Raw genomic sequence first — 57,668 nt, forward strand, 5'->3', positions numbered from 1 at the left:
ACCAAGATCTTCGAACAGTTTTTCTGCCAATTCTGCTTTGGTCAGGGCGGTCATGTTAACCCCTTAACGTTGCTCCTGTACTTTCAGAGAGTTGAGCGAGTACCGCATTCACGGAATCGTTCACTTCTTCATCAGTCAGAGTGCGTGAAGGATGTTGCCACGTCAAGCCCAAAGCGAGACTTTTTCTATCCGGATCAATGCCTTTGCCCACATATACGTCAAAAAGGTTGAGCTTTTTGAGGTACTCGCCCGCCGCAGAGCGGATGGCATCGAACACCTGATCTACCTGGACCGACTGATCAACAACCAGTGCCAGATCACGACGCATTTCCGGGAATTTCGACAGTTCGCCGAACGTCGGAACCGCGATATCACGAACGGCGTCCAGATCCATCTCAGCGACCAGAAGCGTTTGCTTGATGCCCAGGGCTTTCTGAGTGCTCGGATGAAGGGCACCAATCCAACCGATTGGCTGACCATTTTTCAGAATACGGGCACTCTGACCAGGATGCAGAGCAGGATGCTGAGCCACTTCAAAGCGGTATGCCGACGCCTGACCACCACGGGCAAACAGTGCTTCTACATCCCCTTTCAGGTCAAAGAAGTCGGCTGCGGATTCGTTTTCAGTCCATGACTGCGGCAGACGGTTACCACAGATCAGCATTGCCAGAGTCGGAATCTGCTGCAGACCATCGTCGGATGGAATGAAACGTAATCCCGTCTCGAACAGACGTACGCGCGGTTGCTGACGCTTGAGGTTGTAGTCGGCTGCCGTTACCAGCCCTGCCCACAGGGTCGTGCGCATGACCGACATATCCGCTGAAATCGGGTTCAGCAGCGCCAGAGCCTCACGCTCAGGGTCCAGTGCTTTCTGTACTGAAGGCTCAACAAAGCTATAAGTGATAGCTTCCTGATACCCTCGGGCAATCAGCTGGCGACGCAGATCGCGCAAAGGCAGGCGTGATTCCGGAGCCTTAGCGAGCGGCGTTGCGGCTGCTGGTGTACGCACAGGCAGACGGTTATAACCGTAAATCCGTGCGAGTTCTTCGATCAGATCAGCTTCAATCGCCATGTCGAACCGGTAACCAGGAGCAATGGCTTTCCAGCCTCCCTCTACCGTTTCAACCTGCATACCCAGACGAACCAGAATGTCTTCTACCTCGGCATCCGGAAGCGTCAGGCTCAGAATCTGTTCAATGCGACTCTTACGAAGGGTGATCGTCGCAGCCTGCGGCAGGTCCTGCTCGCTGGTCACTTCGCTGACCGGGCCAGGCTGGCCACCACAGATATCAATCACCAGCTGAGTGGCACGTTCCATCGCGGTGCGCGCCAGGTTGTAATCAACGCCGCGTTCAAAACGGTGAGACGAATCGGTGTGCAGACCATAATTACGGGCACGGCCGGCGATGGCGATCGGATTGAAGAACGCTGCTTCAAGGAGCAGGTCCTGCGTGTCACCGCTGACGCCTGAGAATTCGCCGCCCATGACACCTGCAAGCGCAAGTGGCTTTTCGTGGTCAGCAATCAGCAGCGTGTCTGCGTTGAGTTCGATTTCCTGACCATCGAGCAATGTCAGCTTCTCGCCCTGCTCCGCCATACGGACACGGATACCACCCTGCACGCATTTGAGGTCGAAGGCATGCATTGGCTGACCAAGCTCAAGCAGGACGTAGTTGGTGATATCGACGACGGGGTCGATACTACGGATACCACTGCGACGCAGCTTTTCAACCATCCACAAAGGAGTCTCGGCATTCACCTTCACTCCGCGGACAACACGGCCGAGGTAACGAGGACATGCCTGTGGCGCTGCCACTTCGATGGAAGGAGCGTCTGAAATCACAGGCGCCACGGCCTGAATATCCGGACCAGAAACAGCCACCTTAGATAGCACACCCACTTCGCGAGCCAGGCCGGCAATGCTTAGGCAATCTGCACGGTTTGGCGTCAGATCGACCTCTACCACAGTATCGTCAAGGTTGAGATATTCACGGAAATCCGTACCGACTGGCGCAGAATCCGGCAGTTCCATCAGCCCGTCAGAGCTGTCAGCCATACCAAGTTCTGCCTCGGCACACAGCATCCCGAAAGACTCCACGCCACGCAGCTTCGCTTTCTTGATTTTAAAGCCGCCCGGAAGCTCGGCACCGATTTTGGCAAACGGAATTTTCAGGCCTTCACGTACATTGGCAGCGCCACATACAATCTGAAAACTCTCAGTACCATCAGTCACCTGACAAAGGCTGAGCTTGTCGGCATCCGGGTGCTGTTCACGGCTTACGACCTGACCCACAACAACGCCGGAAAATTCACCTGCGACGGGCTCTGCGCCGTCGACTTCAAGGCCTGCCAGCGTAAGCTGATCGACCAGTTCCTGAGTAGTAATCTCAGGCTGTACCCATTGGCGTAACCACTGTTCGCTGAATTTCATAATCTGTTTACCTTAGCGCTGAGATTTACTTGAACTGCTGCAGGAAACGCAGGTCATTTTCGAAGAACAGACGCAGGTCGTTCACCCCATAACGCAGCATCGCCAGACGCTCCACACCCATGCCAAACGCGAAGCCGGTGTATTCGTCCGGATCAATGTTCACGTGTTTGAACACTTCCGGGTGGACCATGCCGCAACCACCGACCTCAAGCCAGCGGCGCTTGGTGCCTTCCGGCGTTTCAATCACCCACTCAATATCGATCTCAGCAGACGGCTCGGTAAACGGAAAGTAAGACGGGCGCAGGCGGACGACCAGGTCACGCTCAAAGAACACGCTCAGAAACTCCTGAATAGTGCCTTTCAGATCCGCAAAGCTGATGCCCTTGTCGACCAGCAGGCCTTCAACCTGATGAAACATGGGTGAATGAGTCTGATCGTAATCGCAACGGTACACACGGCCCGGGCAGATAATGCGGATCGGCGGTTGCTGAGCTTCCATCGTACGCACCTGCACTGGTGACGTGTGGGTACGCAGCAGCGTCGATGCATCAAAATAAAAGGTGTCGTGCATCGCACGCGCCGGGTGATGAGACGGAATATTCAACGCCTCAAAGTTGTGGAAATCGTCTTCGATTTCCGGCCCTTCTGCGACCTGATAACCAGCGTTCGCAAAGAAAGACTCAATACGTTCCAGGGTACGGGTAACAGGGTGCAGACTGCCTTCCTGTACGGCGCGCCCCGGCAGGGTCACATCGATGGTTTCTGACGCCAGCTTGGCGTTCAGAGCGTCGGTCTCCAGCGCGGTTTTACGCGCATTCAGAGCCGTCTGAACCTGGTCACGGGCTTCGTTAATTACCGCGCCGACTTTCGGGCGGTCTTCCGGTGCGACATTACCAAGGTTCTTCATCAGGGCGGAAATTTCGCCCTTTTTCCCCAGGTACTGTACGCGTACCTGATCCAGTGCAGCGACATCGCCCGCGGCGGCCACTGCGGCCAGCGCCTGTTGCGTCAGGGCCTCTAGGTTTTCCATCGTTGTGATCCGTAAATTCATTCGGTTTCAGCAAAAAAATAGGGGAGGTCTTCCGAAGAAAGCCACTCCCCTATTCCCTGATAATCAGCCGGAGCTGATTATCGGTTCTGGTCACCCCTCAGTGAGAGGTGCAGTGAAATCACAGGCTGGACTTGGCTTTTTCAACCAGAGCCGCAAATGCTGCTTTTTCGTTCACTGCCAGATCAGCCAGTACCTTACGGTCAATTTCAACAGCGGCTTTTTTCAGGCCGTTGATGAACTTGCTGTAAGACAGGCCGTTGATGCGAGCACCAGCGTTGATACGCGCGATCCACAGCTGACGGAACTGACGCTTACGCTGACGACGGTCACGGTAAGCATACTGACCAGCTTTAATAACTGCCTGCTTAGCTACACGGAATACACGGCTACGAGCACCGTAATAACCTTTAGCCTGCTTCAGAATTTTTTTGTGACGACGACGAGCGATCACACCACGTTTTACACGAGCCATAATTTATCTCCTGAAACAATCCAATCAAAGGTTAGGAAGCATACGCAGAACGAGCTTCTTGTCTGCAGCGTGCAGCTGAGACATACCACGCAGGTGGCGCTTACGCTTTGTGCTCTTCTTGGTCAGGATGTGGCTGCGGAAAGCATTACGGTGTTTGAAGCCGTTCGCAGTCTTTTTGAAGCGCTTAGCTGCGCCACTCTTAGTTTTGATTTTTGGCATTTTGATACTCCGAAAGTGATGGAACGTACAGAAACTAAGACCCTGTACAATTCCTGCCGTATTAACAGCAGCCATTCTGGCTACTGCAGCGTCTGGCAGAACGCAGAGACCCCGACATACATCGGGGCCTCTGTTTCATTTGAGAACCAGACTACTTCTTTTTGCCGGGCCCGATCACCATCACCATCTGGCGGCCTTCCATCTTCGGACGCTGTTCAACAGTGCCGAGATCAGTCAGGTCCGCTTCGAGGCGGTTCATCAGGTCCATACCAATATTCTGGTGGGCCATTTCACGACCGCGGAAACGCAGTGTGATCTTGGCTTTATCTCCACCCTCCAGGAAGCGACGCAGGTTACGCAGTTTGATCTGGTAATCCCCTTCTTCAGTGCCCGGACGGAATTTAACTTCCTTAATCTGGACCTGGTGCTGTCGCTTCTTGGCTTCGGCCTTCTGCTTCTTCTCTTCGTAAAGCTTCTTACCGAAATCCATGATCTTGCAGACGATCGGATCGCCGTCTGAGATCTGTACCAGATCCAGCTCAGCTTCTCCTGCGGCTTCAAGTGCTTCTGCCAGTGAGACGACGCCTACTTGCTCGCCATCTGCGCCTATCAAACGAACCTCGTTTGCACGAATCTGGTCGTTGATGGCGGCTCTGTTGTCGCGGCCGCCTCGTTTATTATCGCGTCTGATGATCAGTTCTCCATTCCAAACCGACCGCGCTGCGAAATGCCTTCATTCAGAAGCTGCTTGAATGCTTCCAGGCTCATGGTACCAAGGTCTTCACCTTTCCGTGTACGCACAGCAACGGTGTTTGTTTCTTTCTCTTTATCCCCTACCACAAGCAGGTATGGGACCTTCTGTAAAGTATGCTCGCGGATTTTAAAGCCGATCTTCTCGTTTCTCAAGTCCGCAGCGGCCCGGAATCCTTCAGATTTCAGGTTTTTCGCCAGTTCTTCGCAATATTCGCCCTGAGAATCGGTAATATTGAGCACTGACACCTGCTGAGGAGCCAACCATGGCGGCATTGCACCAGCATAGTGCTCGATCAGAATCCCGACGAAGCGCTCGAAGGAACCAAGGATAGCACGGTGCAGCATCACAGGCGTTTTACGCTCGCCGTCTTCGTCAACGAACTGGGCGCCCAGGCGCTCTGGCAGCATGAAGTCGAGCTGAATCGTACCGCACTGCCATACACGGCCAATGCAGTCACGCAGAGAGAACTCGATCTTAGGACCGTAGAACGCGCCTTCACCCGGCTGCAGTTCCCAGTCGAGACCCGCATCGTTCAGAGCATCTTCAAGTGCCGCTTCTGCTTCATCCCACAGAGACTCTTCACCAATACGCCCCTCCGGACGGGTAGACAGCTTCATTTCTACCGCATCAAAGCCGAAGTCTTTGTAGACATCCAAAGTCAGCTTGATGAAGTCAGAGGCTTCCTGACGGATCTGATTCTTGGCGCAGAAGATGTGCGCGTCATCCTGGGTAAACCCACGTACACGCATAATGCCGTGCAGCGCACCGGATGGCTCGTTACGGTGACAGCAACCAAACTCTGCCAGACGCAGCGGCAGGTCACGGTAGGACTTCAGCCCCTGATTAAACACCTGAATATGACATGGGCAGTTCATCGGCTTAACCGCGTAGCTGCGCTTCTCAGATTCGGTGGTGAACATGGCGTCTGAGTAGTGTTCCCAGTGACCTGACTTCTCCCACAGAGTGCGGTCTACCACCTGCGGTGTCTTGATCTCGCTGTAGCCGGCATCGTTCTGAACTTTACGCATGTACTGCTCGAGTACCTGATAAATAGTCCAGCCGTTTGGATGCCAGAACACCATGCCCGGCGCTTCTTCCTGCAAGTGGAACAGATCCAGCTGCTTAGCCAGTTTACGGTGGTCACGCTTTTCAGCTTCTTCCAGGCGCTGCAGATACGCCTTCATTTCTTTCTTGTCGTTCCACGCAGTACCGTAGATACGCTGCAGCTGAGCGTTCTGTGAGTCACCGCGCCAGTAGGCACCGGACACACGCTGCAGCTTGAAGATACGCATGACACGGGTGTTTGGTACGTGCGGGCCACGACACATATCCGTGTATTCTTCGTGGTGGTACAGACCTACCGCTGTCTCACCCTTCTCGATCAGGTCGTCGATCAGCTCAACTTTGTAGTCTTCACCACGCCCCACAAATACTTCGCGTGCTTCCTGAATCGGAGTCATCTTCTTGATAACTTCGTAATCTTTCTTGATCAGCTCTTTAACGCGCTTCTCAATGGCTTCGACGTCTTCTGGTGTAAATGGGCGATCGTAATCGATGTCGTAATAGAAGCCGTTTTCAATGACAGGACCAATGGCCATCTTCGCTGTTGGGTACAGCTGTTTCACCGCGTGGCCCACAAGGTGAGCAAACGAGTGTCGGATAACTTCCAGGCCTTCTTCATCGCGACCAGTGATCAGAGAGATTTCAGCGTCTTCAGTGATCAGTTCACAGGCATCAACCAGCTCACCATTGATACGACCACACACAGTCGCTTTGGCAAGGCCCGGGCCGATATCTTCAGCCACTTGCATCAGGGTTACGGGTTGATCGAACTCGCGTTTGGAGCCATCAGGAAGGGTAATAACAGGCATAGCAGATCCTTGTCAGTGGTGGCCCCCACGACAGGCCACGTGAATAAAAAAGAGCACGTACTCTACAGGCCGTAAATAGGCATGTAAACCGCCATAAGAGCTCAATGTCCATGGCGTCTCTGCCATTCTCCCGGTGGTACTCCCATGGAGGCTTTGAAGGCCCGGTTAAAAGCGGCCTGCTCGGAATACCCCAACAGCAAGGCGACCTCACTCAGGGTCAGATGGCGCTCGCGCAGATAGGACTGCGCTAACTCCATCCGGACGGCGGTCTGCAGTGACCGGAAAGAAACCCCACAGCTACTCAGACGGCGCAACAGAGTACGCTCTGACATCGCCAGCGCCTTTGCCACTTCCTGCTGACTGCCACCGCCCCGCGGCAGCGCCTCCACCAGGATTCGCCTGACCGTGGCCAGGACACCGCTCTCATCAGGGAGGCTGTGCAGTGCCTGATCCGCCGCTTGCTGTAATCGTTGCGCAGCGCTCTCATCAGGAGACAGAGGCAACATCAGATAGGAAGCTTCAAACCAGAGCGCGTTGTTGGTGGCCCCGCTCTTTAACTCACCTCCGACGTGGTTCAGATAGGCTTGCCGATCAGGAAGATCCTGCCAGATGATATCTGTACGCCTGAGCATCAGATCTGATCGCCGGGTCATGCGGCGCAGAAACGTCACCAGTCCGCCATGAATGACCTCATCGGAATATCGGCTTGAACCACCATACTGACTATCCCAGATGATGCCGGCGAGGCCGTCACGGATCTCAATCCGCGCGCCAGGGCCCTCATACAGAAGGCGCTGATATCGCTCGAAATGCTGAAAGGCCTCAAGCACTGTCCCGGAAGACAGTGCCAGATAGCCGATGACCCCGAGATGTTCTGGCGCCACTCTTCTGGCCAGCTCGACCGCGACCGGCTGACCGGCAAAGTGCATCTGAAGTTCATCCAGCCAGCGCCACCACTCGGCAAACGTCAGGCGCCGGGCCTGCCCTACAAGCCTCAACCGCTGTGCCAGCAGCGAACCATCAGCGCCCTGCTCACTCAGAAAATCAAGCAAGAGAGAGATGAGATCTCCACTGACGGAGAGGGCCGCCAGACGATCATCACGTTCCGGAATCATCATGTTGTCTGAAAATATCAAAACATTGTCTTAAAACATCAATATATCAGATACCGCACGGGCTAGTCTGTCAGGGTGTCACTAACCGGATAGAGGATGACCACTATGGAAGATATCTTGCGGGCAATCGCTTTTATTGCTCTTTTTTCAGGCGTATTCATCGGTGCTATGGTCGTCGAGAATCTCTGGGCCCGAAGTCGCGGCAGACTGAACGTCTACCGGTTCCCTGAAACCATCACCAATATTGTTACGGGAGCCTCGTACAAAATTGTCGACGGGATCGCCATCGCGCTCTTCATTCAGGTGTTTTACGACTGGGTGTATCAATACGGCTTCCAGTGGAACCCTGACGTTAGTGTGGTCAGCATCATCGCGCTGGTGCTGTTTATTGATCTGTGCATGTATGCCGCGCATTTTCTGATGCACAAAATACGCTGGTTCTGGAATGCGCACGTCACCCATCACAGCTCTGAACACATGAACCTCTCGACCGCATTACGCCAGAACTTCACTTATGCTTTTTCTGGCACCTGGATACTCTGGTGGATTCCTGCGGCACTGATCGGTTTCGATAAAACCTGGACACTCATCGCCATTGAAGCGAACCTTGTTTATCAGTTTTTTCTTCATACAGAACAGGTGCGGACTCTCGGCTGGGCAGAGAAAATATTCAACACGCCGTCTCATCACCGCGTGCATCACGGCAGCAACACCGCCCAGATCGACAAAAACTTCGGCGGAATCCTGATCATCTGGGACAAACTGTTTGGCACCTTTCAGGCAGAAGAAACCGCTGGCGAAATTATTTATGGGGTAAAACGTATGCCGACCAACCCTAACAACCCATGGCATGCTCAGGTTTACGACTGGCAGAATATGTTCAGAGATCTGAAAACCTATCGCGACCCGAGAATTCTCTGGAAACATCCGGACTGGGTAACAGAAAAATATGGCGAGCAACGCCACAACACTGAAAAGGCAACATGACACGAGACCGTCACGCAAAAGTTGCGAAACTGCAACTCAGACTATTTAGCCTGAACCTCCCTATGCCAACCCAACTGCTATGGAGGTTACTCGTGAAATCCCTGATAACTTATGCGTTCGCTTCACTGATGCTGATCGCAGGCTGCGCTACCCAGGCCAGCCCTGACCATCATAAACACGGCCAGGGCTTTTCAAAACTGTTTGGAAAGCTCACCGAAACACAGCTTGGCCCCCGACCATTTTTCCTCGTTGCAGACATGGACGAAGGCCCTCTTAAAGAAACACTGGAATCGTGTGAAAGCGGCCCGTTTTTCAAGAGCAAGTTTTCTATAGGTCACCGCGGCGCGGCCATGCAGTTTCCAGAGCACACAAAAGAGTCTTACGAAGCGGCAGCCAGAATGGGCGCCGGTATCGTTGAATGTGACGTGACCTTTACCAAAGATCGCGAACTCGTTTGCCGTCATTCCCAGTGTGATCTGCACACCACGACTAACATCCTGGCGACACCACTGGCAGAAAAGTGCTCGGTAGCTCCTGAGTTTGACAGCGAAGGGAAGCTCGTCAATGCGCGTGATATCCGTTGCTGTACCAGTGATATTTCACTGGCAGAATTTAAGTCTTTGCAGGGCAAAATGGACGCTGCAGATACCAGTGCTACCAGCATTGAAGAATACATGAATGCGACACCTGACTGGCGCACCGATCTCTACTCCACCAAAGGGACGCTTCTCACTCATGCCGAAAGTATTCAACTGCTCAACGACCTCGGTGTTGATTTCACGCCTGAGCTGAAATCTCCGTCAGTCGACATGCCTTATGAGGGGGATTACACGCAGGCGATGTACGCGCAGCAGATGATTGATGAGTACCGTGAAGCAGGCATCCATCCTCGTCGCGTATGGCCGCAATCGTTTAATTACGAAGACGTAATTTACTGGGTAGAAAACACCCGCTTCGGACGTCAGGCCGTGTATCTGGATGGCGTGTATGACGTGAACGTATCGCTGGCAACAATGCAGCAATGGCGCGCAGAAGGTGTACGCGTCCTGGCCCCACCACTATGGATGCTGGTTGAAGCCGATGCAGAAGGGAATATCGTACCTTCACAGTACGCCATAAATGCCAAAGAAGCTGGCCTGAAACTGATTGCCTGGTCACTCGAGCGCTCGGGTCTTATCAGCCAGCGTAACGACTGGTACTACACCGGCCTTAATGGTGAGACCGGTATGCCTGACGTAATCGACAACGAAGGTGACGTTATGAACCTCCTGCACGTTCTTGCACAGGACGTCGGTGTGATAGGTGTGTTCTCTGACTGGCCGGCCACAACGACATACTATGCAAACTGCATGGGGCTCTGAAATTCAATCACACAATTAAAAAATCCAGCGCAATGGCGCTGGATTTTTTACACCAATAAACCATCCGCGACGTCATGAGCTACTTCCTCTCCGGCAAGCTCATTCACTAAAGCCAGGGCAAAGATCATCGCAGTCCCGGGTCCCTGACTGGTGATAAAGTGCCCGTCCTTTACCAACGCGTCATCACAGATTACGGCTCCGTCTGCGTCCAGCTTTTCACGAAAACCCGGATATGCTGTCGCCTTGCGTCCATTGAGTAAACCGTGGGCCGACAGAACGACCTGTGGTGCCGCACAGATTGCACCGATACAACGTTCAGCGTCGTTCTGACTCTGCAGTATTTCAACCAGAGTGATGGTATCGGAAAGATGCGCAGCGCCGGGCATACCACCCGGACAGATCACAGCGTCCCAACGTTCATTCACACACTCGTCGATCAGGCGGTCGGCTGTGATCCGCACTCCGCGGGAGCAGATCACTTCGCGGGCGGACATGACAGACGCAACGATGACGTCCAGGCGAGCGCGTCGGAGAATATCAATAATCGTGACGGCTTCGAGTTCTTCCGTACCATCGGCAACGGCGACCAGTACCTTTTTATTCATAATGACAACTCCGGTTGAAGAATAACGGGGATACCCGTCAGAATCACAAGACACCAAAGAATCTGAGCACGACTTACCTGCTCATTAAATATCAGAGCCCCTGCCAACAGAGCGCCAATAATACCGATACTGCGTTTGACGGTTTCGATCACGCCGGCATCCAGGTCTGCCAAAGCCTGCCACTGAAAGACAACCGCGCCTACAAAAATCAACAACGCAGGAATCACCCGGATCACACGCCCCGTCAATCTCGCCTGCAGGCCAGTCGTGACAGCAAACAGCATGAGAATCACCGAACCGGCCAAAGTCTGCACCAGGCCATGAAAAAAAGGGCCACTGTGAGCTAACGCCTGCTTATCAAACACGATACCCAGCCCCCAGCCAAAACACACCAGCAGCATCAGAATAAATGGTTTTCCTCTGACGTGATGCAGCCCGCCCTGCGCTCCTATGATGGCGACAATCGTGACCAGCATCGCCAGCCATTGCAGAAGTGTCATCGACTCGTTAAGTATGACCCCTGCAGCCAGCGTAGAAATAACGGGCGTTAATGCAAGCACCGGTATGACCCTGGCAATATCACCAAGTTTCAGTGCGGTAATAAATCCAAGCGCAGCAATCGCTGCAAGCACAGCAGCGATAAAGGAAGGTACCCAGTAATCCGCAGGAGCAACCCCCTCTGAGCTGAAGAACCACGCAGTCGCATAAAGAGGAATGGCTCCCACATTGAATGCCAGAGTCAGAGCCAGCGGGCTTTCAGAGGATGCCAGTGTTTTCCGGGCCAGATCAAACAGCGTCCAGCACAGGGCAGACGCAAACAGAAATATAAGAGCCATAGGGTCAGCCTACCTTACATAAGCGGTGTGCGCAGCCCCGACCTTCTGCGTAGCCGACGGGAGAGGCTGTCGATGATGATATTCAGCACCGCCGCCATCACAATCAGAAAGAAGGCTTTATCAAAGCGGATTTCTTCAAACGCCGAATCGACATAGAAGCCCAGCGTTGCGATACCGAGCACGCCCATCATGGCGCTTTCGCGCATGATCACTTCCCAGCGGTAAAACAGCAGCGCCAGAAATGCTGGATAACGTTGCGGAAGATCCTGATAGAAGAATCGCATCGCACCTGTTGGTGAATCCGGACGCTGAACCCTAGCGGCATCTTCGCTGTTGTTGGCCAACAGGAAGGCAATCAGACCGCCATTGTGAATACCCAGCGCCAGAATCGCCGGCAAGGCCGACGGACCGAAAATCAACATAAATACATAGGCCAGCATCAGCTCAGGCACCGACCGCAGTACCAGCAGCTTAAAGCGCCCCATCGGTCGGAAGCCGCCCACCAGCCAGCGACTCGCAAACGGGTAATACATAAGCGCCAGCAGCCCGCTCAATACCAGCGCTGCCTGCGTCACGGCCAATGTCTGCCACAACGCGGGCCAGACGTCTGACATAAAAACATTGCCGTACCACTGCCCTGTGGCGATTAAATCACCCCGCTGCAGAGCCTTTGGCCATAAATCCTCAGTGATAAATTGCCAGAAAAAGCTGGCATTTACCGGTGGCATTTCTGGTAACACCCAGATCGCAGCGGCAATAAATAACGGAATCAACTTAGGTCGCAGCCACAAGCGCACACTGCCAATCAGCAACAGAAACACCCAGAGCACAGCCGCGGCTTCGCTGTACTGACCCTGTTTGAACGCGGTTTCCAGATGAAAACCTAGCGTGGGCAAGCCGATAAAGCCGAGGATTGCGCTGGAGCGCAAGGCGCACTCAAAGCGATAACGCACGTACGAAATAAGTTCTGGCCAGGCCTTGGGAATCAACCCATACACATAACGGCTGATACGCGGTGCATTACCAAACGTCTGTACGGTTTGTGGTGATTGCTGATGCAGAATATCCGCAAAAACTTTGGTAAAAATTCCAGTAAAAGGGATCAGGATCGCCAGTAACCCGGTCGTCGCACTTAAGCCCCAGACCTGCATAAACAGCAGCCCCCAGAAGACTTCGTGCACAGAACGGATGGATGCCGCAAAGACCCGCACGATGCGCCAATGAAACCACATCGCCAGAAATAACCCTAAAACAGCTGAGCCCGCCACAGCCAACAAAGCAAAGGCGACTGTGTGACCAAGGGCTAACGCAAGCTCGGGAATGTCCGGCCAATACGGAGTAATTAATCCCAGACCAATACGGCCCAGCTCCTGCCAGGGGTCTGGCCGGTAGAAATGAATATCTGCAATAAACAGCGAAATAATAGCGACAACGATAAAGCCGCCGCTTAAACGGGCTAAGCGAGAAGCTGTTGAAACTTCACTGGCCAGTTCAGCGCGCATTATCGACCGCTTGAACAGACGGCCCACCGGAGTAGATCGAAGAAACCTGATCCAGAGTGACCGTATCCGCAGGCCAGTCGCCGACAATCCGCCCGTGCTGTAACGCAATAAGCCGGGTGAAATGCTTAAGCGCCAGTTCCGGGCTGTGAATCGCCACGACGGCTGTGTCATGTTCTCCCAGAACTAAACTCAACAGTTCATCACCCTGCGCCGGGTCAAGCGATGACACAGGTTCATCACCGAAAAATACCGGCTGTTTTCTGTAGAGCGCCCTGCCCAATGCCACACGCTGACGCTGACCACCCGAAAGTTTATCCGGCGAGGTTTTCAGCTTCTCTCCGATACCTAAGGCTTCTGCAATCATCGACACTTCACGACGACGATCCGCCCACGGCCGGATTAAATTCAGCAGGTTATAAATATTGCCATGGCGACTGAGTGCGCCCATGTAGATGTTCTGATACACCGACAGAATATCGACCAGAGCACTGTCCTGCGGGCAAAGCGCAATGTCTGCTGGACTCTGCTCCCACAAAAGCGAGAGCAGTGACGATTTACCGGCCCCTGACGGGCCGATAAGAGCAACTTTCTCACCGGCTGCGATATTGACACTGATATCGTGCAATACCCGCTGTTTGCCGTGATCCAGCGATGCGTGAGAAAGTTCAAACACGAAAATTACTCGCCCAGCAGGCCGATGGCTTCACCGGTTGCCTTAATAGGCGCGTAATCGTCGTTGCTGGCTGGTACAAAGCTTTCACGCGGGAAGCTCGCCAGCAGGTCTTTGTCTTTCATATTCAGCAGAGCGTCGGTGACTTTCTGAGTAAAACCTTCGCCATAACGGGCATCAACATCGCCACGGATCGTCCACTGATAATCCGGGTACGTCGGCGTGGTCCAGATGACTTTTACTTTCTCAGGGTCAGTCGAGCCCTCTGCGACGCGGTTATCGTAAACGCTGTAGTTCACCGCGCCCACTTCAAAGGCACCGCTTTCAACCTGAGTGACAGTACGGCTGTGATCGCCCGAAAAACCAACACGCGCGAATACGTCTTCTGGCGCGCCCATGTTTTCACGGATATGAAATTCCGGCATCAGACGGCCAGAGGTCGAACCTTTGGAACCAAAAGTAAAGGTCTTACCTTTAATGCCCTGCGGGAATTCTTCAGACGCTTCCAGGCCGGTCGATACGTTCGCAATAATGTAAGTTTTAAAGAACTGGTCTTCGTAACCCTGAGCAATCGCGGTAGAACCCGGCACTAATTCACGCGCCTGCACACCTGACAGACCACCAAACCACGCCAGCTGAACCTGATCATTACGGAATGCCGTGATCGCCGCAGGGTACGACTTCACAGGAATGTATTTAACGTCGACACCCAACTCCGCTGCCAGATAGTCTGCAACCTTACCAAAGCGCTCATTCAGGCGGCTTTCATCTTCATCAGGGATCGCAGTGAAGGTAAAAGTTTCTGCCAGTGCACTTGTTGCCAGTAAGGTCATCAGACCACCCAGCATCCATTGTCGGATTTTCATCGAGTTTTCCTGTGTTATTTAGGGGTTAGTCAAAGGTTTAAAAAAGTTATCGTTTTACCGAATCGGAGTTCAGGAAGTCACGGACTTCATCGAATGTGCCGCGAATTAGAATACGGCCAGCCTTTTTACTCAACTGCCAGCGGTACATAGGATCGTAATACTCTTCCAGCATGGGCTGAATCCAGTCACGATGCAGGCCTGGGTCGCCCCTTTCGTGCTGAGCCAGGGCCGCTTCTAACGTCTCAGTCATGGCCTTATGGCGAACGCCGCCAAGACGGCGCTCAACTTTACCCATACTGGTGCGCAGGTCATCAGCGAAGGCAGCAAAACCTTCTTCTTCGCCGACTTCGCTTTGCCATTCAGCGAGTTTATCCAGAATATAATTATTGAAGCTGTGCTCGACACGTTGCTCCATCGTCGCTTCAACCACAGCCAGAGGTGATTTCGCCATTTCAGCGCGCAGCCGTTCCGGCAAAGCACAGCGACCAATCAGCAGACTCTCGTCTTCAAGCACAACCGGGCGATCAGGATGCGTGTCTTCGTGGCGCAGAAAATCAACTGCCACCGCGTTTTCAAAACCGATCTGCGGGGGCTGCGCCGTGGCGCGCTTGCCAAACGTGCTTCCACGATGATTCGCAATGCCTTCCAGATCGACATGCCCGTTGACCTGTTTAATCAACTCGGTTTTGGCGCAACCGGTTTCACCCGCCACAACAATCAATGGCTGCTCAACCGCGACGCGATCCAGGGTATCAATGAGGAAACGACGCATGGCTTTGTAGCCACCGGTGATGCGCGGATAGTCACACCCGGCGTCTTTCAGCCATTGCTGGGTGATCTGACTGCGCAGCCCCCCACGAAAACAATAGAGATAGCCGTCTGGATTCGCTTTGGCGAAGGCCAGCCACTTTTCCAGACGTTCCTGCTTGGTCTCGCCAGAAACCAGCTGATGACCGAGCTTAATCGCTTCGTCCTGACCCTTCTTTTTATAACAGGTACCGACCTTCGCCCGTTCCTGATCCGTCATTAACGGCAGGCTCACCGTATGTGGAAACGCACCCTTCTTAAACTCAAGAGGCGCTCGCGTATCCATCATGGGCGTATCTTTCAGAAACAGGGCTTTGAAATCAGCGGTATCTGCACGGCTCATGCACGAACCTCGACCCGCACCAGACCATCAGACGCTTCCACCAGTTCACCAATGCAAGTGTTCTGCAGACCTTCAGCCGCAAGAATGGCCTCGACCTCGGCAGCTTGCTCCGGGCGTACGGCAATCAGCAGACCGCCACTGGTCTGAGGGTCGCAGACGATCGCGCGCTGTTCATCCGTTAACACAGAGAGCTTCTCGCCATAACTATCGAAGTTACGATCAGTCCCGCCTGGCATCGAACCCTGCGCGATATAGTCTTTGACTGGAGCCATGACAGGCAGTGCGTTGTAGTTGACCACAGCATTCACGCCACTGCCCTCGCAGATCTCAAGCAAGTGCCCCCCAAGGCCAAAGCCTGTGACGTCAGTCAGAGCCTCTACCCCCGGCAACGCGGAGATCTTCTCCCCGACTTTATTCAGGATGCACATCGTATCGCGCGCCAGAAACTCGTGCTCAGGCTTCAGAAGTTTCTTCTTCTGCGCCGTAGTCAGCACACCGACACCTAATGGCTTAGACAGGTACAGCTTACAGCCAGCCGTCGCGCGGTTGTTCTGCTTAAGCTTGTCGATATCAACGATGCCGGTGACGGCCAGGCCAAAAATCGGTTCAGGCGAATCGATACTGTGACCACCCGCCAGCGGAATACCCGCATCGGCACAGGCCTGACGACCACCATCAACCACCTTCTGAGCGACCTCTGGTGGCAGAAGGTTTACCGGCCAGCCCAGAATGGCAATCGCCATTAATGGCTTACCACCCATGGCATAAATGTCTGAGATAGCGTTCGTCGCCGCGATACGGCCAAAATCGAAGGGATCATCCGCGATGGGCATAAAGAAATCAGTGGTGCTCAGCACCGCCTGACCGTTGCCAATGTCGTAGGCGGCAGCATCATCTTTTGAACTGTTGCCAACGAGAAGATTCGGGCTATCCGGCAGACTCAGCTGAGATGCCAGAATAGTATCCAACACCTTAGGCGAGATCTTACAGCCACAACCCGCACCGTGACTGTACTCCGTAAGACGGACAGCAGAAGAATCAGACAAGAGACGCACCTCAGACACACACAAACAAAGCCGGCATGATACCTGAGGAGTACCGTTACGGCGAATGGGGGTGTCATCTCCACGCCGACATCTCATTGCCGCGCAGACATGTCATTGCCGCGAACGCGGTAATCCAGCACACACCTTCTTGTCATCGCCGCGAACGCGGTAATCAAACGCCCACCTTGTCATTACCGCGAACGCGGTAATCCGGCGCACACCTCGCCATTGCCGCGAACGCGGTAATCCAGCGCACACCTTGTCAATGCCGCGAACGCGGTAATCCAGCACACACCTTGTCATTGCCGCGAACGCGGTAATCCAGCGCACACCTTGTCATTGCCGCGAACGCGGTAATCCAGCGTCCTGTATATCAACAATCACCAGCTCCGGTTCTGTACTTCTACGCTCAGATTACACAGATGAATCTCGAACCATAGTCGGAACAAACCAGTATCAGCGTCACTCTCTGTCGAGTAGTTGTTCACCTGAAAGAGACACTCGGTTGCATCTTCAAGCTCCGCTCGGAAGATCCCAAGTGCCGCAACGATAGATTCGGGCGAGACTTTCTTAAGCACCTCGCCATTCACTACAGATTTCGCACCAACCCTGTATATAAGAGGAGTTCTTGATTTTTCTACAGGCGAATACTCCGACGAATACACCCTGACCTCTTCATCCTCGGTACTGGCCAGTGAACGATATTCAGAGAACACACCATCTCGTAAAACCTGCTCAATCATTGCTACCGATACATCAGACACTTTCATTAAAAACTCCGTTTACATTTAAAAAATTAAGACCCGTCAGCCCTCCATCCTCGCACAAACGCTTGAATCCATCAGTAGCAAAACTATGAATTAATTTCTCTTCCTTCATTTTAAAAATGTCAACGTCACTTAAAAGGTCTTTACAGACCTTCACTCCGGACACGCCCAGGTGAACACCAGAATCTATAACGCTCACTGCGCTGCTGCTATCTACCGAATCACTGTTTAGTACCTGCAAAGTATTAAACATGTAATATTTATCACCACCAACCATCACAGGTAAAAACTCACCAGCATCACGTATATTTTCGAAAAGCAACTCATAAGCCAGTTCATTGATCACAAGATTCCCCAGAGCCCAAATTGAAATATCCGGGATTTTTTCTAAGTCACCGGTAAACCCTTCCCCCCTATAAAACTGCCCCACAGGTTCAACCCACTCTGACAATCGTGGCTTAGCGCGAAACCTCTGACTATACCCTGGCATCTTTCCAAGCAAATCATCTATATCAAAATCAAAAGAATAGAAATTCTCAAAGTCAGCTTCTAGTTTATAGATCATTATTAAATATTCTTTTTCAACCAATCATAGTATTCAGCCTCATCAATCTCTTGCTGAAGCTTAATCTCATCTTTAATATTGCCGTGCAATAGTTGAGTACGGACAGTATTCAGAAAAGCCCTGACTTGAGCATCATCCATCAATGCACCTATAGCATGTTCAAGCCAGCGGTAATATCGCTGCCTATGTATTCTGTTGTGACCAATTGCATCAGGGTAAATAGTTGGCCGCGCATCCAACTTGGTTTTAGGCATCCAGGTACCGTTATCAGGATCATCAATTCTGATCGAAAAGTCATCTTCCGAAATCAACAATCGCACTGCCACAGCCTCTCGATGCGTTGCCGATACGATGTGGTGAGCCTCCCACCTGGGACCGGGCCGGGAAAAACCAGTTACCCTCAGAAACTTCCCTAGCCTCTCCGACGAATGTCGCTCCCTGAATAGCTCCGCAGTGGTCATCTGAAACCCACCCCTCCGGTACTCTTCAAGTTTCGAGGCAAGACGGGAACTGTTCATCCTTGCGAACTTTGACTCCACCTTCTTGAAGACCCTATAACTATTGTCCTCATGACTCTTCGATTTAGCGTCGTCCATCGTATCTCGCAATACTTCCTTTATAGCACTCATTGTCTCTATCCCTTGAAAACGAAGAAACCATATACACTCAAACATATAGAATAGTATTACAATCACGTCGATATAAGAACCCTTATCATAGCGACACGGCCATATATTATTGCCTCACCATTGAAAGATAGTAAGATAAAACAGTCACTTCGAAACGACCTACAGAAATTAATACAATTGATATATGCTACACAACATATCAACGTATTCCTCAGGAATTCGTTTTCAGTAGCGGTTTTTTTCGATAGACTACACAACCGGTTTATTATAAATAAATCAGGGTGGCTTCGGTATTTCAGTTGCAGGTTTATTGGGATAGGCTTTGCAACATCGGTATTGACCGCATCGACCGTCACGACGGTACGTTTCAGTTGCAGGTTTATTGGGATAGGCTTTGCAACAACGTCGAGGTGCACGATGCGCTTATGCGCTACCGTTTCAGTTGCAGGTTTATTGGGATAGGCTTTGCAACTCGGTCAGGATCAGCAGCTCGTCGAGGCTGTAAGTTTCAGTTGCAGGTTTATTGGGATAGGCTTTGCAACCCAACCACGCGCGGAAGAAACTCCAGACGTTGATCGTGTTTCAGTTGCAGGTTTATTGGGATAGGCTTTGCAACTTGAGTTTGGCGGCGGCGATGGTGGCTTTTAATGTTTCAGTTGCAGGTTTATTGGGATAGGCTTTGCAACAGCCGTGCCCACAGTGATTACCGGGCGCACATAGGTTTCAGTTGCGGGTTTATTGGGATAGGCTTTGCAACCAGGTCGTAATATAAACACATACCAACGAGACAGGTTTCAGTTGCAGGTTTATTGGGATAGGCTTTGCAACTAGGGCGGGTGAATGAAAGGCTCAGCAGAAATGTTGTTTCAGTTGCAGGTTTATTGGGATAGGCTTTGCAACCGCGCGTGATCATGGTCATGCATGCCACAGGGAGGGTTTCAGTTGCAGGTTTATTGGGATAGGCTTTGCAACCCCATAAGAATAACCTCAGAAGTGGTCTATCAAACCGTTTCAGTTGCAGGTTTATTGGGATAGGCTTTGCAACTACGATCAGGCAGCCCCATATAATCCCGCATCCAGTTTCAGTTGCAGGTTTATTGGGATAGGCTTTGCAACACCAGAAAGCCGGCATAGTCAGACATTCCCTTGTGTTTCAGTTGCAAGTTTATTGGGATAGGCTTTGCAACAGACGCAAAAGGAGCGCGTAACGCCGCTTCGACGCAGTTTCAGTTGCAGGTTTATTGGGATAGGCTTTGCAACCCATGCAGCAGCAGGCGGCAACGCAGAGTCAGCAGGGTTTCAGGTGCAGGTTTATTGGGATAGGCTTTGCAACCGGCACTGTGCTTACGGAAGAAAATAACATCAGTAAGTTTCAGTTGCAGGTTTATTGGGATAGGCTTTGCAACCCGTGCAGGCCGCTGAATCAGAATTGGATGGCACGTTTCAGTTGCAGGTTTATTGGGATAGGCTTTGCAACGGTCGAGAATTTTCTCGATCATCGTCTGGACGTCGTTTCAGTTGCAGGTTTATTGGGATAGGCTTTGCAACCCCTCGCCTAACTCTTTGAATTTTAAGAATTTTGCATTGGGGAGCAATGCCGGATTGTTCGCAAAGGGTGCATTTGCCTCAAAAGGGTTGCTTTTTGCGAAAAATCGGGGATACTGGTCTGACCTATCCCAATAGGCCTGATTGAAGTCGCCCACGGGCGAGCTGAAATCATCTAAAATCATGACTGACTCCGGCACCTGCTTCGGCATCCGGGGTTTTTCTTTTTCTGAGCCACTCTAATCGTCCCCCTGCGCAAAAGTTCAGATATTCACACTGACCACACTGTTCTGCTGACGCCGGAAAGTCTGGCATTGAGGCACCATTCAGTAATGAGCTAACCCTTGTTACCGTGGATTCAACTTGCCGGCGAAGCGACGCTGACAGTTGTACTTCAAACGTTTTCCCTTTATCTCCATACAAAATAAATACACCCGCTATCGGTTTATTGAATTGCTGTTCCGCCGCGATCGCATAAGCAGCCACTTGGAAGATATGTCCTTTTACGGGTTTAGGCTCGGATATTTTAAACTCAATCAGATATAACGATGTCGCCGTTTCAGGCATCATGTCAGCAATACCGTGACAACCAAGTTTTTGAGAGCAAACATAAACGTCGCTTAGAACCCTGGCATCCTCCGCGATACCAAAACGAGACAGGTTGCGGCGACGTGACAACATGGCCTGGCGCTGATACTGCCGGCGCCGGACATTGGCAATCGCATGTTGATGCCTGCCTGTCACTGCGGCCACTGCCAGACCTTTCCAGTCAAGGAAGAAAAGTCTTATTCCCCTGGCTGCGCAAGCAGTCACCAGGTTACTGGAAAAGCTGACGCCGTCACGAGCGATAGCAACACTTCACAGGCGAGATAACGGCGTTTCGAGAATTATGCTGGCATCATCCCTGACAACCATCCGCTCTCCAGTTACACCGACAAACTGACCATAATCAGCAATCGTCAGATGTCGCATGGCTCGGTCTCGTTAACTGCTTCGCGCTCTGCCAGGAGTGCCTTGTCGTAATACTGATTAATCACAACAGGACTACTTTCTCTGATGTACCAATAGTTAACGACATCCCCGACCTTCGAAATAAACAAATTCGATTTCGGTTTTCCTAGTACGTCAATGCCATGTGCCGACTGGAATTTAGCAGCATCCACTTTGACTCTTGAGGGAATTTCGAAAGGCGAATGTAGTTTTATACCACTCTCGGTTAACCATGCCTTAAAATCAGATAGAGTCTGACTGACTGAGACATAGCGCCGATCTTTAGTACCAGGAGCCACTGAGACTGACAACACACGCTCATCCGTTATGTCTACGCATTTCCAATCATCGAAGTATACTTGCTGCTCAGGAACAGGCTGGTAACGTTCACCAACCCCAACGACCGAAGAATCACGCAGCGCAGGGATAGCCACTGGTTGCTTCCAATTTACACCCTTGTCATTTACCGTAAACCCGCTAGATCCCGTATCTTTGATACTCGTCAGTTGCCAGATCGTTGAACCATCAGGCGCTATTCTTTTAATTCGATAGCCGCCGTCAGGGCTATCGACGATAGGTAACGAATATACCCTTCGCGTTTTACTGTGTGGGCGGGACGATCCTTCACCAAAGTATTTTTCACCAATTTGTTGCCAGTTAATGCCTACCGCTTTTTCCCCAATGCGTGTCTCTATGTCCGGGATAAGGAATAGTCTTTTCCATTGCTCAATCGCCGGATGAGTGACCTTGCCCTTTAACTTACCCAGGCCTTTAACGTCAACATCAACCTTCACGTAAATATCTTTAGCCTTTAGCACTTCCTCTGGTTTTTTCAGTGTTTTCTTCTGTACATCAATCAGACGCGAACTGATATCCTTTTTCGCGGTGCAATACCTGAGAGCATCAAGAATATCCGCCTGATGCAGATCGACCTCTGAATGCGGCGCTTTGGCCACCATTTCGAAGTGCTTGAACGCTTTTTCTTTACTAATATCTAGCTGTACAGGGCGAGGGCTTGCCAGGGCGGTATCGACATTTAAATTTTTAGTGGCGAATGGTGCCAGTAATTCAAGTAGCCCACGAGTATCCTTACCTTGCCATTGCACCGAATTGCTTCCCAATGAGAAGCCGGATTCAATTCCTTTCTCTGAAATCCAGGTCGTCAGAAATGACTCTGCATAAATTCCTTCTTTAAATATTGGCCGAGTACTTAGTTCTGACTTGCGATATAGAGGTAGGCGTTTAACCCAATTCACATCAACGTCAACAGGTAACGCCGTTGCAAGCCACTCGGTATCCTCCATGAGTCCCGCGCCTTGAGCGAGCGTTTCGTGCATGCCTTCAGCGGCTGCAACTGAGAATGCACAATAGGCATCGATGGCGTGAGATCCTACACCCTGGCGCTCTCCTTTGGTTGTCTCAGGCTTTGTCACTGCAAGCCCGGTGCGAACGAACGATGTTTGCTGAGCATCTGCTTTACACAGGTTAAAGACGATCGTATTACCCGTTTCAGACAGCCAGGATTTCAACTGGCTTTTCAATACGCTGATCAGTTTTCTGGCCAGCCATGCCTGTGTGCCATTCACTCGCGCGCTCTGTTGAGTTGCCAGGCGTCTGAATACCTTCTCAAATGCCTTTGAATCACGTTCCAGGAATAAGGCATGGCGGACATCCCTTTGCTGATCACCTTCTAGCTCTGAGAAGAGGAAGTCCTTCTTAATAGACGCCACAGACGCTTCGATAATCCGGGTTATCTCTGCCGAATCTGACGTCCCATAGACGGCCTTGAGGTAATTGGGTGCCAAGTCAGAAATGCCGTAACGTTGGTCTTTCTTTTCCTGATTGCCACGGCGGCTGGCGTAAATAAGATTGGCTTCGCTATTGAAGATTGTCCCTGATGCATCACGACTGTACGAGCGTGGAATTATGTGATCTAGCTCAGCATCTTTATCCAGAATTGTTCCCTTATAAGGGCACAGGCCACTCCCGCCCTGTCTGATGCGTTCATTCTTTTCTTGCCATTTTTCCAGTTGCTTCTCACCCAGCGATAGCAGCTTTTTTCGCTTCGATCCATCTTTTTTTACATCTGCAAGGCCAATACTGAAAGTAAAGCGGTTTTCTTCTACCACCACTGGAATGCTTATTTCAGAGTCTCTGACACCGGACTCTTTTATCTGCCCCGATTTCAGCGTCGCTATTTCATAAGCCTGACGTTCGAGCAAGCGTCTTAACACTCCGTCGAATGGCCGAGAACTGTCTGCTGGCAAGCGCGAACAACGTGCGGCTTCCTTATCGTCCACCGGTATCATTGTCATACGCCATGCAAGCTCCATGTGTGCAGCAGCACTGACCTTTGAGAATCCGTTCCGGTCTGTCTCTATCAGGGTGTACAACTGAGCAAGTGAAAAGGTATTACTGAATCTTTGTTTCTGCGTTTCGGTCGCAGAAATTGAACCAGAAATCACATCTGCTGCTTTCTCTACTTTAACCAGAAGCTGCCAAATTTCTTTATCCAGACCTTTAAATTTCTTCTCTGCACCTGCTTCGACCGACGCTCGATACCGTACAGACTGGATATACATATTGAAGAGGTTGCCATTCTGTTTTCTCAGGTCTTCGGCAGCTTTGCAGATACTCTTTACCGTTGATGGGCCATGAACTTTCTTCGTCCATACGTCTGACAGAAAGGTGGTCAGTTCTTCAGCGCTCATTTCAACGCCAAGAATATTCCCTACTAATCGATTCAGAATCTTTCGCTTTGAGGGAGGGTTAATATCCGCTTTTTCAAGCAGTGATGCCGATTCCTGCTCCCAGATGCCACTTTTTGCGCGTTCCACTTCCTGGTAATACTTCTGAGTGAAGTCCAGAAACTTTTCTGTATGTTGATCTCCCAGATCCTGCTTCAGGTTCCAGCGGAATTTTTCAAGTTTTTCTGACTTGAAGTTCTTTGATATCGCACGGAGTGCGTAGGTATCATGGATCCTGCTGCGATCAAGAAGACGCTGAAGAAAATAGCTGTCTGCATATAAAGACGTATCAGTCAGGCGCTGCTTATTGGTTTTCAAACGTGAACGGCGGTCAGTGAACTCAAGAACAGGCGCGATTCCCTCTGCCAGCTCCGGATTACGTTTACGGAGATTATTAACCCATACACGCCACTGTGAGCCATATTGCTCATTCAGTGACTGGGGGTTAAGCCATAAGGTCTGATCTTTTGGAGGTCGACGGTTATTCTGATTTTCATAGGGTGGAATCGTCAGTTCTGCATCAATCGTCATCAACGCCGTGAGAATATCTTCTGAAGGATGAATCACTTTTAATGCATTGTTGCGATTAACTCGCGTTTCTTCGTCCACATGCCAGTTCTGCAGCCAACGAACATATACCGACTTGAAGCGTTCGCCATCATAGTAATCGGCACTCTTCATCGCGGTATCGTTAAAGTACCATCTTAGCGCTCGCAACTGCAGGTTGCTGATGTTGCCAATAAGATTCTTGAGGGCGGAAGCCCCGAGCTTAGCCCGCAGCTCTGCTAATCGGGAATCCTTCAAAATCTCTTTACCTACGGCTTCAAGGTATTTTCGACGATGCTGGTGCCCGAAGTCGATACTGTTAAGCAACTCTGTTACTGATTCCCGAAGAATACCGTAGGCTTTCAGAATATCTGCTTGTTCGTCTTCTGCGTCTGTAAATAACTGCTTCTTTGCTTCGCGATTATTAAGATTAAACTTCTCATCAGCCGCCAAATCACGAAGTTTGGGAATGTCTTCCAGTAGTTCTTCTAATTGCTCAGATATAGGACTGCTACTATCGAAAAATTCTGGGAACTCATTGGCAATCCAGGAAGGAGGAACAGTCTCAAGAGGTTGGCGATCAATATCCGTTTCTACTCTGTTGTACCCCCTACGATTCAGCAAGCCATTCAAGGCCTCAAGTTCTGCATCATTCAGCTTGTAAGACAGCCCTTGAGTAAAGATCACTTTCAGTAAACGTTTCGCCAGCTTTCTACGTTTGTTTGAACGTATGCGGTGCCGGGTAGCAGTCCGCGCCGCTTGCGACCAGGTCATTTTGCCGCCCTCTTCTGGCATAACCAGCGTTGTCAGCTTGCCATGATGCTGAGCGAGGCTCTCTCCATACGGATATTGCGCCATATACAGACCGGTATAAAGACCACCGAGGTCAATCGCGATTGGAGAGATGATTTTAGAGTCAGTCATCGTAAGTTCCTTTTCTCAATTTCTGTCATTTTTTGATTAATTCATGGCGTGTTCAATCACTATACAAACCCACATGCCGGAATTTCCAGCAGGTCAACGCCAGTAAGGTTCAACTGCCTCAGCCGACTCCGGCGTTAACATAACTTGCTGAGCTTCGCTTTTATCGCGTAAACGATCCAACCCCAGATGGCGCATCACATAAATCACGTTGGCTGCCCGTACGGAGTAACTTCGGGTATAGCGCCCTTGTTGGTCTTGGGTCATGCAGAAGTCGAATGCGAGCGCCGCTTTTTTGTTGTCCTTGAGGCGTATGTCAGGTTCGATGGTTACGTCGACGAAGGTATTCCATTTGTGGTCTTGCTGGGCTGTTTTGTCCGCTGCGCCTTCGTCGTTGTAGACCTCTTTAATGCGGGAGAGTACGTAGTCGCGATACTCCTGATTCTTTTCGCACCAGGCACGGGCATGCCAGCGCATGCCGTTGTGAACAAGGTTGTGTGGGCTGATGATGCGGTCTTCGTAGTCGGTGCTAATTACCGACAGGTACGATATATCGAGTCTGCGCTGCTGACGAATGGCACTGAGTACGTGCCGGACAATCTCTGGCTCAGGGTGTCGTCCAAACTGCCGCATGGGAAACATGTCCGACGACTGCAGGCATGTGGAGTTTTCCGGCATGTCCATGCCCTGAAACCCCATCAGGTATTGTTCAAGGCTACCGTTGGAATATTGGAGGGTAAATTGTCGCGATGGCTCATAACCTTTGGTGCTGGCGTTGTAGGTGAGGTTGCTGGGGCTGACGTGGTGGTATTTTCTGATCAGGTTGCTGGCGAGATCTCGCCCGATGCCGAATTCGTGTATCAGGTGGGTAGCGTTAATTTGTCCTTCCCACCGAGCGCGCAGCTCTATGAACCGGAGTATGAGCCGGTGTTGATATGACAGGTGTCTGGTGTCGTCCATTTGGGCTCCCTGCGCTCTGATAGTGTTTGAGTATATCGACGTATCAGGTAGGTTGCATGTGTCGTATGGCGACATCGTCGGAGAAGCGTTAGTGGAGTGGTTCCCCGCGTTCGCGGGGATGACGATTACATTTTTATTATTGGGATGACGATTACATTTTTATTATTGGGATGATACTTAACGGAAGCCACGGCGGCATTGGTGGAGCGCTGGGTCCCCGCGTTCGCGGGGATGACGATTACATTTTTGTTATTGGGATGACGACTACATATTCCTATTGGGATGATACTTAACGGAAGCCACGGCGGCATTGGTGGAGCGCTGGGTCCCCGCGTTCGCGGGGATGACAGAAGAAGATATAAGCATGACCAATGAAGGTATGGGGATGAAAGTCATCCCCTACTGCCGGACAAAGACGATGGGAACGTCAACGCTGAGGGTAAGCTCGTCGTCCGACACTAAGGCGGCATAGCTGCGCGATGTTTCGTCTGTCGCGAATGTGCCCAACACGTCAGTGTCGCCACCAGTACTGGTAAGTGCGAGCTTGCCGCTCTGCATGGTCCAGCTGCCCTGATCAACGCCGCCGCCATCTTCTTCGCTGGCGCGGGTCAGCTGGTAGCGACCATCCTCAAGCAAGAGGAGTATGTAGCGGTCATTGTTGTCCGCATCGATATATAGCCAGGTGTCCTGAAGGCCCTGCAGGTTTTGCGTGGTGCGACGATAGTCAGCAGGTATCACGCTGTCTGAAATCATGAGCGTCGTGGTGTTGAGCTGTTCGATACTGATTTCGTTCTGCGGGCCGACACCGGCATCGCCGTTGTAATCCAGCGTGACGGATAGTGTCACGCTCGCGGCGGCAGAGTCATGGCTGTACTGGCCGTACTCATATCCATGGTCGTCGATATACAGAAAGGCATTATCTGTAAGAAAACTGAGGGTGGCAGAGTCACTTTGCCAGGTCCCGCGAAGTCCGAGATTACGGTTCAGGTGATCAACCACGCTGGTGTATTCCGGCACGCTGCCGCCAAGATAACTCCAGATGAGTTCGTCCACACTTGGGGATGCGATAAAGTCGAAAAACTCCTGATCAAAATCAAAGTCGAATGAGGCTCCGTACAGGGTATCTGTAATTTCTATGCCGTTTTCGGGGTTCTGGTCGCTGTCGAGTGCCTGTAAAAGAAACGCGAGATTAATCACCCTGCGGTCGTTGATATCGTCGCGGCCCATCAGGTTCAGTGGCGTGATCACTGGTTGAGCAGCCACGGCTGGCAGGGCGTAATTACCGATATAAAAGCGGATCAGATCGCCTTCTTCGTAAGAGAACTGGCCCTGAAAATTGGTGTACTTCTGCGGGTCACTGCCAATCTGATACGGCATCGAAGATACCGGGCTATCGATCAGAGTTCCGGTGAGCATATATTCCGGGAAACTCTGCTCATCGCCTTTATCCAGATAACACCCTGCCAGTGTCAGACAGGAAAAAATAACAGTGGCTAGCGAGCCTTTTGATGAATATTTCATTGCGTCCTCTCTTTATTCTGGCGACCCGATCAGATCTGTTTAAACAGCCGACCATCGTCACTTAACAGCCAAAGTTTTCCCTGGTGATCCGCAGCGAGACTCTGTACGTCGGGATAACTGCCCTGAACGGTTTCCGGTATTCTGCTGGTGCGGTTAAGCCGGGCAATACGTTTATTGATGACCACATAGACCTCGCCCTCAACCGTCGTTACAAGATTGCTCAGGCCATCAGCAACAGGGCCTGACGCCAGACTGTAGTTATCGTTATCTCGGACTAAGATCCGATTAGTATTCAGTGCCCACAAACGACCTGAGCTATCAGCCTGAATTTCAGCAAGCAGTGGCGTGTCTTTCTCAATGACAAATTTTTCGCCAGAGGACGACACTGCCAGGGCTCCCCCGGTATTTAACAGATAGACGGTGTCGCCACCGGAAGTGATATTTTTTGCCTGTGTCCCGTCCGCGGGAGCGGTTATTTTCCGGTAGCGACCAGAGCTGGCGGATGTTTCTCGCCAGAGGCTTGCATCATCTTTAACGACAACAAGCCGCCCTTCTTCATCGTAGGTATAGGCTGTCGTTGCGCCGGGAATCCGGACGTCGCGGAAACGCTTCGAAGCGGTGTCGTAACGTTGAACGTCAGAAACGATGTGTTGCTCACTTCCACTGAGGTCGTTTCCAAACTGAACACAGACGGTATGGGTCTGATTCATAGGGTTGCTGCAATTGACCTGATCTGCCGATCCGGGCTGCCCCATAAAGCTGCACCCCGGGTCCTGAGGTTGTGCGAGGCAGAAACCATTAATCCAGTCTCCTGAACTCAGCCCCTGATAATTCCCAGAGCCACTGACTTCGGTACAGACAGAACTTCCCTGATTCTGAGCGGAATTGCAGGGCTCACAGCCCGGCGTTAACGTGCTGCTACAGGTCTCAGGAAAGCCACAGTACGAGTCGCCCTGATTGTTAATACAATACGTATTCACCCAGGTGATATCGTCCGCTCCTGCGGTCGCATATCCAGCCATGGATATCACACCGGCTGCAGAGGGAACTAACGAGATATCGCTGCCATTCATCGCCGGAAGTGATACCTGACTGAAGCGCATACGCCGGTTTACGGTGATACCAGCAATCTGATCTGTTTCCAGTGTGCTGCCCTGAATCTGTAACGCATATTGCCGGTCTTCGGTTTCATCCCGCCCGAACAAGGCGCTGTACCAGACCCGGTCTTTTATGTCGATGATCCATGGATATCCCGCTGGCCCGACACTGACGTCCGAAACATCGCGCCGGATAAACTGCCACTCGTTATTCTGGTTGCGACGATACAGCTGATCGCGCTGAGTAATAAGAAAGAACGAGCCCTCCGGGCCGGTTTCAATGGCTTTTGCCAACGGGGCACTCTGAATACTGCAATTATCCTCGGCGCACTTACGCAATTGCCCCCGTGGCGTGAGCAGCCAGACTGCGCCGTCGGCATCGGTGACAATATCTGTCGCCTGCCAGCCAGTTACTTTCTGAAATCGTTTATGAATGCTGTTATAGCGATATACCGAATCCGCCGCCGACAACAGAAATACTTCACCGGTCTGAGCAGCAATCAGATTCTTCGCCATGACGCTGTCGATCTTCTGCCAGCGCTTTTCTTCGAGCCGGAACACCTGCCCCGTCGGATTTACAACCCAGAGAGCACCGCTTTTATCGACCGTCAGGTGACGTGCGGTGCCCGGAAAATCGGTGAAGTTTTTCTGCTGATTTCGCCACCGCTGAAGATTCAGGTCGGGCGATACGGCATAAACACTGCCATCGTGACTGATCTCAAGTTCATTCTGGGCTGTCCCACGAATCTGAATAAATTTCAGTTCAGGAAACTGAGGTCCGGTGTTGTCCGCAACAAGCAGGTCTGCGGCCCGGGCAGCCTGTCCATCGGCGTCCTGTGGTGAATCAGGCGCGGGCTGAACTTCCGCCTTAACGTCCGGTGCAGTACTGACCAGTGTTGAGGTGGTGTAGATCTCACCTTTCCCGGTGACAAACCAGGGCGTGTCGTCGGCGGCTAGAGAAAACGCGCGTACCGGGTAAGGGATATCTGCAGGCTGAGCGTTTCGCCCGGGTAACGTCAGGTGACCGTGGGTCGACACCGCGAGCAGCTCACCAGCGGCCGTGCTTGTAATTGCAGCCGTATTCCGTGCGACCATGGTGCCTTTTCCGGTGCCGGATTTGAGGGTCTGATTGCTATGCAGAACCCAAAGCGTACCCTCCCGGTCAACAACAAAATCGGTGACGGTGAATGGGTCTGAAACCTCCAGATCTGTTACGACAAACTCTTTATCTTCTGCAACCCAGCGAAGTAGCTTCCCGTTATCAGCAAGTACAAAAACATCATCGTCACTCACAGAAGCAGCCACCAGCAAGGGCGTCAGTTCTGAAGGATATACATCCCACCATAAGCCATTGAACCGCCGCAGTGTTCCCTCGGTATCAATGGCCCATGGCTTGTTCGCGCGATCAATCGTCAACTGCTGGAAAGACCCGGGCAGCACCAGCCAGCCGCGCCCTGCCCGCCAACGATAGATACGCTGATTTTTCCCCAATGCGTAGATCACATTATCGGCAGTGGCGTGAATATCTACGGCATCACCACGTATCTGTTGCCAGTTCAGATGGCTGATGTGAACGAGGGGTTCGTCCGCCAGGGCACGGCAGCAAACCGACAGCAACACGAGTGAAAGAAACAGACGCAGGTTCATAGATACCGCCGCTTCAGACCGGGTCCCGCTCCAGAACCCGCAGAATCCGGTCGCTGTTGTTCCGACTGTTCACCCAGGCATTACCGCGCAGGTCGCCACTCTGAAAATTGCGGTAAACCTCACTTTTTTCTAACACATTCATCACATGACGAATGTTTGGTAATGGCTGAAACCAGTCGTCGTAGCGGTCCTGCAATTGCCCTCGGATGGCATCATCACGGGCGTTTCTGACAACACCGCTGTGTTCAGGCGGCGAATACATGTATGACGCCGGGCGTGGGGTCAGAAGTACCATGACAGATTTTTTATAATCACGCTGAGTACGGCGCGAGAAGAACAGGTTGATGATAGGAATATCGCGGAGGATAGGCACACCATCAACATCCTCTTCTGTTTCACGTTCGTTGAGTCCGCCAAGAATCAGAGTCTGCCCATACTTCAGCGCCACATTGGCATTGACTGTGGTCTTGGTTGTGTCGAGACGGAACTCAAACAGAACCGAGGAACTAGGCGTAGTCAGGAAGGTTCGTTCAGCTTCCACCTGAAGAATTACCGACCCGTCTGGCGCAAATTCCGGAGTGACTGACAGTTTCACACCGATCTCTTTTTCAATCGAAATGGAATCTCCCGCACCGCCCGACACAGCGGCGGCAGAAACTTCTACACCGGAAAAGAATTCAGACGTCTGCCCCGCCCTTGCAACCAGCGTCGGCCGCGCAAGGATTTCGTTGGTGCCATTTTTTGAATTCAGAATATTCAGGTTATAGGTAACGGCCGGTATTGAGATAAAACTGGTGATGGTCTGCTGATTGGTATTGAGGCGAGGATCAAACACATCGCCCGATGACGTATCCACCGCAGGACGCTCATCCAGTGGGTCGAGTCGATCATTCACACGCACGTTACTGCGCGAGTAAGCCGGCGTACCGTCAAAGGGGTTCCCGAACTGAAACTGCAGCTGGCTCAATAAATTCACGCCGCGCGCCGTCGAGACATCTTCTTCGGTACGGATAATCACAACATCGACTGCGACCATCTGGTTGTCGACAAATTCGTTTTCATACGCCATGCTGCTGGCGCTGTCATCCTCGAGAATAAACTCCGTTTTTTCGTAGGTATTCTGCCAGTCTTCGATGCGGCGGCGCAGGCTGCTGCTGTCACGGGACTCCCCCGCTCTCTGCAGATAATCGCTGAAATAATTTGCGGCTTCCTGATCTTTGCCCGCGGCGGCCTTAACGATGGTCAGCATACGTAATACGGTTTCTGTTGCCACCGGACTGTTTTCAAGCGTCGCGGTAATATCCCAGAGACGCTCTGCCGCCGCATGGGCCGTTTCAACATCACCACTGTAATATGACGAATACGCCAGGTAATACAGCCCCTCAACGTCAGTGTCGTCATGCAGAACATAGGCACCGAGCTGTGCTTTAGCTTCATCAAAACGTTGCATGTCGGAATAAAGAAGACCGAGATAAAACCGAGCTTCCCAGTTGCTGCGATCGGCACGGATAGCTGTGAGATACCCCTGCTCAGCAAGTTCAAAGAGTGCGGACTCTCCGTTCAGCGCGCGCAGATGGTAGGTAATCGCGTTCAGGGTCTGCAGCGACGAGCTGTTAAAGCGAGACATCAGGGCTTTACTGAAATAGTCGCCCGCTTTCTCCAGCCGACCTTTGTTCATCGCCTCAATGGCCTTGCTGACATCTTTACTGCGAACCTGATCAGCATCGACGTTCAGTGCGATATCTCCGTGATCTGAGCCACCTGCCGGGAGATACGCACAGCCGCTGACGCTGAGCGAGATCGCGAGCACAAGAGTTTTTAATCCATTTCCCTTATTCATCGTCTGCATTCCCTGTCAGTATTCATACACCGGACAACCGGCCCGCATGGCACTGTCATTGGTGCCGAAGTAGCGGCTTACGCGCTGCCCTGTGCTCTCGTCGGTGGTCATCATGGCAACGTACCGGCCTTTCGGAAGACGGTAGATATATTCCATCCCACTGCCGGAAACCCAGCACTGATCCTGCGCACAGGAAACATCCCCTGTGGTTGCGCCGGTAGCCACTGTTTTTCTGGCCAGAGGGCTGATACGGATCACATCGTCGCCGTTATAGATTCTGAATACCGTGCTGGAGGGCAGGCAGTTAAGAACCTTCATGCTGCCACTCTGAAAATCAAACGGATAAATACCGGCGCGCCCGTCCTGAACCATAAGCGCAGTGCGCTGAACAACTGGCTCTTTCATTTCTGCACCGTAAAATTTATCGCCCTGAACAAACCAGATATCGTGTTCTGATGCCGTCACGTTCCAGGCGCGTAAATACGTCAACTGCCCCGAGTTATTGTTGACTGCCTGATAGAGGTATTCCCAGGTCTGCCCCTGATCTGTCGACATACGTACGACGAACCCGAGGTTAGTCGATGCGCCCTGCAATGCGTAGAGCACGCCACCCGGAGATGTTGAAATGCCCTTTACTCCAGTGAGCGGCAGCTTATCCCAGGTGCGGCCTTTACTCGCCGAGCGCCAGAGCAGACCACTGGCATTAACAACATAAGCCACGCCCTGCGCGAGTGCGATTGCGGTACCGTTGCCTTTGGTTTTTTCCCAATTATTGCCGGCAAGACGATAGATATCGTGGTTATTTCCTGCCGTCTTAGCCTGACTCAGATGCCAGACTTCGCCATCCGGGCCCGCGGCTATATCTGATGCTGCTCCCGGAAACTGCCGCCAGCCAGTTTCATTACCTGCCCAGATTTCTCCTCGGGTATTGATGTGCCAGGCTTCAGATTTTCGGCCGGCCGCTACTTTCGTTCCAGCCCCTGGTGCCTGACGCAGGCAGGTAAAGCACCCTGGGTTATTGGAGCGGAATATCGCCTTGTCAGAACCATCTGACTTAATCACCCAGATTTCATTGCCAGCCGAGACATCAAGGTCGTAATTGCTGTGTGCCTTTTCAATGGTGCGGATATTCTGTACGACCCTGCGATTAATCGGAGACTCATTAATCTCCACCAGTTGCGGCTGCGCAGAGTCAGTGATGATGACTTCGCCTTCAGGGAGGTTGTTGCCAGAGGAGTCGATGGTGATCCCCAGCTCGACTGAGGCTTCTGCGGAGTAAAATGCAGAACCGAGCGCTAGCCCGGTCGCGATGAGAAAACTGAAATATCCGTGGTTTTGCATGAGGGCACTCCGGCACTGAAAGTCCGGGTCATGGTATAGGCGGGCGATGCGCAAAAACCATCATCCAAAAGGTTGGAATCGGCGAATAAGATGCCGCTATTCCTGCCAGACAGCCCTCTTCTGCCAGACAGCCCTCTTCTGCCAGTCAGTCCCTTCCAGAAAACAGAAGCACAAAAGACCTCAGCTTCGCCGGGCCAGAATTCGTTGAATGATCATCCTTAACTGCACTGGCTTAATGGGCTTGTGCAGATAATCGAACTGACGTTTGCGGAAGTCGCGCACCACGTCTTCACTCGTATCCCCCGTCACGATTAATGCCGGCACAGGCCCGATCAGACTCCGGGCGGCCTCAACAAATTCACAGCCATCGTAGTCCCCGGGCATTCGATAATCAGCGATGATAAAATCGGCGGAAAACTCATGGTTCTGAAGTTGATCGAGCGCCTCGCGGGTCGAGACATGAGCAGAGGTTTGAGCCCCCCACGACGTCAGAAGAAAACTCATTGCATCAACAATCGACTCCTCATTGTCGACGATCATGACATGCAACCCATCCAGAGGAGATGCCAGCTCGGGGATCTCGAGCTCGGACACTTCGGGCACAGACTGAGCATTCCCCTTATTCAGGGTAAGCGTGAATACTGAGCCTTTTTCTGGTTGCGATGTGACTTCTATTTTGTGCCCCAGCAGTGCAACAACCCTGCGCACAATGGCGAGGCCCAGCCCTAATCCCTGGCGCTGATCGCGCTCCTGATTATGGACCTGATAAAACTCGTTAAATATTTCTTCCAGCGCCTCTTCGGGGATGCCTATCCCTGTGTCCTCGATATGAAGCAGCAGTTGTTCCTGCTGATCAGTAAAGGTCACACGCACACTTCCCGAGGGGGTATAGCGGAAAGCATTGACCAACAGATTGGTGATAACACGCTCAAGCAGCATGGGGTCAGAATCGATGATGGCACCTGATCGGCCACAGTGAAAATCCAATCCACGGAGCCGCGCCTCAATCGTAAACTGCTGCTGCAATTTTCCCAGCAGGTCATCCAGAGGGAAGCTGACGTGACGGGCTGTGACTAACTCAGAATCAAGACGAGACACATCGAACAATGCATCCAGTAACTCGTTCAATGATCCGAGGCCCTGCTGAATATTTGCCAGATCGTCACGCTGATCCGGATCACGTACTTTACCGCTCAGAACTTCGGTGAACAGATTCACGGCCTGCAACGGCTGGCGCAGGTCATGACTCGCCGACGCAAGAAAACGCGATTTATCCTGATTCGCGCGGTTTGCGCGCTCAGTCTCCTGACGCAGGTCTTCGATCAGATCCAGATTCTCGTACCTGAGACGCACCGAATTCTCGATCACTTTATGTATGGTTCGGCTGAACCCGAACGTCGCAAGCAGATAAACCACCGCTCCGAAACTTAACCAGTTATACAGCCACTCATCCTGAATAAACATAAAGTAGATCATCGGCCCCATGACTGGCGTCGAAAAACAGACGTAAGCAACAGGCCGTGACGACAAGGACACCAGACTGCCAGCAATCATGCTGACAAAGGTAAGCAGAATCAGGAGTACGGTCTGAATATTCTCGACATCAAAAAAAGAATATCCCCCCGCGCCCCAGATACATCCCGTCAGGAAAATCAGTAACGTCTGGCCGCGGTCAAAACGGAGAAGCTCAGGAAAGGTAAACCGGTTGAGATCCGGAATACGGTTGTAGAGAAAACGCACAAGAAGAATAAGATACAGCGACATCAGCCATATCTGTATGTTCTGACGATCTACGCTCCAGAGAACAATCGCCAGAGGGACACTGCCAAGAAGATTGCCCAGCAGAATGGTGTTGGAATTCCGACAGACGATCCGGATTTTTTCTGCGGTGACCAGTTGAGTCAGTGTCTGCGGCATCCTCAATCCAGTCCGAGCTGGTGTGCTTTTTTACTGGATTCCGAGCGACTCTGCGCACCCAGCGCATGAAAAATGGCACTGAGATGAGATTTAACCGTGGCGACACTGAGAAACAGTTCTTCTGCAATCGCCTGGTTTGACAGCCCTTTACGGACGAGGCGAAGCACCTCAAGCTGGCGCGGCGTAATATTGTGCAGAGCCGCCCATTCTTTGCTCTCGGCGAGAAAATCCGGGACATCTTTGACAGGCGCACCACTGTCAAACACGGTCTTTCCATCCATGACGTCGATGATGGTCTGAATAATCCGTTGGCCGGAAGAGGATTTAGGAATAAAACTCATGGCACCCAGCGCCATGCAGCGGCGGATATCATCCGGATCGCGGGAGGCCGAAACAACAATCACCGGTGTCAGGCTGTTAATGGCCGCCAGTTCGCTTAATAACGCAAAACCGTCGATCACAGGCAGGCGCAGATCAATCAATGCAATATCAAACGTCCCTTCTGACAGACGGGTAAGCGCATCACGTCCGTTCGATACGACCTCAACATCCGCTTCAAGCGCAGAACCAGAGAGAATGGCGCTCAGTCCATCAAGAAACATCTGATGATCATCGACCAGTAAGATCTTCATACCACCTCCCTGCCACACTCCGGGTTAACTGAATCTGGGTCAGGAGCGATAGTAGCTCAGATAGATGGGTGTCGCATCGGCCAAAAGTTGCAAATAGCCACGCCAGCAGGCCCAAAACGAAAAACGGGAGCCTCAGCTCCCGTGTTCTCTACTGTCGTTTTTGCTGACAGTTACATATCGCAGCCAGCACCAGTACTGTGATTACAGCCGGTAGCGTCGATAAACACCTGCGTCGAATATTCAGAGTCCGGCAGTTTGTCGACCATCTGCCCTTCTTCTGTCAGGCCTTCCACGTAGTCGATAAAGCCCTGCGCATATTCGGTAAAAGTGTCCTCATAGTCACCCGCGTTAAAAGGAACGCTGAAGGTGGTGTAACCGTCTTTCCCTGCCGCGATGTAGTTATTGGTCACCACGCGGTACACGGAGCCCGTGTTGATTGCCGCCCAGCTTCCTGCCACCTGACTGTTGACCTCAACCTGTGAGATACGGCTGCCTTTGGCCTGGCTGATGTCGACGTTATAACGCAGACCCGCTGCATAAGGGTAGGAACCGCTGGAACCACCGTCATCAAAATGCGCCGCCAGTGCATCTTCCAGTACGTCGATGATCTGCTGCCCTGTCATGTCCAGGATAACCAGTGTGTTAGAGAACGGCAGTAAGGTGAAAGCATCGGCAATCGTCACGTCACCTGCAGGCAGATCGACACGGACGCCACCGCCATTCTGAATCGCAATATCCGCCGTCGGGCTGACTTTCAGGAAGGCTTTGGCAACGACGTTAGAGATATCCGAACCGCGCTCATAAGTGGCGGCACTCGGGCAGATACTCGAACGGCTGTCACCAGGAATCCGCGAAAGGCAGAGGTCAGTCGCGTTAGAACCAATGACAGTCTGCTTCAGCACATCCACATCTTCGTCGTACACAGCGATAATGGCAGTCGTCGTCGCGTCTGGCTGAACAGCAACAATCTCGTCTTCGCTGGTCAGGGCCGTCGTCACGCGGGTCACGTCTGCCCCTTTAAGAATGCGCTCATCACCCTCGGCGTATTCATACACAAATTCGGTGCTGACAGGCATATAAGGATGACCATCACAGGCCGTCACTTCACCACTGGCATCGAAAGTGACATCAAGTTTGCCCATCAGGTGTGCGTATTCCCAGGCCTGAACCACACAGACGGTGCTGCCAGCCGCATCTGTTACTACGGTCGGATAATCTGCAACCGGATTAAAACCGAGATTGGTGAAGGTTTCATCACCCAACAGCGTGTGGGAATCGCCACCTACGATCACATCGACACCATCCAATGCGGCGGCCAGCGTCAGGTCATTTGCGTACTGATAGTGGGTCATCAGTACGATTTTATTTACGCCCAACCCTTCCAGCTCATCAATGTATTGCTGCGCAGTCGTGGTTTCGTCCAGGAACTGAGTGTCGTCATCAGGGCTGGATGAGTTTTTGGTTTTACCCGCGATATCGATACCTATGATGCCGATTTTCTCGCCAGCGCGCTCAACAATGGTGTAAGGCTGGATATAGCCTTCAGCAATGGCAGAACCTGAACCCGGAACGACGTTGGCAGCCAGGGCTGGTGTTTCACACGCCGTAGAGTTCAGCGAGTCGAGGAAGTTAGCAAGGCCACTGTCACCGTCGTCAAATTCGTGGTTGCCCAGCGCAAAAGCATCAAAGCAGATCTGGTTCATCACATCGGCGTCTGCCCGTCCTTTAAACAGGGAGTAGTAGACAGTACCAGTCACTGCATCACCTGAGTGAAGTTTCAGAACGTTATCCGATTGTGCGCTGAGAGAATTAAACAGGCTGACCATCATGGGGAAGCCGCCGTAGCTGACTTCCACTTCAGTGATCGCTGCGCCTGCTTCATTCTGAGTCGTCAGATTAAGCGCTGAGACGTCATACCCCAGGCCTTCTGCTGCAATGTGTGAGTGATGGTCGTTCATATGCAGAACAGACAATGTCATCGGTGACCCTGTCTCTTCCTGAGCGGGAGCCTGCTGGCCAGTCTCTCCGCGCACCTTGTGGACCCTGGGCCCCTGTGGCACCGTCTTTTCCATCTTCCCCACCACACGCGGTGATACCCGCAGCCAGAATCGCGATCGTTAACAGTTTCATGCGGTTCATACAGTCATTTCCTGAGGTCACAAAATCATGCGCCTCAGACTAATGAGAGTTATTTGCACTTATATGACTGATATCTGTCTGCAATGTGACAGGCACCGCGGTCACTGGCAGCTCAACGATTGGATGACCTGAGTCGACAAATGTCTTTTCTTTGACACTCAGTTCAGTAGAATCAGACACTTCGTTGACACGAGGCTTTCCAGTGACAGGGATGCGCGAACGTAAATTGGCTATCGTTGCCGATTTACACTGGTCTATTGAGGAAATGCGGGCAAAAGAAACCGGCAAGCGGTTTCTGTTAAACCTCGCCCAGTTTCTGCCGGTATACAGCCCTGCCCTGCGTCAGATTTACAGTGACTACGATACTTACTTCACCAAAACAGCGGTGGTCATTCTGCCGGATCAGGCTGATTTTACGACGACCTACTCCCATATCCCTGAAGAGTCGATCAAAGCGACGGGCATACTGCTTCATCCGACCCCCGACGGTATTGGCGTTAACCTGCGTCTGCGCAACCACCGCTCAGTCACACTGCCGCTTGAAAAAGCATTTAATATCATCCGCACACAATTGCGTGGGCCTTTTTTACCCATTATTAAACGCGGAGATTTACGAGATTTTGATCAGCTGACACCCTGTCTGCACCTGAATGCTCTGGTGCCCGCAGCGGCGGATTCGCTGTCACGATTTGAACGTATGGATATTATGCGCGCATTAGAAGAACGCACGCAGGAACTACAACTATCCGCGCACCTGCTGGGCGTATAATTCAGAACAGACCCAGCTTTTTCAGTTTCACGACCGCTTCAGAGCGATTCCTGACCCCAAGCTTACTGAACAGATTAGAAATATAATTTCTGACGGTACCCGGTGAAAGATTCTGCGCCGAAGCAATTTCTTTATTGGTTTTTCCTTCAACGAGTGCTTTCGCAATTTCATCTTCGCGCGGTGTTATCGCCCCGAGCGTATCTTTGCCTTTTTCTGCAAGCAGTGAACCGCCATTGGCGACTTTCAGTACGGATGCAACCAGCTCTTCGAGCCCGACATTTTTATGCAGCAGGCCCCGCGCTCCGTGCTCGGCGCTTTGCTGTCGCAGATAAGCGTCATCAAAGGTGGTCAGAAACAGTACGGGTATATCCGCAATGTTGCGTATCTGCTTGAGAGTATCCAGACCTTTGATCCCCGGCATATGCATATCAAGAAGAATGACGTCTGCACGCTCACCGGAATTCAACCAGTCGATACAGGCTTCACCGCTGTCCAGTGCAGCAACCACCTCAAGCTCCGGAGACACGCTTAATAAGGCCGCCACACCTTGCAGAACAATATTCTGATCATCGACCAGCAACACCCGCTTCATATTAACGCCTCCCTTGGCAGATTCAGAGAGACCAGAAACCCTCCGTTTTCAGCGGCTCCGGTTTCAGCAGAACCCCCTAACATACGCATCCTTCCATCCATGCCGGTGAGACCGCTTCCAGCTCTTCGCATCACAGGTACTGTGCCATCGTCGCGGATGGTGACATGTAATTGATTGTCGTCGTAAAAAATATCAACCCAGGCGTGACGGGCATTACTGTGCTTCAGAATATTGGTGATTCCTTCCTGTATGCAGCAGAGCAGATTGTCTCCTACAACGTCATCAGTAATATTCAGCTCACAATTGCAGTTCAGACTCACGTCTAACCCGGGAACCCGATCCAGCATCTGCATCAGCTGATCATAAAAATGTCGGTTGGTCTGGCGACGTAATTCGCCAACCACATCCCCGAGCGTGGCGAACAGGCGCTGGCAGGCTTCTTTGGTCTGCTCCAGTGTCGCACGCTCTTTATGAGTTTTGAGTTCCGGAATTCTGTGCTCAAGGATCTGCAGATTCATATTCATGGCGGCAAGCTCGTGCCCCATTTTATCGTGCAGATCCTGACGGATTTTGCGCCGCTCTTCCTGCCTGCTGGCGTCGGCCAGACGCGCCTGAGCCAACTCTAAGCGCGCATTCGCAAGTTTCAGCTTGTCTGCTTCAAGCAGTTCACGGAGGACACCCATACCAAGGCCCCAGAGCACCAGTTTCTGGTTTGCGATAAAAACAGCGAGATAGAAGCCCGTTTCGCCCCCGGCCTGAATGCCATACAACACCGCTGGCGTAAGTAGCACCACAATACTGACCGGCAATGAAAAACGGATGGTGTGAATAGAATGAATTACGAGCATGAAGGACAACAGGAAGAGATCGAGCGTACCAGGCTGCCAAATTCTCTGTATCCACAGGACAGCACCATACGACCCCAACAGACTTACCCAACTGAGAATATCGGCGTTGTTGGTAAACCATTTCATGTTGTCGCGCAGCATAGTGCGCAGCTGACCGGCTGTGTTCACCAGCATCAGAAAACCGTTAAGCAGGCCTAAGCCTGTGATCAGGTAATCATCTGTGTGCCAGTCATCACCGGCCTGCATGATGATGCGGCTGAATGCGATTAACCAGGCGCTCATTCCCAGCGTTCCCAGCAGTGCGACTCGCGTAGGCAGGCTGAATCTTTCAATAAACATCGCCATCGTCCTTGTTGTTATTCTAAGCGGACAGAAACAACATACCACCGGGGCACTTATCAGGCCAAGCCTATTGTCTGCGGATGGGTCATCATCCGGACTTGCCGCCATGTAGCAATCTGCTACAATCTGATCAGATTGTAGTCAGAATGTGAGGTTTCTATGCCCAAAGCACACTCTCCCGTACGTCTGGACGCCCAATTGATGGAGTCTGCACGCCTGGCCGGCGATGTTCTGAAGCGCAGCGCGGCTGAACAGGTGGAGTTCTGGGCCCATATCGGGCGCCTGATTGCACCACGTCTTTCCCCCAAAGAGCTGCTGGAACTTCAGGCAGGTCTGCTGACCATCCGCTTTGAAGAAGTCCAGCCTGCAGAAATCAACAGTGACAGTCTGTTCGATGAACTCGACACCCGCCGGGCAACAGGCTCTCTCAGCCAGAGTATCGCCGCAGGCAAAATCCGCTATCAGGCATCACGCACTCATCCGGGACACCTGGAACAGGTTCAGCCCGATGGCACCATCATCACCGGCAAATTCAGCGGGGGCGAGTTTAAAGCAATCACATGAAACAGTTATGGATGCTGACCGGCGGCAATGGAAGTGGTAAGAGCACTTTTTATGAACAGATGCTCAGACCAAAAGGAATGCCCTTTATCAATGCCGACATTATCGCGCGGGAGGTATTTCCCGAAGACCCCGAGAGTAACAGTCGCAAAGCTTCAATGATCGCTGCGATATTGCGCAATGAGCGACTGCGGGAAGGACAGAGTTTCTGCTTCGAAACCGTCTTCTCACACCCCGAAAAAATCGACTTTATCGCTGAGGCCCGGGCACTGGGGTATTACGTGATTCTGATGTTTGTTCACCTGGAGCTGCCCGAACTGAATGAAGCCAGGGTGTCGCAGCGCGTCAGTGACGGCGGCCACTCAGTCCCACGCGAAAAGATTTATACCCGCATTCCGCGCACCGTGCAGAACGTTATTAAAGCCCTGCCCCTGTGTAATGAAGTGCACGTTCTGGATAACAGTGAACTGGATGATCCCTTCCGGCGGGTTCTGGTATTTAAGGACGGGGAAGCGCGGCAGCTTACCGAGACGTTACCCGCGTGGGCGACTGAGTTTCTCGGACAGACCGGGCACTGAGGCAATAAAAAAGCCGCTGCATCTCTGCAGCGGCTTTTTAATGTTTGGTAGGACTACCCAGATTCGAACTGGGGACCTCTACCATGTCAAGGTAGCGCTCTAACCAACTGAGCTATAGTCCTGAAGTGCTGCGTATATTACTCATGGGCCTGCATGGGTGCAAGCACTTTGTTACAGAAACCTTATAGGAATCAGCAGCATAGATGCCCTTTCTCTCCCGGGCAGCAGGTGCCCGCTCAGACGCCCAGTATCACCTGCGGCTTGTCGCCTTTTTTCGGTGAGCAGAGAGTAATCCGGCCCGAAAGCGTGCGATCGTCGCGGTCTTTCACCCCGGCCAGATACGCTTTCACCTCGGCGGCACGCTTATACACTTCCGTGCTCCATTGGTCGCCCCAGGCTTCGGTTTCCTGTGGGCCGGCAACCGGGCAGACCTGCAATTCAAGTTCGGTCTTGCTGCTCATCATTCTGGCGACGGTGTCCAGATATTCCTTATGTTTATCCGTCAGCCCGGTGACCTGAGGATCAAAGTTCAGGTCATTGAGGCGGATAGCAAACAACTGGTCGCTGGCGAACGATGCGATGCTGATGAACTGGCCATAAGGTACCAGCGACTGGCGCAGGTAATACAGTGTCGCTGTTTTCAACGCTTTGCGGCTGAGCTGATCAATGACATCGTTGATACCGACATCCGGATCGCTGATGTCACCCGACAGAGGCACTTCGATACGGATGTTGTTGTTATCATCCTTCAGTACCGAGAGTGCGGTCTCTACCGGCATACTGATCTGCTTGCTAAGCCGGTTGATCGTGGCTTCGTCTGCAGGTTCAAACTTGCTGTTCTGCAGGCGGATCACCAGTTTGCCGCCAAGCTGTCCGTCGGTAATGCTGATATCGGAATCGACGCCCAGCATACCTTTACGCACACGATAGCCCATCGCCTGTTCAACGTAGGGATTGAAATCCACCAGGTTCAGCTGTTCTACGGTCAGGGTCATACTGCCTTCCGGGTAGTCTCCCTTCTGGCCCATGGTGCCACTCACGCGGATGCGGTTATAAGCATCCAGTGCCATCACCATGTTCATCTCAACGCCCTTGTCCAGTTCGGCGGTACTGACGGGGCCGGTGTTCAGTTCGAGAATGCGGGCATCCGTGCGCACCACAGGAGAGGTTGTTTCGTCAGTCCAGTGCACGACGCTGTTGACCTCACCTTCCATCAGCTCGACACCGGCAATTTCAACCAGAAACGCCGGGGCGCTCTCTTCAGGCGCGGTGACATCCTGACCGTCCGCGACTTCGTCACCTGTCACCGCCGACGCTGAAACACCATCTTCAGCAGCGACCACAGGCACACCTTTTATGTTGCCATCCTGCTGACGGGTCACATTTGCTACCAGCCCATACAACCTGTGCAGGCCAGAGCTGAAGCTCTGCGGCGTTGCATGAATATCTGTCACTTCGTAATGAGCCAGCGACGCGAGCGGGACTTCTCCCTCCACCGGCAACACTTCCAGTCGATCGAGAGTCAGTGCCGCAACGTTCTGCTCACCCTCATTTGCCTGGATGCCACTCACGGCAAACGCACTCAGCGTCAGTCGTCCGGCCTGAGGATGAACAGCACGCAACTCCTTCAGATCGGCCGTACCGATGTCGGCCTCGGGCCGGACAGACAGGTCTGAAACGCGGATATCTCTGGCATTAAACTCAGCCAGACCAAGCGATGGGAATCCGGCCAGGGCGCCCGAGAACCCCTGTAAACCGATATCTCCGATACTCACGCTGTCGGTTGCCGACTGCCAACGCAGCGAGGTCAGCAACAGCTGATCAAGCTGAGCCTGCTCTTCTGCGGGTAACTGGGCGCGGATATTCTGCAGGGCCAGAGACGCAAACCCTGCAGTCATGCCATCGTCTGCCATCGCAAAGCGGGCCTGTTGTAACGTCAGGGCTCCGAGCTGAACTTCATCTGTGCCCGGTACTTTAATCCTGAGTTCTGACAGAGAGATATCACCCGAAACCGCCGGATGTGTCAGCAGAGTTGCAGCTTCGCCTGTCAGGGTCAGGGTCACGGGCTGATTAAGGATGATGCGGTCATCCCCCGCATCAACACTTAACTCACGCAGCGTCACATCCAGAGACAGCGGCGTCGCTTTATCGGAGGCGCTGTCAAACAGCCCGGTGCCAAACTCGGTTAACTCCACCGATAACGACAAGCCCTGCTGCTGCCAGTGAACGAGGTTGTCTTCCAGATCAATATCATCCACGCGCAGACTCCAGCCTGCTGGCAGTGCTGTGCCCGCCTCGCTGTCGGGCGTTTGCTGTGCAGGTTCAGGCGCCTCATTTTCGGGTAACGAAACACCGGCAAGCGTCAGGCCATCATCAGACTGAACTCCGCGGAACCGCAAACCACGGATGCCCACCGACTGAACGTGAATGGTTTTATCGAACAACGCAGAAAGGTTGACGTTAACGCCAACAAAGTCTGCGCCGACGCTGGCGCGCCCTTCAGCGGAGGGATACGAAGCTTCTACGTCCCGAAGCTGAATTTCACCCGTGAACGGAGACAGGGTCCAGCCGTTAATCAACAGCGCGTAGCCTTCGCCCTGCTCTGAATACCACTGCTCGGCATAACGTAGCGAAAAGAACGGCAGCAGAAGAAACATCAGGATATAAATGCCCAGGAGGCCAGCCGCCAGATAAGACAACCAACGCAGCCCTGAATGACGAGGAGCTGACGTGTTTTTTCGGGTAGTTACTGCAGATTTGCGGGGTGCCATAAAGTCTCTCAGATCTGATCGCCCCAGAGCGCATCGCGTAATCCGCTTGCGCGCTCCGTCCGGCTGTTCAGAGCCATGTTCCAGCAGGCCTCACCGGCCTGACAATAAAATTGTTTCTTTGCGCGGGTCAGCGCGGTGTATACCAGCTCGCGGGTAATCACCTGCTGCCATTTTGCCGGCAATAACAGAAGCACCTCTGAAAATTCAGAGCCCTGACTCTTGTGCACTGTCATTGCAAATGCGGTTTCATGACTGGGCAGACGCCCCGGAGACAGAAAACGCAAACCGCCTTCCGTATTGCGGAACACCACTCTGTCCTGCCCTTCGTGGCGGAGCATGATACCGATATCACCGTTATAAAGCCCGATGTCGTAATCGTTCCGGGTGATCATTACCGCTCGACCGGGATACCAGTGCTGACTGGTGTCTGACAGCAGACCTGCCCTGTTAAGAAGACGCTCAATCCGACGATTAGTTTCCTCAACACCAAAGGGGCCGTTCCGCAACGCCACCAGCACCTGGAACTGATCAAAAGCATCCAGTATCCACTCGGGGGCGACGTCTTTCCTGATCAGGTCACAATACTGTCGGTAGCCGTCAAGCACACGCGCCTGCCACTCTTCTGAGTCAGGGTCGAGACGCACAACATCACTGAATTCTGGCCCCGCAAATACCGCCTGTGTTGCCACGGTGTTCCCCTGATTCACGGCCCGGGCAAGCGCGCCGATACCGCTGTTTTCATCGAAACGGTGAGATTTTCGCAACTGCATCATTGCATTCTGCATCGGCGAGCACGCCGGTTCCGTCACCTGACTGAGGTCATAGCCGGTGAGTTCGCTCAGTCGTGCGGCAAAGGCCGGTGTAACACCGTGTTCTGCCCCGGCATCACAGAGATCCGCGAGCACACTCCCGGCTTCTACCGAGGCCAGCTGATCCCGGTCACCCAGCATGATCAGCCGGGCTTCTGGCGCCAGAGCACTGAGCAGATGAGCCATCATCGGCAGATCAATCATGGACGCCTCATCGACCACTACACAATCAAAGGGCAGGCAGCGCCCGGCGTGATAGCGAAAACCCCGAGGGCTCCAGCCAAGCAGACGATGCAGGGTGAAACTGACCGATGGAATGCCGTCAGCGTTTTCCAGCCCGCCCCGCTCCCGCGCCTGACGGATAGATTCGGTCATCCGCGCCGCGGCCTTTCCGGTCGGGGCAGCCAGCGCAATCCGCAACCCGGGCTTCTCACTCAATAAAGCGCTCAACAAACGGGTAACCGTGGTCGTCTTACCGGTACCCGGCCCGCCGGTGATCACGCACAGCGGCTGCAGACACGCGGTCGCTGCGGCCACGGCCTGCCAGTCGATGTCGGCGCTCTGCGCAGGAAATAACTGCTTCAGGGTGTCGGATAAGCCCGCATTGACTGCCAGCCCTTCGGGCGTAATACGGCTGCGGACCTGCTCAAGTACCTGCTGCTCGTAATTAAAATAACGATGCAGATAAACACGATTGCCCTGCACAATAAACAAGGCCGATGCCTCCGGCTGGCGACCATCGCTGACGCTGTGACACTGGTGTAATTGTGCTGCCTCCGGTGGAGACCGGTCTGTCAGCGCAAGCGCCGCAGGCCAGCTGTTCAGATCCAGACACACCTGCCCACGCCCCAGCACATAACTCGTCGCGCAGGCGGCCAACATCAATGCATCAAGCAACCCGGGTGCAGCTTCCGGCCCTGCGGCATCGCTTTCCCACTGCCTTACCTGCAGCGCCATCTGGTAATCAATAGCGCGGATTCTATCGTCGTCCAACCAGGATTTAAGCAACGCAGTCACTGGCATCATGCGCTGACTCCTTTGCCCGGAAGAATCAGATCTCTCCATCGTTTCAGCAGCTCAGGGCTGGCCGGGGTGAAGCAGACGCCGGCATCCGGGTCAGGGTGCTCTCCTCCATCGGTAAAATGGCTGCCCATCCCTCGAAGATAAAGATACACACTGCCTCCGAGGTGTTTCTGCGGTTGATAATCCGGCAGGCGCTTACTCAGAAGCTGATCCAGCGCCAGCATATATATCCAGGACTGCAGGTCGTATCTGTGCTCTCGCATCGACTCGCGCAGCGCTTCAGGGACATAATTCTGCCATTCATTCCCCAGGTGGTTGGATTTATAGTCAGCAACATAAAAGCGCCCCTGCCATTCAAAAATCAGGTCGATAAATCCTTTCAGGTAGCCGGTGAGTGGCTCAAAACTGAAACGCGCTTCTCCTCCCATCAGGGTATTAATATCGCCGGCCGATAATTGCCCGACCGGTAAATAAAACTCCATTTCGTCCAGACGCGCCCCCGCCTGAATATCTTTCAACGCGACACTGGTGTCGTACAACGCCAGTGGCTGTGCGACCACACCCGTTATCCAGTCGGCAACCTCTGCTGGGTTCTGATCCTGAATACCGTACAGACTTAACTGGGTATTGCAGATATCGGCCAGTGAATCCTGACACTGAAAATCCCAGTGCTCAAAAATAGCGTGCAGGCAGGTTCCCGGGTTGGCTCCCTTAGGAAAACGCAGCGCCAGTGGTAACACTTCTGGCGTATCCGCAACGACGGAATTCAGCCCGGCTTCCCAGTCGAAATAATGCCCAAGGTCAGCGGCAGCAGCCTCTGCCTGATGCGCAGAGTGAGCCGCCAGCTGGCTGTAACTGCCGACGCGCCAGTGATCACGCCAGCGGGCCTGATTTACGGCAGGGGCAACAGGTGGTGGCGGCACATCCAGTTCCGCTTGTCCGGCGACACTCCAGGCAGGTAATGGCCCGGCGTACATTCCAGTAATCTGAATATCAGACAGCTCGCGCCCTGCCAGCAGATACCCCAGCGCCGACTCCGGCCAGACCGGTTTTTTGTTCTTGCCGGACACCGCGTTTGCCAGCCAGACATAACAGCCGAATTTTGCCCGGGTCAGTGCGACATACAGCAACCGCATCTGTTCGGCTAACACATCGTCGCGTTGCCGCGCTCTGGCGTTATCGTCGGGGGCTAAATCACGTACGACTTCGCGGCCGTTGTAATAAATCGTCTCGGTACTCTGCTGTCGGGGCCTGGCGCTGTCGGCCCACAGGTATGGCAGAAAAACAAATGGATATTCGAGCCCCTTCGATTTATGAATGGTGACAATATTGACGAGGCGGTCGTCTGTCTCGAGACGAAGTTGCGCTTCTTCTCCCCGGCCCGAGGCTGGGTCTACCCGCTCACTGAACCAGCGGATCAGCGCCTGATGACCACGTACTTTGCGACTCTGCGCCTGCAACATTTCGCCCAGATGCAGAATATTCGTCAGCACCCGCTCCCCTTCGTCGAGCTTACGTAACCGCACAGCGCGCTCATTGTCTTCCAGCCATTGCATCAGCATGGCCATAACACCACGCCGTTGCCAGATCTGATGGTAGGCATGCATAGCAGCTAACTGACCTTCCCACAGGCTTTCTTCTTCCTGCATGCGCACCAGGTCATTGGCAGTTGCACCCCAGGTCGGCGTAGCAATCGCACGCCGGACTGCGGCTTCATTGCCCGGGTGCGCGATCGCTTCAAGCATCGCCAGCAGATCCCAGGCTTCCGTGGAATCAAGCACACTGTCGCGGGTCAGGAACACACTGCCGATGCCTTGTGCCGTCAGCGCCTGGCGAATGATTTTTGCCTGAACCCGCGAATACACCAGCACCGCAACATCGCCCGCTTCGACGAGTTTACCCGTTCTGGCTGAGCGGGATTTTCTGGAAGCAGCAGGATAAACCGCAGCCCCTGCCAGAAGTGAAGCGATCTGGACTGCACACTCTTCTGCTACACGCTGCATTGAATTTGCTTTGTTATCTTCTTCGTCCGAGATCCACAGCTGCAGTGCCTCATCAGGAATTCCTGCCTGCCAGACTGGCGCCTTTTTATCATGCTGCCCACCGGCGTTAACCGGATAGAACTGAATAGAATCATCAAATACAAAGGGGGCTTTATGACTCTGCCAAAGGTTGTTGGTGGCCTGAATCAGACGGCTATCACTGCGGTAATTGGTATCCAGTGTAAAGCGACGCGAAGGAGGAATAGCTTTACTGGCTTGCATGTAGGTAAAAATATCCGCGCCCCGGAACGCATAAATCGCCTGTTTAGGGTCACCAATCATAATCAGGCCATGACGGGACTCACCTTCCTGTTCAGCCGGATATATCCGGCTGAAAATCCGGTACTGAACAGGGTCTGTATCCTGAAATTCATCAATCATTGCGACCGGATACAGTCGACGGATCTGAGCAGCAAGCTCTTCGCCACGATCGGAATTCAGCGCTGCATCGAGCAGACGTAACAGATCGTCACTGGTCATCACCGCTGCCTGTTCCAGCAGTTCGATATATCGCCCGTAAATGGTCTTAAACCACATCAGCTCCAGCGACAATGTCATCGACTGATTCAGTTCAGTCAATTCATCAATTTTTTCAAACAACTTATGCCTGGGTGGCTCACCGGATTTCGTTTTCTCGGCCAACATCTGCGAACCAAAACGATAAAGGTTTGCTGGCAACGGCAGCGCACTGCCAGCAGCGAAATAATCGCCCGCCTGATTCATCCAGTTAGGGAGGTTTTTTGAGGTATAGCTGCGCTTATCTATATCCGCTGAGGTAATGGTTTTTACGATGTTGTCAGAACCGAGGAAAAACCAGAGATTTTTCGCATCCTCAAAGGCCTGATGAAACTGTGTCCACAGATCATCAAATGCTGTATCCAGATCAGGCTTTATGCGGATAGACGGTTTGCTCATCCAGCTGCGGAAATAGCTAAAAAGATGATCCGGACCAGAAAAGCGCGACGTCATAAACTCAAGAACATCGCGACTCTGCGGATAACAGATCTGTCGCCAGACATCTTCACAGGCGCGGCGCAGGTATTCTTCACCTTCCACCTCAAGGGCAAGGTTGAAGGCCACACCACTGTCGAACGCATAACGCTTAAGCATCTGCGCACAGAACTTATGGATGGTAAAAATGGCCGCTTCATCCATCTGAGCCAGATTCAACTGCAGCCAGGTTTTCAACTCGTCGCGGCTGATACCTTTTTCGCTTTGCAGGCTGGTCACCCATCGCTGCACATCCGCATCGGGCATGGTATTGCTTTCGGCTTCGCCAGCCAGCAGATTCTCAAATGCATCGCGCAGACCGCCGCGGATACGTCCGCGTAGTTCTTCGGTTGCCGCTTTGGTAAAAGTCACAACAAGAATATCGGTGCAACCCAGACGGACATCAATCCCATGGCCGAGCGTCAGACGGCGATACAGCTGATTAATCGTATAGGTTTTTCCTGTTCCGGCACTGGCTTCAATCAACGACTGGCCATAAAGAGGGAACGTATGAATATCAAGCTTATTCATGCATGCTCCTCTTCGCGCAGACACTGCAGCGGTAACGACCAGATCCAGGAGTGCTGCTCCTGCCAGGTATCCAGATCACCGCCAGTTAACTGTCCGGCAAGCTCCGGATAACAGCGTTGTGCAGCCGTACGGTTAAGTTCTGAAAATTCATTGTCAGCCTGTTTACTCACGGTCTCCAGTCGCTTCTCTTCGCTGCTGTTTATTACTGCCCAGAGCAGCCCGGGAAGTGCCGTCTGTGGTGCCTGCCAACTGCTGAGGTAGTGCTTATAACAACGCTGGATATAACTGATCGCCTGATCTTTGGTGGGTGCCGTAAACATGACTTCTTCGAGATTTTTTTTGCCGCCAATCATCACAGCTGTGTCTGCACACGTAGCATCGGCCGCCACGGTAAACACAAGGTCCAGCCAGGCATTAAGCAGATGCTCGCCCCGCAGATCTCCGGCCCGCCAGAACACGAGTTGCTGATTCCAGCACTGGCTGTATTCACCGCTGATTTCCGTCTGCATTCCGTCATTATCTAATTGCAGCGTGAGTGTTCCGCTGCGCGGCTCTCCTGAAATATAACGGCTTACCGCCTCTGCCAGAGGCTCCAGCTCAGTCTCAATGCGACTGGCGTAAATTTCACCCAGTGCGTTCACCGGCAGATGTCCAAGGGCCTTCTCCCGCTGCGTAAATTCAGCCGGTTTGCCCGCAGCCTGTGACAGCCGGTCCTGCATCCAGCGCTGTTTAATCTGGCTGCCTTCAAGTGCATCAGGGGCAAATGTTTCTTCGTTTCTGGCCTGATTCATATACAGATCAGGTGACAGACGTAGCCGGCGACGAAGAAAGAAATCCGCCGGTTTCAGCAGGGATTCTTTGATATCTGACCAGAGCACCTGCTGGGTATTTAACGCTTCAGGCAAAGATACCGGCGACTGATAAAACGGCGTAATCACCTGATCACTGTGGTCTGCATTGGCAACGTCCGCCCATAATTTGTGGAATCCACGCACGGCATGCTGCGTTTCCGGGTCAAAGCTTTTCCGGTTAAACGGTTGCAGCGGCAGCTCTTCGATCAGCCACTGACGGATGCGCGCCCGGCTTTCTTTCGCCGGCAAATTTTCATCGCCAGCCAGACAGCAGGCGTCGCCGATGTAATCCAGTAACTCGTTCACCAGTACCGAGGGCTGCAGTTCGTGGTTTTCACGCGCATCGCGCCCCCGGTAACTGATATAGAATTTCTGCTGCGCGGAACACAGGGCTTCCAGCACAAGATAGCGGTCGTCTTCACGACGGGAGCGGTCGCCACGACGAGCACGCCCCTGCACCATTAAATCGAAGCCAACAGGCGTGACCTGACGAGGATAATCCTGATCGTTCATGCCCAGCAGGCAAACCGCTTTAAACGGGATTGAACGCATCGGCATCAGGGTACAGAAATTCACCGGGCCGGCGAGAAAACGCTGCCAGCCACCCTGCTGCCCCAGATGTTCACTGAACCAACTGCGCACAATATGCGGCGACAGTTCCCGGTCATACGCGGCATCGGAAAGCTCTTCCGCCCAACGCTGTATTGCATCCCTGACGCGCTGAATCTGCACACCTTCGTCGAGATCGGGCTCATAAAAATCATCGATTAGTGCCGGAATGGCTGACATCCATTCACTGACACTATGAGCAGCGGACTGGAACTCCCGCCAATGTTCAAGGCGTTCAATAAACCGGATCAACTGCCCAAGCAATCCGGCGCCACCGCCTTCGACTGAGAACACCGGCCAGTCATCACCCCAGTGCACCAGAGGATCAGAAGGCTGCATCAGACCGAGTAATAACTGACGTAGCCCCTTACTCCAGCTGTTCTGGCTGAATGCCGGAAAGCCCAGTTGCTGGCGATGTCGATCATCAATGCCCCACCGGATCCCGGCTTTCTCCAGCCATTCACGAATAACATCGAGATCGCTCTCTTCGATACCAAACCGGCGGCGCACTGCGGCAACATCCAGCCAGTCCAGCACATCCGTTAACTGCAGACGACTATCAAACAGTCCCATCAGAGCAATAATGCTGTCGAGCAGCGGGTTTTCCTGTACCTGCGACTGATCAGCGATGGCCCAGGGAATACGCTGATCTTCCGGAGCGCTGGCAAATACCGCATCAATGTACGGTGCGTACTGGTCGATGTCTGGCACCATCACCACAATGTCGCGCGGTTTCAGATCGGGGTCTGCGTTAAACCAGTAAAGTAGCTGGTCATGCAGGTGCTGTACTTCTCGCAACGGGCTGTGCCCGGACACGATTCGGAGGCTGCCGTCGGCAGGCGCCACCGGAGTTTTAAAGCGGCTGTGGGTTAATGCCTCTGGCTGATATGCGAGCGTCTGACCGTCGTGCAATTCCAGCAGATCGGCCTGCAGTATTTTTAACAGGCTGGTGCGATCAATATCACTGTAGGCTTCAATATCCTGCAGCTCACCTTCGCTCGAGGTCTCATGAACCAGGGTCAGGAAATCTTTTCCCAGACGCCCCCAGCTGGCCAGCAGCGGGTTGCCCCGCTCCAGATACGCCGCAGCGTCCGGGTTAGTACGCAGAATCCAGGCTTTCTGGCGGTCACTGACGATATCACCCCAGAAATTACGACACGGATTCAACAGAAAGAAATGAACATCGATATGCCCGGAGATGGCATTCAGCACATCCCAGTAGCCTCCGGGTAATGCCGCAATACCGAACACGAACAGACGCTTCGGCATCGCTCTGAGGCGCTCGCCATGCTGCCCGACAATATCACTCAGCGACGTGGTCAGCCGCGCCCGGTGCTCCAGACTGTTGCCCAGTGACCGGCTGTCATCAACCAGCGCCCGCCAGACTCTGGGCTGCCATGGGTGAACTGACACATCCGTGTCCGGGACGTCATTTTCACCTTGCTCCCAGCTAAGCAACCAGTCTGGACGATAGACCAGATACTGATCGAATACGTCGGCGATTTTGTGTGCCAGCTCGTAGCAGCGCAGGCCGTGAGAGTCATTCTGGAGGTAACGGGCAATGGCTTCGCAATCGGGCTCATGCTGAAGCGAAGGCAGCAGGCGCATCAGTTTCCAGGCCATGGCCTGCTTTTCAAAATGCGAACGTTCCGGAAGCTCGGGCTTGAGGGTGTTGAATACTTTCCAGACATACGCCGAGGGCAGCGGGAATTCAACCTGCGCCGCCACACCCAGTCCGTCAGCCAGCTGCAGTTTCAGCCAGTGCGCCATGCCCTGTGACTGCACAAGAATCTGCTCAGACTCAAATACACCAGGTGGATTCTGGCGGATCTCGTTCAGCAGGAGTTCTTTCAGTACTTCAAGGTCATTGGAGTGATATAAGCGGAACATGCTGTCCTTGCGGGTATGGTTACCGGATCAGTGCAGGCATTGTAACAGCGTTTTCGGGCTGTCTGCCTGCATCAGCTCCCACCATAACAGATCACTGCATACGGGTAACCAGCAACTGCTCTACGCGCACGCCTTCCAGGTCAAGCACTTCAAATTTATAACCGCTGTGGAGGCAGAAATCCGTCTTACGGGGGAGACGTTTGAGCTGGAAAATCATGAAGCCCGCCAGAGTTTCATACTGATTGCGCTCAGGAAACTCGTCGATATCCAGCGCTTTCATGACTTCTCCGATGGGTGTCATCCCGTCCATCAACCAGGATTGATCATCCCGCAGTATGATCTGCTGATCGTCCTTATGGGTAATCAGCTGGCCGATGAAGCCACTGAGCAGATCTTTCACAGTGACCAGTCCGACAACGGTGGCGTATTCGTTAACCACGACCGCAAATGGCTGCGTGGCTGTTCTGAATGCATTAAGCCCTTCAGAGAGTGTCAGGGTCTCGGGCAGGTAGAGGACGTCCGGGTTATAGTCGAGCGACTGGATGCCCGTCATTTCACCACGCAGAACGAGACGCAGAATGGTTTTCGATTCAACAGAGCCGCGGATTTTTTCGAGCGTGCCATCGCATACCAGAAAGTCGTTGTGAGGATGATCAACGACCTTTTCTGAAATCATCGCCGCGTCTTCCTCGATATCGAAGTAGACAATCTGATCCCGTGGGGTCATGACGCCACTGATCATGGCGTTATCCAGATCAAACACGTTCCCGATCAGATCATATTCCTGCTTCTGCAGACTGCCGTCTTCCGCGCCGGCGTCCATCATGGCAACAATATCTTCGGTAGTGACCTGCTCTTCCCGCTCGGTGGGCAGTTTCAGCAACCGGAGCACCAGATTCGTTACGCCGTTAAAGAAAAACACCAGCGGCATGACCATAAAGGTCACCCAGCGCATTGGCGTCACCATGCGTATTGCCGTCGATTCCGGCAGGATCACCGCGATTCGCTTTGGCAGCAGGTCTGCAAACAGAATAAAGAGTGCCGTAATCGAGAAGAACGAAAGCGCAAAACTGATCTGATCAAGCATGCTCCCCTGGTACACCAGGCTGATCAGCTCACGGATGTATGGAGTAAGAGCCTGCTCGCCAATGATGCCGCCAAGAATTGAAATGGCGTTCAGGGCGATCTGAATCATGGCAAAAAACGCCCCGGGATCCTGCTGCAGATCGAGTACGTCCTGAGCCTTACGGTCACCTTCACTGGCCATCACCCGCAGCTTGATTTTGCGCGAGGCCGCGATGCCGATCTCTGACATTGCAAACAGGGCGCTGGCCATAATCAGCAGGCCAATCGCTAACATATCACTCATTTCCGGGGTCCGTTCAGTGAATGGAAATTAAGCGGAGTATAGGCCTGTTTTCCTGGGTGGAGAATAAGTTTTTACGCGTTTTATTCATGCTCGGAACAGGCCCCCGGAAAGCGGACTTCCGGAGGCCTGAACAGCACTTAGCGCAGGTTTTCTTCGACGAAGTCCAGCAGGCGGTCAATCACCGGATTAGGGTGGGTAGCACTGGCATTAGCCACCGCAAACATGGGGTCGAGGTGGTTCATTCCTTCAAGCAATACCGGGTCGTCAGTGATCTGCCCACCTAGTGGCTCTACACCGATACCTTCCTCTGCCACAAACTCTATTTTTGCGATGTCTTCAGCCCCTGCCCGATGAATCAGATTGATGCCGTATTCTGTGGCAAAATCATAGGGCGCAGCCATGGACATATCCAGTAACAGACGCGACGGAAAGTACCACTCGGTAAGATTGGTTTCGCCGGCATACAGAGCCTCAACGAAATCGTCCATATCAGAGGTTTCTGAGCGACGGCTGGTGAACGTCACCTCTCCAGTCGTGTCCTGGTACAGGATATCTGCGTTACTTGCGACTTCATCGAAATTACTCCAGCCGTAGAGGGGGCCTTTGCCATAGTTCCAACGGTTGCGACCCGCGTCGGTGGCAATATATGGCACTGGCACCACGTCGCCACCTCCGGTTCCAAGCACCGGAAGAATACTACCGACCAGATCCGCAATACCTTTGCGCTCTTCCATACCTCCACCATTAAAGAAACCGAGAGACGTGCTGATAAACGGCAGAACGGTCGAGTTATCGTCAAAAATCAGACCGACCAGCGCTTCATTGGTATAGCGGAAGTCATCAATACTGGGACGGAAAAAGAAATCATTGATGTCGCGACTGTGCACCAATGCCAGCAGGGTGCGTAACGTGAGCGAACGGGGCATACGTTGCAATGCCGTGCTTTCGGCTTCAGGATCGATGCCCGCCAATACCGCCATCGCTTCGGGGAGGGCCAGAATCTCTGCATTAAATGCGCCTTCCACGGCCAGCGTGCGCGGAATGTAATTGTTATGCAGCATCGCCAGAGTCGATTCGTAGCTTTCCTGTTGATCGGCTTCGTCTTCCTCCTGCTCAATGCCCAGCAAAGCGTTGAGATCGAACCCTGAAGCCTCTTCGGCAATCGCCGGATCGTCGTACACCGGGCGAAGGGAGGTATCAAATCCAAACGCACCCGCCGTGTTGTTATAACCCGCGTCATCCAGCGTTGCCGGATCGCCGTCGCGGTCCCAGGCCAGAAAGCTGGAGGTGTGCATACCGCCCAGTGAGTGGCCACCAATAAAGACCTTCTGTTTTCGGGTGGGCTGATCAGGAATCATATATTCAATGACACTGAACATGTCATCGGTGGCCATGGCCAGACCATAGTTTGCGACTTCATCAAGATCTCTGGAGGTGCGAAAACCTTCGAAGGTACGCCCGTCAATCTCAAGGCCTTCGTAGTAGTACCCGATCATGGCGTCTTCTGCGTCCTGAGTTGAACCCTGAGCTTCTGCCGCGTTCATGCCCGTCAGGTCCTCAAGACAGTTAGAGCGACGGTCAACCGCCCAGACTTCCAGACTCAACCCGCGTTGCTCTGCGGCCTTGTAGATCATGTTCCGGGCAATGTAGTGAAATCCGTTCGCCCCCTCGATCACACCAGGCATCATCAGGAGCGCAGCGTCTGCATCCGCTGCTTCTGCCGGGCCATTTCTGAGCCGGTGCCGGACAAACTGAATCGTGAGGCAGTTGTCACTCACCCCTACATTCACGGCCGGGGTTGTTGAAGGAATCTTCACCAGCTCAGAGATAACGGCCTGCTCTACCTCCTGTCGGCTCCAGTCACGCGCGACGCGCTCCAGAGGTGCCTCAGGAACAAAACCTTCGGGAGAATACCCGGATGCCGGGTTACTCAGCGCTCCCAGAAACAGCGTCGGGATAAGCGCTGCGATACGGGTCAGCCCGTATTCATTGAGTCCTTTTTTCATCTTGGTTCCTTTCTTATCTTTATTAGTGTGAACCACGGGTTATAAAAGAATCTCCCCCTCCTTTCCGGGAAAATCCGGCCACTGTGATGAGCCTGGCCTCCAGAGCTCTCCAGATAAAGCCTTCTTAGTGCAAATGTCCCAAACAGGCCAAGGTCACACTTGATACAAAATGACAATAATTCGTATTTGCTTATTTTATTGATAACGATTATTGTTTGCGCAAATTCGCCCCCTATGAGGATTAAGAGATGTTTCCTTTTACCGGATCACTGAGGGTCGGCAACGATTACTTCATTAAACAGCCAGATGGTCGTTTATTGGTCAGAATCAGATCCTGCGGTTTCAGT

The 57,668-nt window shown here is 52.7% G+C and carries 40 protein-coding genes, 1 tRNA gene and 1 CRISPR repeat array; of the genes, 5 read left to right on the plus strand and 36 right to left on the minus strand.

The annotated features are described in order from the left end of the window. Positions 1-55 precede the first annotated feature (55 nt). The 7 genes from pheT to Q1L85_RS15360 all read right to left on the minus strand — a co-directional run bounded on the left by pheT (position 56) and on the right by Q1L85_RS15360 (position 7,916). Positions 56-2,431 carry a phenylalanine--tRNA ligase subunit beta gene (gene pheT, locus Q1L85_RS15330; RefSeq protein ID WP_300433558.1) on the minus strand — a complete coding sequence of 792 codons (2,376 nt, stop codon included), beginning with the start codon at positions 2,429-2,431 and terminating at the stop codon, positions 56-58. A 25-nt stretch (positions 2,432-2,456) separates the two neighbouring features. After that, entirely contained in the window at positions 2,457-3,461 is a 1,005-nt protein-coding gene (gene pheS / locus Q1L85_RS15335; RefSeq protein ID WP_300426397.1) for a phenylalanine--tRNA ligase subunit alpha, read from the minus strand. A gap of 139 nt (positions 3,462-3,600) precedes the next feature. Next, positions 3,601-3,954 (minus strand): 50S ribosomal protein L20, encoded by a 354-nt coding sequence (gene rplT / locus Q1L85_RS15340; protein ID WP_230331460.1) that lies wholly within the window; start codon positions 3,952-3,954, stop codon positions 3,601-3,603. Positions 3,955-3,978: 24 nt separating this feature from the next. After that, positions 3,979-4,173 carry a 50S ribosomal protein L35 gene (rpmI, locus tag Q1L85_RS15345; RefSeq protein WP_300426394.1) on the minus strand — a complete coding sequence of 65 codons (195 nt, stop codon included), beginning with the start codon at positions 4,171-4,173 and terminating at the stop codon, positions 3,979-3,981. A gap of 151 nt (positions 4,174-4,324) precedes the next feature. Further along, on the minus strand, positions 4,325-4,864 hold the full coding sequence (gene infC, locus Q1L85_RS15350; RefSeq protein ID WP_370292694.1) for a translation initiation factor IF-3: 540 nt from the start codon (positions 4,862-4,864) through the stop codon (positions 4,325-4,327). Between the two features lie 2 nt (positions 4,865-4,866). Continuing rightward, positions 4,867-6,798 carry a threonine--tRNA ligase gene (thrS, locus tag Q1L85_RS15355; protein WP_300426392.1) on the minus strand — a complete coding sequence of 644 codons (1,932 nt, stop codon included), beginning with the start codon at positions 6,796-6,798 and terminating at the stop codon, positions 4,867-4,869. Positions 6,799-6,899: 101 nt separating this feature from the next. Next, on the minus strand, positions 6,900-7,916 hold the full coding sequence (locus Q1L85_RS15360) for an AraC family transcriptional regulator (protein WP_300433559.1): 1,017 nt from the start codon (positions 7,914-7,916) through the stop codon (positions 6,900-6,902). A 102-nt stretch (positions 7,917-8,018) separates the two neighbouring features. Between Q1L85_RS15360 and Q1L85_RS15365 the strand changes: the two genes are divergently transcribed. Both Q1L85_RS15365 and Q1L85_RS15370 read left to right on the plus strand, forming a co-directional pair. Beyond that, positions 8,019-8,900 (plus strand): sterol desaturase family protein, encoded by an 882-nt coding sequence (locus Q1L85_RS15365; RefSeq protein WP_300426388.1) that lies wholly within the window; start codon positions 8,019-8,021, stop codon positions 8,898-8,900. Positions 8,901-8,992: 92 nt separating this feature from the next. After that, positions 8,993-10,261 (plus strand): glycerophosphodiester phosphodiesterase family protein, encoded by a 1,269-nt coding sequence (locus Q1L85_RS15370; RefSeq protein ID WP_300426387.1) that lies wholly within the window; start codon positions 8,993-8,995, stop codon positions 10,259-10,261. A gap of 47 nt (positions 10,262-10,308) precedes the next feature. On the opposite strand, the gene Q1L85_RS15375 is transcribed toward Q1L85_RS15370, so the two are convergent. The 20 genes from Q1L85_RS15375 to nadN all read right to left on the minus strand — a co-directional run bounded on the left by Q1L85_RS15375 (position 10,309) and on the right by nadN (position 38,673). Beyond that, entirely contained in the window at positions 10,309-10,866 is a 558-nt protein-coding gene (locus Q1L85_RS15375; protein WP_300426386.1) for a DJ-1 family glyoxalase III, read from the minus strand. Continuing rightward, positions 10,863-11,702, minus strand: a complete 840-nt coding sequence (locus Q1L85_RS15380) for a DMT family transporter (RefSeq protein WP_300426384.1) — start codon at positions 11,700-11,702, stop codon at positions 10,863-10,865. The genes Q1L85_RS15375 and Q1L85_RS15380 overlap by 4 nt, the downstream gene beginning before the upstream one ends. A 14-nt stretch (positions 11,703-11,716) precedes the next feature. Next, on the minus strand, positions 11,717-13,204 hold the full coding sequence (locus Q1L85_RS15385) for a hypothetical protein (RefSeq protein ID WP_300426383.1): 1,488 nt from the start codon (positions 13,202-13,204) through the stop codon (positions 11,717-11,719). Next, complete coding sequence (locus tag Q1L85_RS15390) at positions 13,194-13,877, minus strand: ATP-binding cassette domain-containing protein (RefSeq protein ID WP_300426382.1); 684 nt, start codon at positions 13,875-13,877, stop codon at positions 13,194-13,196. Before Q1L85_RS15390 ends, Q1L85_RS15385 begins: the two co-directional genes overlap by 11 nt. A gap of 5 nt (positions 13,878-13,882) precedes the next feature. After that, positions 13,883-14,740: a putative selenate ABC transporter substrate-binding protein gene (locus Q1L85_RS15395; protein WP_300426381.1), complete on the minus strand. Its 858-nt coding sequence runs from the start codon at positions 14,738-14,740 to the stop codon at positions 13,883-13,885. A gap of 46 nt (positions 14,741-14,786) precedes the next feature. Continuing rightward, entirely contained in the window at positions 14,787-15,890 is a 1,104-nt protein-coding gene (gene mnmH / locus Q1L85_RS15400; protein ID WP_300426380.1) for a tRNA 2-selenouridine(34) synthase MnmH, read from the minus strand. Continuing rightward, on the minus strand, positions 15,887-16,936 hold the full coding sequence (selD, locus tag Q1L85_RS15405; protein WP_300426379.1) for a selenide, water dikinase SelD: 1,050 nt from the start codon (positions 16,934-16,936) through the stop codon (positions 15,887-15,889). The genes mnmH and selD overlap by 4 nt, the downstream gene beginning before the upstream one ends. Positions 16,937-17,316: 380 nt before the next feature. After that, positions 17,317-17,706, minus strand: a complete 390-nt coding sequence (locus Q1L85_RS15410; RefSeq protein ID WP_300426378.1) for a hypothetical protein — start codon at positions 17,704-17,706, stop codon at positions 17,317-17,319. Then, positions 17,693-18,268 carry an imm11 family protein gene (locus tag Q1L85_RS15415; RefSeq protein WP_300426377.1) on the minus strand — a complete coding sequence of 192 codons (576 nt, stop codon included), beginning with the start codon at positions 18,266-18,268 and terminating at the stop codon, positions 17,693-17,695. Before Q1L85_RS15415 ends, Q1L85_RS15410 begins: the two co-directional genes overlap by 14 nt. Positions 18,269-18,270: 2 nt before the next feature. After that, the gene (locus Q1L85_RS15420) at positions 18,271-18,897 is read right to left on the minus strand and encodes an AHH domain-containing protein (RefSeq protein WP_300433560.1); all 627 of its coding nucleotides are present in this window, start codon (positions 18,895-18,897) and stop codon (positions 18,271-18,273) included. Positions 18,898-19,118: 221 nt separating this feature from the next. After that, positions 19,119-20,445: a CRISPR direct-repeat array (repeat unit 37 nt; unit sequence GTTTCAGTTGCAGGTTTATTGGGATAGGCTTTGCAAC). Between the two features lie 168 nt (positions 20,446-20,613). Next, on the minus strand, positions 20,614-21,291 hold the full coding sequence (gene cas4, locus Q1L85_RS15425) for a CRISPR-associated protein Cas4 (protein ID WP_300426398.1): 678 nt from the start codon (positions 21,289-21,291) through the stop codon (positions 20,614-20,616). Between the two features lie 110 nt (positions 21,292-21,401). After that, positions 21,402-25,649 (minus strand): type II-B CRISPR-associated RNA-guided endonuclease Cas9/Csx12, encoded by a 4,248-nt coding sequence (gene cas9 / locus Q1L85_RS15430; RefSeq protein WP_300426376.1) that lies wholly within the window; start codon positions 25,647-25,649, stop codon positions 21,402-21,404. 93 nt (positions 25,650-25,742) lie between these two features. After that, positions 25,743-26,606: a WYL domain-containing protein gene (locus Q1L85_RS15435; protein ID WP_300426375.1), complete on the minus strand. Its 864-nt coding sequence runs from the start codon at positions 26,604-26,606 to the stop codon at positions 25,743-25,745. A gap of 399 nt (positions 26,607-27,005) precedes the next feature. Beyond that, on the minus strand, positions 27,006-28,127 hold the full coding sequence (locus Q1L85_RS15440; protein ID WP_300433561.1) for a hypothetical protein: 1,122 nt from the start codon (positions 28,125-28,127) through the stop codon (positions 27,006-27,008). 29 nt (positions 28,128-28,156) lie between these two features. Next, complete coding sequence (locus tag Q1L85_RS15445) at positions 28,157-30,871, minus strand: tectonin domain-containing protein (protein ID WP_300427219.1); 2,715 nt, start codon at positions 30,869-30,871, stop codon at positions 28,157-28,159. Between the two features lie 13 nt (positions 30,872-30,884). Then, on the minus strand, positions 30,885-32,711 hold the full coding sequence (locus Q1L85_RS15450; protein WP_300427218.1) for a hypothetical protein: 1,827 nt from the start codon (positions 32,709-32,711) through the stop codon (positions 30,885-30,887). 15 nt (positions 32,712-32,726) lie between these two features. Then, entirely contained in the window at positions 32,727-34,052 is a 1,326-nt protein-coding gene (locus tag Q1L85_RS15455; RefSeq protein WP_300427217.1) for a tectonin domain-containing protein, read from the minus strand. A 180-nt stretch (positions 34,053-34,232) separates the two neighbouring features. Next, positions 34,233-35,969, minus strand: coding sequence for a hybrid sensor histidine kinase/response regulator (locus Q1L85_RS15460; RefSeq protein ID WP_300427215.1), 1,737 nt, complete (start codon positions 35,967-35,969; stop codon positions 34,233-34,235). A 2-nt stretch (positions 35,970-35,971) separates the two neighbouring features. Continuing rightward, on the minus strand, positions 35,972-36,601 hold the full coding sequence (locus tag Q1L85_RS15465) for a response regulator transcription factor (protein ID WP_300427214.1): 630 nt from the start codon (positions 36,599-36,601) through the stop codon (positions 35,972-35,974). A 170-nt stretch (positions 36,602-36,771) separates the two neighbouring features. Next, positions 36,772-38,673: an NAD nucleotidase gene (gene nadN, locus Q1L85_RS15470; RefSeq protein WP_300427213.1), complete on the minus strand. Its 1,902-nt coding sequence runs from the start codon at positions 38,671-38,673 to the stop codon at positions 36,772-36,774. Positions 38,674-38,951: 278 nt separating this feature from the next. Here nadN and Q1L85_RS15475 point away from each other — a divergent pair, with 278 nt between their 5' ends. Then, the gene (locus tag Q1L85_RS15475; RefSeq protein WP_300427212.1) at positions 38,952-39,509 is read left to right on the plus strand and encodes a hypothetical protein; all 558 of its coding nucleotides are present in this window, start codon (positions 38,952-38,954) and stop codon (positions 39,507-39,509) included. 1 nt (position 39,510) lies between these two features. On the opposite strand, the gene Q1L85_RS15480 is transcribed toward Q1L85_RS15475, so the two are convergent. Beyond that, positions 39,511-40,101, minus strand: a complete 591-nt coding sequence (locus Q1L85_RS15480; protein ID WP_300427211.1) for a response regulator transcription factor — start codon at positions 40,099-40,101, stop codon at positions 39,511-39,513. Continuing rightward, positions 40,098-41,288 carry a sensor histidine kinase gene (locus Q1L85_RS15485; protein WP_300427210.1) on the minus strand — a complete coding sequence of 397 codons (1,191 nt, stop codon included), beginning with the start codon at positions 41,286-41,288 and terminating at the stop codon, positions 40,098-40,100. Before Q1L85_RS15485 ends, Q1L85_RS15480 begins: the two co-directional genes overlap by 4 nt. A gap of 162 nt (positions 41,289-41,450) precedes the next feature. Between Q1L85_RS15485 and Q1L85_RS15490 the strand changes: the two genes are divergently transcribed. Both Q1L85_RS15490 and Q1L85_RS15495 read left to right on the plus strand, forming a co-directional pair. Beyond that, on the plus strand, positions 41,451-41,855 hold the full coding sequence (locus Q1L85_RS15490; RefSeq protein WP_300427209.1) for a hypothetical protein: 405 nt from the start codon (positions 41,451-41,453) through the stop codon (positions 41,853-41,855). Further along, positions 41,852-42,430 carry an AAA family ATPase gene (locus tag Q1L85_RS15495; RefSeq protein WP_300427208.1) on the plus strand — a complete coding sequence of 193 codons (579 nt, stop codon included), beginning with the start codon at positions 41,852-41,854 and terminating at the stop codon, positions 42,428-42,430. Before Q1L85_RS15490 ends, Q1L85_RS15495 begins: the two co-directional genes overlap by 4 nt. A gap of 45 nt (positions 42,431-42,475) precedes the next feature. Here the strand turns inward: Q1L85_RS15495 and Q1L85_RS15500 are convergent. The 7 genes from Q1L85_RS15500 to Q1L85_RS15530 form a co-directional block, all read right to left on the minus strand. Then, positions 42,476-42,552: transfer RNA gene (locus Q1L85_RS15500), tRNA-Val, on the minus strand. A gap of 114 nt (positions 42,553-42,666) precedes the next feature. Further along, complete coding sequence (locus Q1L85_RS15505; protein ID WP_300427207.1) at positions 42,667-45,201, minus strand: DUF748 domain-containing protein; 2,535 nt, start codon at positions 45,199-45,201, stop codon at positions 42,667-42,669. Positions 45,202-45,209: 8 nt separating this feature from the next. Further along, the gene (gene recD / locus Q1L85_RS15510; RefSeq protein ID WP_300433562.1) at positions 45,210-47,036 is read right to left on the minus strand and encodes an exodeoxyribonuclease V subunit alpha; all 1,827 of its coding nucleotides are present in this window, start codon (positions 47,034-47,036) and stop codon (positions 45,210-45,212) included. Then, positions 47,033-50,596, minus strand: coding sequence for an exodeoxyribonuclease V subunit beta (recB, locus tag Q1L85_RS15515; protein WP_300433563.1), 3,564 nt, complete (start codon positions 50,594-50,596; stop codon positions 47,033-47,035). The genes recD and recB overlap by 4 nt, the downstream gene beginning before the upstream one ends. Continuing rightward, positions 50,593-53,946: an exodeoxyribonuclease V subunit gamma gene (recC, locus tag Q1L85_RS15520; RefSeq protein ID WP_300433564.1), complete on the minus strand. Its 3,354-nt coding sequence runs from the start codon at positions 53,944-53,946 to the stop codon at positions 50,593-50,595. Before recC ends, recB begins: the two co-directional genes overlap by 4 nt. Before the next feature lie 91 nt (positions 53,947-54,037). Further along, on the minus strand, positions 54,038-55,315 hold the full coding sequence (locus Q1L85_RS15525) for a hemolysin family protein (RefSeq protein ID WP_300428554.1): 1,278 nt from the start codon (positions 55,313-55,315) through the stop codon (positions 54,038-54,040). 137 nt (positions 55,316-55,452) lie between these two features. After that, on the minus strand, positions 55,453-57,321 hold the full coding sequence (locus tag Q1L85_RS15530) for a hypothetical protein (protein ID WP_300433565.1): 1,869 nt from the start codon (positions 57,319-57,321) through the stop codon (positions 55,453-55,455). Positions 57,322-57,668: the final 347 nt, after the last annotated feature.

Origin of the sequence: uncultured Thalassolituus sp. (genome assembly GCF_950066645.1) — a bacterium.
GTDB lineage: Bacteria > Pseudomonadota > Gammaproteobacteria > Pseudomonadales > Oceanobacteraceae > Thalassolituus.

Bases quoted from the DNA above. Each gene is read 5' to 3' on its own strand.
- Q1L85_RS15485 (WP_300427210.1), bottom strand. From the start codon at position 41,288: ATGTTTATTGAAAGATTCAGCCTGCCTACGCGAGTCGCACTGCTGGGA.
- Q1L85_RS15455 (WP_300427217.1), bottom strand. From the start codon at position 34,052: ATGCAAAACCACGGATATTTCAGTTTTCTCATCGCGACCGGGCTAGCG.
- rpmI (WP_300426394.1), bottom strand. From the start codon at position 4,173: ATGCCAAAAATCAAAACTAAGAGTGGCGCAGCTAAGCGCTTCAAAAAG.
- Q1L85_RS15385 (WP_300426383.1), bottom strand. From the start codon at position 13,204: ATGCGCGCTGAACTGGCCAGTGAAGTTTCAACAGCTTCTCGCTTAGCC.
- Q1L85_RS15460 (WP_300427215.1), bottom strand. From the start codon at position 35,969: ATGCCGCAGACACTGACTCAACTGGTCACCGCAGAAAAAATCCGGATC.
- Q1L85_RS15480 (WP_300427211.1), bottom strand. From the start codon at position 40,101: ATGAAGCGGGTGTTGCTGGTCGATGATCAGAATATTGTTCTGCAAGGT.
- Q1L85_RS15530 (WP_300433565.1), bottom strand. From the start codon at position 57,321: ATGAAAAAAGGACTCAATGAATACGGGCTGACCCGTATCGCAGCGCTT.
- Q1L85_RS15410 (WP_300426378.1), bottom strand. From the start codon at position 17,706: ATGAAAGTGTCTGATGTATCGGTAGCAATGATTGAGCAGGTTTTACGA.
- recD (WP_300433562.1), bottom strand. From the start codon at position 47,036: ATGATGCCAGTGACTGCGTTGCTTAAATCCTGGTTGGACGACGATAGA.
- pheT (WP_300433558.1), bottom strand. From the start codon at position 2,431: ATGAAATTCAGCGAACAGTGGTTACGCCAATGGGTACAGCCTGAGATT.
- Q1L85_RS15435 (WP_300426375.1), bottom strand. From the start codon at position 26,606: ATGGACGACACCAGACACCTGTCATATCAACACCGGCTCATACTCCGG.
- Q1L85_RS15420 (WP_300433560.1), bottom strand. From the start codon at position 18,897: ATGAGTGCTATAAAGGAAGTATTGCGAGATACGATGGACGACGCTAAA.
- Q1L85_RS15380 (WP_300426384.1), bottom strand. From the start codon at position 11,702: ATGGCTCTTATATTTCTGTTTGCGTCTGCCCTGTGCTGGACGCTGTTT.
- Q1L85_RS15445 (WP_300427219.1), bottom strand. From the start codon at position 30,871: ATGAACCTGCGTCTGTTTCTTTCACTCGTGTTGCTGTCGGTTTGCTGC.
- Q1L85_RS15415 (WP_300426377.1), bottom strand. From the start codon at position 18,268: ATGATCTATAAACTAGAAGCTGACTTTGAGAATTTCTATTCTTTTGAT.
- nadN (WP_300427213.1), bottom strand. From the start codon at position 38,673: ATGGAAAAGACGGTGCCACAGGGGCCCAGGGTCCACAAGGTGCGCGGA.
- Q1L85_RS15365 (WP_300426388.1), top strand. From the start codon at position 8,019: ATGGAAGATATCTTGCGGGCAATCGCTTTTATTGCTCTTTTTTCAGGC.
- Q1L85_RS15440 (WP_300433561.1), bottom strand. From the start codon at position 28,127: ATGAAATATTCATCAAAAGGCTCGCTAGCCACTGTTATTTTTTCCTGT.
- cas9 (WP_300426376.1), bottom strand. From the start codon at position 25,649: ATGACTGACTCTAAAATCATCTCTCCAATCGCGATTGACCTCGGTGGT.
- mnmH (WP_300426380.1), bottom strand. From the start codon at position 15,890: ATGAGCCGTGCAGATACCGCTGATTTCAAAGCCCTGTTTCTGAAAGAT.
- rplT (WP_230331460.1), bottom strand. From the start codon at position 3,954: ATGGCTCGTGTAAAACGTGGTGTGATCGCTCGTCGTCGTCACAAAAAA.
- Q1L85_RS15395 (WP_300426381.1), bottom strand. From the start codon at position 14,740: ATGAAAATCCGACAATGGATGCTGGGTGGTCTGATGACCTTACTGGCA.
- thrS (WP_300426392.1), bottom strand. From the start codon at position 6,798: ATGCCTGTTATTACCCTTCCTGATGGCTCCAAACGCGAGTTCGATCAA.
- Q1L85_RS15375 (WP_300426386.1), bottom strand. From the start codon at position 10,866: ATGAATAAAAAGGTACTGGTCGCCGTTGCCGATGGTACGGAAGAACTC.
- recB (WP_300433563.1), bottom strand. From the start codon at position 50,596: ATGAATAAGCTTGATATTCATACGTTCCCTCTTTATGGCCAGTCGTTG.
- Q1L85_RS15450 (WP_300427218.1), bottom strand. From the start codon at position 32,711: ATGAATAAGGGAAATGGATTAAAAACTCTTGTGCTCGCGATCTCGCTC.
- Q1L85_RS15505 (WP_300427207.1), bottom strand. From the start codon at position 45,201: ATGGCACCCCGCAAATCTGCAGTAACTACCCGAAAAAACACGTCAGCT.
- Q1L85_RS15525 (WP_300428554.1), bottom strand. From the start codon at position 55,315: ATGAGTGATATGTTAGCGATTGGCCTGCTGATTATGGCCAGCGCCCTG.
- recC (WP_300433564.1), bottom strand. From the start codon at position 53,946: ATGTTCCGCTTATATCACTCCAATGACCTTGAAGTACTGAAAGAACTC.
- Q1L85_RS15495 (WP_300427208.1), top strand. From the start codon at position 41,852: ATGAAACAGTTATGGATGCTGACCGGCGGCAATGGAAGTGGTAAGAGC.
- pheS (WP_300426397.1), bottom strand. From the start codon at position 3,461: ATGGAAAACCTAGAGGCCCTGACGCAACAGGCGCTGGCCGCAGTGGCC.
- Q1L85_RS15490 (WP_300427209.1), top strand. From the start codon at position 41,451: ATGCCCAAAGCACACTCTCCCGTACGTCTGGACGCCCAATTGATGGAG.
- Q1L85_RS15360 (WP_300433559.1), bottom strand. From the start codon at position 7,916: ATGATGATTCCGGAACGTGATGATCGTCTGGCGGCCCTCTCCGTCAGT.
- Q1L85_RS15475 (WP_300427212.1), top strand. From the start codon at position 38,952: ATGCGCGAACGTAAATTGGCTATCGTTGCCGATTTACACTGGTCTATT.
- Q1L85_RS15465 (WP_300427214.1), bottom strand. From the start codon at position 36,601: ATGAAGATCTTACTGGTCGATGATCATCAGATGTTTCTTGATGGACTG.